This is a genomic window from Vibrio sp. Vb1026, assembly GCF_033338745.1.
GTDB classification, from domain to species: Bacteria; Pseudomonadota; Gammaproteobacteria; order Enterobacterales; family Vibrionaceae; genus Vibrio; species Vibrio alginolyticus.
The window spans coordinates 94,000-151,670 of the sequence record NZ_JAWOTH010000005.1 but is presented as its reverse complement, the minus strand read 5'-3'; the positions used below and the strand labels follow the sequence as shown (position 1 = coordinate 151,670).

The 57,671-nt window shown below is 41.2% G+C and carries 57 protein-coding genes and 2 pseudogenes (1 of these 59 running past the window's edge); 41 read left to right on the top strand and 18 right to left on the bottom strand.

Features of this window, described 5'->3' with window-relative positions:
- Both rph and pyrE read left to right on the top strand, forming a co-directional pair.
- A protein-coding gene (gene rph, locus R7E47_RS10650; protein ID WP_031780917.1) for a ribonuclease PH crosses the window boundary here: on the top strand, positions 1-51 show its end. Its footprint begins 666 nt before the window's first position; the window shows 51 of its 717 coding nt (coding positions 667-717); its start codon lies off the left edge, out of view; it ends in the stop codon at positions 49-51.
- 104 nt (positions 52-155) lie between these two features.
- Positions 156-797: an orotate phosphoribosyltransferase gene (pyrE, locus tag R7E47_RS10645; RefSeq protein ID WP_104979943.1), complete on the top strand. Its 642-nt coding sequence runs from the start codon at positions 156-158 to the stop codon at positions 795-797.
- Between the two features lie 84 nt (positions 798-881).
- Here the strand turns inward: pyrE and R7E47_RS10640 are convergent, their stop codons facing one another.
- The 3 genes from R7E47_RS10640 to coaBC form a co-directional block, all read right to left on the bottom strand.
- On the bottom strand, positions 882-1,832 hold the full coding sequence (locus R7E47_RS10640) for a Kdo(2)-lipid IV(A) acyltransferase (RefSeq protein ID WP_318084264.1): 951 nt from the start codon (positions 1,830-1,832) through the stop codon (positions 882-884).
- A gap of 6 nt (positions 1,833-1,838) precedes the next feature.
- On the bottom strand, positions 1,839-2,429 hold the full coding sequence (slmA, locus tag R7E47_RS10635) for a nucleoid occlusion factor SlmA (protein ID WP_318084263.1): 591 nt from the start codon (positions 2,427-2,429) through the stop codon (positions 1,839-1,841).
- A 171-nt stretch (positions 2,430-2,600) separates the two neighbouring features.
- Positions 2,601-3,800 carry a bifunctional phosphopantothenoylcysteine decarboxylase/phosphopantothenate--cysteine ligase CoaBC gene (gene coaBC / locus R7E47_RS10630; RefSeq protein ID WP_225466410.1) on the bottom strand — a complete coding sequence of 400 codons (1,200 nt, stop codon included), beginning with the start codon at positions 3,798-3,800 and terminating at the stop codon, positions 2,601-2,603.
- 193 nt (positions 3,801-3,993) lie between these two features.
- On the opposite strand from coaBC, the gene R7E47_RS10625 reads away from it, so the two are divergent.
- The 8 genes from R7E47_RS10625 to R7E47_RS10590 all read left to right on the top strand — a co-directional run bounded on the left by R7E47_RS10625 (position 3,994) and on the right by R7E47_RS10590 (position 10,335).
- Positions 3,994-5,667: a methyl-accepting chemotaxis protein gene (locus tag R7E47_RS10625; protein WP_203345736.1), complete on the top strand. Its 1,674-nt coding sequence runs from the start codon at positions 3,994-3,996 to the stop codon at positions 5,665-5,667.
- A 114-nt stretch (positions 5,668-5,781) separates the two neighbouring features.
- The gene (gene radC, locus R7E47_RS10620; protein ID WP_025768320.1) at positions 5,782-6,456 is read left to right on the top strand and encodes a RadC family protein; all 675 of its coding nucleotides are present in this window, start codon (positions 5,782-5,784) and stop codon (positions 6,454-6,456) included.
- Between the two features lie 302 nt (positions 6,457-6,758).
- The gene (rpmB, locus tag R7E47_RS10615) at positions 6,759-6,995 is read left to right on the top strand and encodes a 50S ribosomal protein L28 (protein WP_005384783.1); all 237 of its coding nucleotides are present in this window, start codon (positions 6,759-6,761) and stop codon (positions 6,993-6,995) included.
- Between the two features lie 13 nt (positions 6,996-7,008).
- Positions 7,009-7,179: a 50S ribosomal protein L33 gene (rpmG, locus tag R7E47_RS10610; protein WP_004410866.1), complete on the top strand. Its 171-nt coding sequence runs from the start codon at positions 7,009-7,011 to the stop codon at positions 7,177-7,179.
- 276 nt (positions 7,180-7,455) lie between these two features.
- On the top strand, positions 7,456-7,932 hold the full coding sequence (locus R7E47_RS10605; protein WP_192947891.1) for a hypothetical protein: 477 nt from the start codon (positions 7,456-7,458) through the stop codon (positions 7,930-7,932).
- 102 nt (positions 7,933-8,034) lie between these two features.
- Entirely contained in the window at positions 8,035-8,844 is an 810-nt protein-coding gene (gene mutM, locus R7E47_RS10600) for a bifunctional DNA-formamidopyrimidine glycosylase/DNA-(apurinic or apyrimidinic site) lyase (RefSeq protein ID WP_042522608.1), read from the top strand.
- Between the two features lie 86 nt (positions 8,845-8,930).
- Positions 8,931-9,413, top strand: coding sequence for a pantetheine-phosphate adenylyltransferase (gene coaD, locus R7E47_RS10595; protein WP_005379411.1), 483 nt, complete (start codon positions 8,931-8,933; stop codon positions 9,411-9,413).
- Positions 9,400-10,335 carry a glycosyl transferase family 90 gene (locus R7E47_RS10590; protein WP_005379412.1) on the top strand — a complete coding sequence of 312 codons (936 nt, stop codon included), beginning with the start codon at positions 9,400-9,402 and terminating at the stop codon, positions 10,333-10,335. The genes coaD and R7E47_RS10590 overlap by 14 nt, the downstream gene beginning before the upstream one ends.
- Before the next feature lie 30 nt (positions 10,336-10,365).
- On the opposite strand, the gene R7E47_RS10585 is transcribed toward R7E47_RS10590, so the two are convergent.
- From R7E47_RS10585 to R7E47_RS10575, 3 genes are read right to left on the bottom strand one after another with little or no spacing between them, the layout of a single operon-like run.
- Positions 10,366-11,154, bottom strand: a complete 789-nt coding sequence (locus tag R7E47_RS10585; protein ID WP_005379421.1) for a glycosyltransferase family 2 protein — start codon at positions 11,152-11,154, stop codon at positions 10,366-10,368.
- Entirely contained in the window at positions 11,151-11,918 is a 768-nt protein-coding gene (locus R7E47_RS10580) for a glycosyltransferase family 2 protein (RefSeq protein ID WP_005395793.1), read from the bottom strand. Before R7E47_RS10580 ends, R7E47_RS10585 begins: the two co-directional genes overlap by 4 nt.
- A 35-nt stretch (positions 11,919-11,953) precedes the next feature.
- A complete protein-coding gene (locus R7E47_RS10575) occupies positions 11,954-13,009 on the bottom strand; it encodes a glycosyltransferase family 9 protein (protein WP_170893627.1) in 1,056 nt (351 codons plus the stop codon).
- A gap of 107 nt (positions 13,010-13,116) precedes the next feature.
- Between R7E47_RS10575 and R7E47_RS10570 the strand changes: the two genes are divergently transcribed.
- The 13 genes from R7E47_RS10570 to R7E47_RS10510 all read left to right on the top strand — a co-directional run bounded on the left by R7E47_RS10570 (position 13,117) and on the right by R7E47_RS10510 (position 23,672).
- Positions 13,117-13,524, top strand: coding sequence for a diacylglycerol kinase (locus tag R7E47_RS10570; RefSeq protein WP_203345734.1), 408 nt, complete (start codon positions 13,117-13,119; stop codon positions 13,522-13,524).
- 11 nt (positions 13,525-13,535) lie between these two features.
- Positions 13,536-14,246, top strand: coding sequence for a 3-deoxy-D-manno-octulosonic acid kinase (locus R7E47_RS10565; protein ID WP_203345733.1), 711 nt, complete (start codon positions 13,536-13,538; stop codon positions 14,244-14,246).
- Between the two features lie 144 nt (positions 14,247-14,390).
- Positions 14,391-15,455 carry a dTDP-glucose 4,6-dehydratase gene (gene rfbB / locus R7E47_RS10560; protein ID WP_064368911.1) on the top strand — a complete coding sequence of 355 codons (1,065 nt, stop codon included), beginning with the start codon at positions 14,391-14,393 and terminating at the stop codon, positions 15,453-15,455.
- On the top strand, positions 15,455-16,327 hold the full coding sequence (gene rfbA, locus R7E47_RS10555; RefSeq protein WP_203345732.1) for a glucose-1-phosphate thymidylyltransferase RfbA: 873 nt from the start codon (positions 15,455-15,457) through the stop codon (positions 16,325-16,327). The genes rfbB and rfbA overlap by 1 nt, the downstream gene beginning before the upstream one ends.
- 30 nt (positions 16,328-16,357) lie before the next feature.
- Positions 16,358-17,446, top strand: a complete 1,089-nt coding sequence (locus R7E47_RS10550; RefSeq protein WP_318084256.1) for a DegT/DnrJ/EryC1/StrS family aminotransferase — start codon at positions 16,358-16,360, stop codon at positions 17,444-17,446.
- Between the two features lie 24 nt (positions 17,447-17,470).
- The gene (locus R7E47_RS10545) at positions 17,471-19,006 is read left to right on the top strand and encodes an amino acid adenylation domain-containing protein (protein WP_318084254.1); all 1,536 of its coding nucleotides are present in this window, start codon (positions 17,471-17,473) and stop codon (positions 19,004-19,006) included.
- A gap of 4 nt (positions 19,007-19,010) precedes the next feature.
- A complete protein-coding gene (locus tag R7E47_RS10540; RefSeq protein WP_031827230.1) occupies positions 19,011-19,238 on the top strand; it encodes a phosphopantetheine-binding protein in 228 nt (75 codons plus the stop codon).
- 3 nt (positions 19,239-19,241) lie between these two features.
- Positions 19,242-20,309, top strand: a complete 1,068-nt coding sequence (locus tag R7E47_RS10535) for a ketoacyl-ACP synthase III (RefSeq protein ID WP_021452986.1) — start codon at positions 19,242-19,244, stop codon at positions 20,307-20,309.
- Complete coding sequence (locus R7E47_RS10530; RefSeq protein WP_021453150.1) at positions 20,310-20,525, top strand: phosphopantetheine-binding protein; 216 nt, start codon at positions 20,310-20,312, stop codon at positions 20,523-20,525.
- Positions 20,526-20,530: 5 nt separating this feature from the next.
- Positions 20,531-21,271 carry an SDR family NAD(P)-dependent oxidoreductase gene (locus R7E47_RS10525; protein WP_225467970.1) on the top strand — a complete coding sequence of 247 codons (741 nt, stop codon included), beginning with the start codon at positions 20,531-20,533 and terminating at the stop codon, positions 21,269-21,271.
- On the top strand, positions 21,264-22,139 hold the full coding sequence (locus R7E47_RS10520; RefSeq protein ID WP_225467971.1) for a formyltransferase family protein: 876 nt from the start codon (positions 21,264-21,266) through the stop codon (positions 22,137-22,139). Before R7E47_RS10525 ends, R7E47_RS10520 begins: the two co-directional genes overlap by 8 nt.
- Positions 22,140-22,142: 3 nt before the next feature.
- On the top strand, positions 22,143-22,772 hold the full coding sequence (locus tag R7E47_RS10515; protein WP_033905966.1) for a NeuD/PglB/VioB family sugar acetyltransferase: 630 nt from the start codon (positions 22,143-22,145) through the stop codon (positions 22,770-22,772).
- 39 nt (positions 22,773-22,811) lie between these two features.
- A complete protein-coding gene (locus R7E47_RS10510) occupies positions 22,812-23,672 on the top strand; it encodes a glycosyltransferase family 2 protein (protein WP_104979958.1) in 861 nt (286 codons plus the stop codon).
- Positions 23,673-23,700: 28 nt separating this feature from the next.
- On the opposite strand, the gene waaA is transcribed toward R7E47_RS10510, so the two are convergent.
- From waaA to R7E47_RS10465, 9 genes are all read right to left on the bottom strand, one after another.
- Positions 23,701-24,969: a lipid IV(A) 3-deoxy-D-manno-octulosonic acid transferase gene (waaA, locus tag R7E47_RS10505; RefSeq protein ID WP_258500840.1), complete on the bottom strand. Its 1,269-nt coding sequence runs from the start codon at positions 24,967-24,969 to the stop codon at positions 23,701-23,703.
- Entirely contained in the window at positions 24,963-26,018 is a 1,056-nt protein-coding gene (gene waaF, locus R7E47_RS10500; protein WP_025768326.1) for a lipopolysaccharide heptosyltransferase II, read from the bottom strand. The genes waaA and waaF overlap by 7 nt, the downstream gene beginning before the upstream one ends.
- A complete protein-coding gene (locus R7E47_RS10495; RefSeq protein ID WP_053807624.1) occupies positions 26,015-26,737 on the bottom strand; it encodes a glycosyltransferase family 25 protein in 723 nt (240 codons plus the stop codon). The genes waaF and R7E47_RS10495 overlap by 4 nt, the downstream gene beginning before the upstream one ends.
- Positions 26,734-27,720, bottom strand: coding sequence for a lauroyl-Kdo(2)-lipid IV(A) myristoyltransferase (gene lpxM / locus R7E47_RS10490; protein WP_017634970.1), 987 nt, complete (start codon positions 27,718-27,720; stop codon positions 26,734-26,736). Before lpxM ends, R7E47_RS10495 begins: the two co-directional genes overlap by 4 nt.
- Before the next feature lie 127 nt (positions 27,721-27,847).
- Entirely contained in the window at positions 27,848-28,789 is a 942-nt protein-coding gene (gene rfaD, locus R7E47_RS10485) for an ADP-glyceromanno-heptose 6-epimerase (protein ID WP_017634969.1), read from the bottom strand.
- Positions 28,790-28,930: 141 nt separating this feature from the next.
- Positions 28,931-31,129, bottom strand: a complete 2,199-nt coding sequence (locus R7E47_RS10480) for a YjbH domain-containing protein (RefSeq protein ID WP_318084247.1) — start codon at positions 31,127-31,129, stop codon at positions 28,931-28,933.
- A 2-nt stretch (positions 31,130-31,131) separates the two neighbouring features.
- Positions 31,132-31,893 carry a YjbG polysaccharide synthesis-related protein gene (locus R7E47_RS10475; RefSeq protein ID WP_318084245.1) on the bottom strand — a complete coding sequence of 254 codons (762 nt, stop codon included), beginning with the start codon at positions 31,891-31,893 and terminating at the stop codon, positions 31,132-31,134.
- Positions 31,893-32,564: a YjbF family lipoprotein gene (locus tag R7E47_RS10470; protein ID WP_318084296.1), complete on the bottom strand. Its 672-nt coding sequence runs from the start codon at positions 32,562-32,564 to the stop codon at positions 31,893-31,895. Before R7E47_RS10470 ends, R7E47_RS10475 begins: the two co-directional genes overlap by 1 nt.
- A 73-nt stretch (positions 32,565-32,637) precedes the next feature.
- A complete protein-coding gene (locus R7E47_RS10465; RefSeq protein ID WP_318084244.1) occupies positions 32,638-32,862 on the bottom strand; it encodes a hypothetical protein in 225 nt (74 codons plus the stop codon).
- 648 nt (positions 32,863-33,510) lie between these two features.
- Here R7E47_RS10465 and R7E47_RS10460 point away from each other — a divergent pair.
- The 14 genes and pseudogenes from R7E47_RS10460 to R7E47_RS10395 all read left to right on the top strand — a co-directional run.
- Complete coding sequence (locus R7E47_RS10460) at positions 33,511-34,026, top strand: porin family protein (RefSeq protein WP_318084242.1); 516 nt, start codon at positions 33,511-33,513, stop codon at positions 34,024-34,026.
- Between the two features lie 345 nt (positions 34,027-34,371).
- Positions 34,372-36,732 (top strand): annotated as a pseudogene (locus tag R7E47_RS10455) (SLBB domain-containing protein); the annotation flags it as partial.
- Between the two features lie 304 nt (positions 36,733-37,036).
- The gene (locus R7E47_RS10450; RefSeq protein ID WP_318084238.1) at positions 37,037-38,029 is read left to right on the top strand and encodes a Wzz/FepE/Etk N-terminal domain-containing protein; all 993 of its coding nucleotides are present in this window, start codon (positions 37,037-37,039) and stop codon (positions 38,027-38,029) included.
- A gap of 175 nt (positions 38,030-38,204) precedes the next feature.
- Complete coding sequence (gene tagD / locus R7E47_RS10445; protein ID WP_269043324.1) at positions 38,205-38,684, top strand: glycerol-3-phosphate cytidylyltransferase; 480 nt, start codon at positions 38,205-38,207, stop codon at positions 38,682-38,684.
- Between the two features lie 12 nt (positions 38,685-38,696).
- Positions 38,697-39,443: a hypothetical protein gene (locus tag R7E47_RS10440; RefSeq protein ID WP_029841780.1), complete on the top strand. Its 747-nt coding sequence runs from the start codon at positions 38,697-38,699 to the stop codon at positions 39,441-39,443.
- Positions 39,444-39,488: 45 nt separating this feature from the next.
- Positions 39,489-40,709: an oligosaccharide flippase family protein gene (locus R7E47_RS10435; RefSeq protein ID WP_068864952.1), complete on the top strand. Its 1,221-nt coding sequence runs from the start codon at positions 39,489-39,491 to the stop codon at positions 40,707-40,709.
- A gap of 1,294 nt (positions 40,710-42,003) precedes the next feature.
- Positions 42,004-43,128 (top strand): glycosyltransferase family 4 protein, encoded by a 1,125-nt coding sequence (locus R7E47_RS10430; RefSeq protein WP_029839767.1) that lies wholly within the window; start codon positions 42,004-42,006, stop codon positions 43,126-43,128.
- An 8-nt stretch (positions 43,129-43,136) separates the two neighbouring features.
- On the top strand, positions 43,137-44,222 hold the full coding sequence (locus R7E47_RS10425) for a hypothetical protein (RefSeq protein ID WP_318084231.1): 1,086 nt from the start codon (positions 43,137-43,139) through the stop codon (positions 44,220-44,222).
- 4 nt (positions 44,223-44,226) lie between these two features.
- Positions 44,227-45,024, top strand: a complete 798-nt coding sequence (kdsA, locus tag R7E47_RS10420; protein ID WP_068864956.1) for a 3-deoxy-8-phosphooctulonate synthase — start codon at positions 44,227-44,229, stop codon at positions 45,022-45,024.
- Positions 45,025-45,094: 70 nt separating this feature from the next.
- On the top strand, positions 45,095-45,847 hold the full coding sequence (gene kdsB / locus R7E47_RS10415; RefSeq protein ID WP_318084229.1) for a 3-deoxy-manno-octulosonate cytidylyltransferase: 753 nt from the start codon (positions 45,095-45,097) through the stop codon (positions 45,845-45,847).
- 52 nt (positions 45,848-45,899) lie between these two features.
- A complete protein-coding gene (locus R7E47_RS10410) occupies positions 45,900-46,772 on the top strand; it encodes an SIS domain-containing protein (RefSeq protein ID WP_079854974.1) in 873 nt (290 codons plus the stop codon).
- A 24-nt stretch (positions 46,773-46,796) separates the two neighbouring features.
- A complete protein-coding gene (locus R7E47_RS10405; protein ID WP_318084227.1) occupies positions 46,797-47,897 on the top strand; it encodes a glycosyltransferase family 4 protein in 1,101 nt (366 codons plus the stop codon).
- Positions 47,898-48,106: 209 nt separating this feature from the next.
- Positions 48,107-49,138, top strand: a complete 1,032-nt coding sequence (locus R7E47_RS10400; protein ID WP_318084295.1) for an IS630 family transposase — start codon at positions 48,107-48,109, stop codon at positions 49,136-49,138.
- Between the two features lie 35 nt (positions 49,139-49,173).
- Positions 49,174-49,470, top strand: a pseudogene (locus R7E47_RS10395) (integrase core domain-containing protein); the annotation flags it as partial.
- Between the two features lie 121 nt (positions 49,471-49,591).
- Here R7E47_RS10395 and R7E47_RS10390 read toward each other — a convergent pair.
- Positions 49,592-50,599 (bottom strand): sugar transferase, encoded by a 1,008-nt coding sequence (locus tag R7E47_RS10390; RefSeq protein ID WP_318084224.1) that lies wholly within the window; start codon positions 50,597-50,599, stop codon positions 49,592-49,594.
- A 243-nt stretch (positions 50,600-50,842) separates the two neighbouring features.
- Between R7E47_RS10390 and R7E47_RS10385 the strand changes: the two genes are divergently transcribed.
- Together R7E47_RS10385 and galU are read left to right on the top strand one after the other, a co-directional pair.
- Positions 50,843-52,009 (top strand): nucleotide sugar dehydrogenase, encoded by a 1,167-nt coding sequence (locus tag R7E47_RS10385; RefSeq protein WP_318084223.1) that lies wholly within the window; start codon positions 50,843-50,845, stop codon positions 52,007-52,009.
- Between the two features lie 69 nt (positions 52,010-52,078).
- Complete coding sequence (gene galU, locus R7E47_RS10380; RefSeq protein ID WP_226083747.1) at positions 52,079-52,957, top strand: UTP--glucose-1-phosphate uridylyltransferase GalU; 879 nt, start codon at positions 52,079-52,081, stop codon at positions 52,955-52,957.
- 147 nt (positions 52,958-53,104) lie between these two features.
- Here the strand turns inward: galU and R7E47_RS10375 are convergent, their stop codons facing one another.
- Both R7E47_RS10375 and tpiA read right to left on the bottom strand, forming a co-directional pair.
- On the bottom strand, positions 53,105-54,454 hold the full coding sequence (locus R7E47_RS10375) for an MBL fold metallo-hydrolase (RefSeq protein WP_318084220.1): 1,350 nt from the start codon (positions 54,452-54,454) through the stop codon (positions 53,105-53,107).
- Between the two features lie 389 nt (positions 54,455-54,843).
- Positions 54,844-55,614 (bottom strand): triose-phosphate isomerase, encoded by a 771-nt coding sequence (gene tpiA / locus R7E47_RS10370; protein WP_005384863.1) that lies wholly within the window; start codon positions 55,612-55,614, stop codon positions 54,844-54,846.
- A 269-nt stretch (positions 55,615-55,883) separates the two neighbouring features.
- Between tpiA and R7E47_RS10365 the strand changes: the two genes are divergently transcribed.
- Together R7E47_RS10365 and R7E47_RS10360 are read left to right on the top strand one after the other, a co-directional pair.
- Positions 55,884-56,231 carry a 5-carboxymethyl-2-hydroxymuconate Delta-isomerase gene (locus tag R7E47_RS10365; protein ID WP_017820736.1) on the top strand — a complete coding sequence of 116 codons (348 nt, stop codon included), beginning with the start codon at positions 55,884-55,886 and terminating at the stop codon, positions 56,229-56,231.
- Between the two features lie 162 nt (positions 56,232-56,393).
- Complete coding sequence (locus R7E47_RS10360; protein WP_213899429.1) at positions 56,394-56,816, top strand: DUF805 domain-containing protein; 423 nt, start codon at positions 56,394-56,396, stop codon at positions 56,814-56,816.
- Positions 56,817-57,671: the final 855 nt, after the last annotated feature.

The window sequence follows — 57,671 nt, the reverse complement described above, 5'->3', positions numbered from 1 at the left end:
GTCGGCATTACGGAAATTGTCGCAGCGCAGAAGGCGGCGTTAGCCAATTGATTTAGATAGCTCCCATTATGGGGGCTATTTTTTTATCTCGACAATAGAGAAATGAATGATTGTCGAGAAGAGACACAAGAAACCAAGGACATAGAGAGAAAATAATGAAAGCATACCAGCGTGAATTTATTGAGTTTGCACTTGAGAAAGAAGTTCTTAAGTTTGGTGAGTTTACTTTGAAATCTGGCCGTAAAAGCCCGTACTTCTTTAACGCTGGTCTTTTCAATACTGGTCGTGACCTAGCGCGTCTTGGTCGTTTTTACGCAGCAGCGCTTGCTGATTCTGGCATTGAGTTTGATGTGCTGTTTGGCCCGGCGTACAAAGGTATCCCAATCGCGACGACAACAGCAGTCGCGCTGGCGGATCACCACGATATCGACACGCCTTACTGCTTCAACCGTAAAGAAGCGAAAGATCACGGCGAAGGCGGTAACCTTGTAGGCTCTGCGCTTGAAGGTCGTATCATGCTAGTAGATGACGTAATCACAGCAGGTACTGCGATTCGTGAATCGATGGAAATCATTCAAGCAAATGGCGCAGACCTTGCTGGTGTGTTGGTTGCGATTGACCGCCAAGAAAAAGGCAAAGGTGAGTTGTCTGCGATTCAAGAAGTGGAGCGTGACTTTGGTTGTGCAATCATCTCAATCATTAGCCTGACTGACCTTGTGACTTTCCTTGAAGAGAAAGGCACAGACAAAGAGCATCTAGAAGCAGTCAAAGCGTACCGCGCAGAATACGGCATTTAATTGGTTACTTTTTCTGAAAAAGTAAAAAGGGCAGATGGATATTCATCTGCCCTTTTTTGTTTTTGGATTCATCGCCTTGACCACTTACTTATAGCGAATGCCTTTCTCGACATGCTCATCTTGCATGGTTTTATAGCGTTTATGGAGCCACATCCATTGCTCTGGAGCGCGTAGAATGACTTTTTCCACATACTTGTTCATATAAGCGGCAGCGGCGACTTCGTCTTTTTGTGGATAATCGGCTTCAATGCAGTTATCGGCGATGATGTCGTATTTTCCTTCGTCATTGCGAAATCCTGAGCCTGGGATGATCGCACATTTTGAGGTATACGCCAGAATGCTCGTGCCTGTTGTCGTACACGCATCGTCTACGGCAAAGAAGGGCACAAATACTGATTTTTTGCGACCGTAATCGTGATCCGGTAAATAGAACAGACGCTCACCGCTGCGTAAAACACGAATCATCTTTTTTACATCTTTACGATCAATCAGTTTATTGCCGTTATGTGTCCGTCCCCAATACTGGATAAAGTTATAAGCAGGATTATTATGCGGACGAAACGCGCCGTACCCGGCCACGCCTAACACGGCGAAAGCACGCGCAGTGATCTCTAGATTAAGAGCATGGACACAACAAAGTAGGACGCCTTTACCTTCTTTGGCTTTTTCACGCAGTGCGCCGAGATCTTTCTCGACGATCAGGTTTTTAAAGCGCCAAGTCGGCCAGAACCAAGTGATTCCGGTTTCTATCAGTGCCATACCGGTATTTTTGAAGTTCTCTTCAACAATATGTTGAATCTCTTCAGGTGTTTTGTTTGGAAAGGCCAATTCTAAGTTACGCTGAGCAACGTGGACACGCTTTTTACCGTAGCGCATGCCAAGTTTGCCGAGTGAACGACCTAATGAAAGCAGCAGCCGATAAGGAAGAATATTGACGAGGATGGCCAACAGACCAAAACCAAGCCATACGCCCCAGTTACGAGGGTGAAGAAGTGAAAGAGAAAACTCGGGCTGCGTGTATTTGTCTTTACTCATAGTCTTTTACTTTATTTGTGCACTCAAAAGCGCCCAGTACTCGTCAAAGTTTGCAGTCGGATGGTATTTAAAGTCGCTACGCACAAAGCGGTTTAGGCTCCCCTCAACTTGTCCCAGAATTTGCGCGGCTAGGATGCGCTCTTCGACAGGGAAAGACTTCCCTTCACGAATCTTACGTTCACGCAGGATTTGGCGCAATTGTGTTTCTATACGCTCAAAGAGTTGATTGATGCGTTCACGTAGACGTTCATTTTCAAACATTAGAGCATGACCCGACAAAATGCGTGTCAGACCTGGGTTACGTTCAGAGAACGCCAAAATAAGGTGCATCACCATACGAATACGCTCTAGTGTATCTTTTTCGTCGTCTAGAATACGGTTGATACGTGTCATCAAGGCTTCTTCAATGAACTCAATCAACCCTTCGAACATGCGCGCTTTACTTGGGAAATGACGATACAGCGCGGCTTCTGAAACGCCGACTTGCTTGGCCAGTTTTGCCGTAGTAATGCGTGAAGCGCCATCTGTTGATTCAAGCATTTCTGCCAATGCTTGTAAGATTTCTTCACGACGGTTGGATTTTTTACTGCCGGCCATTAGTTACTTCCTTTCAAAATACAAAGTTGAGCGGAGGGGATTATAAGACGCTATTTCGCCTCAAACTAGACCACTAAGGGTGGAATGGGAGATTTAACACCCTTAGTTGTCATTTTTGTACCAAATTTATGCCAGCTTTTGTAAAAAATTGGCAGGGTTTTCAAACGTTAGTTACATCAATTGATGCATTTTTTCGAGAATTTTAAAGCTCAATGCTTCTTTTGATTCCAAAGCGAGCGCAAGTTCACCTTCAGGCCAGTAAAGGGTAATTGCGTTGTCGTTGCTGTTAAATCCTTGCCCTGCAACCGAAACGTCGTTTGCACAGATCATATCGAGGTTTTTCTTTGTTAACTTGCCTCGAGCATAGGTCTCTACATCATTGGTTTCAGCCGCAAAACCGACGGTAAACGGACGCTTCTCCGTCATTGCTGCCACAGATGCAACAATATCAGGATTTTTAACCATATTAATGACCATTTCGTCGTTGTCTTCTGTCTTTTTCAACTTTTGAGACGCGATCGTTTGTGGGCGGTAGTCGGCAACGGCAGCGCAGCTAATAAAGGCATCATGCTGGTTTGCATGTGTCATAACGGCTTCGTGCATCTCTTGTGCACTGGAAACATTTATGCGCTCAACACCTACGGGCGTATTTAAACTGACAGGACCGCTCACGAGGGTGACTTTTGCTCCCATCTGCGCTGCGGCGCTCGCCAATGCATAGCCCATTTTCCCGGAGCTATGGTTCGTAATGTAACGCACTGGATCAATCGCTTCGCGAGTTGGTCCGGCGGTAATGAGTATCGACCTACCTTCTAGCAATTTTGGTTGAAAGAACTGTTCACATAGCTGTACTAGCTGCATTGGTTCCAGCATTCGACCTGGTCCTACATCACCACAGGCTTGCTCTCCTGCCGCAGGGCCCCAGATGTGCATACCACGACGCGCTAACGTAGCGATGTTCTCTTGGGTTGCGATATTGCGATACATCTGTTGATTCATCGCCGGAGAAACAGCAACAGGGGAATCCGTCGCGAGCACGAGCGTAGTAAGTAAATCGTTCCCTATGCCTGCGGACATGCGCGCGATTAAGTCCGCGGTCGCGGGCGCTAATAGCACTAAATCTGCCCATTTGGCCAATTCAATATGGCCCATAGAGGCTTCCGCTGCTGGGTCTAGTAAACTGTCCGAGACAGGACGGCCCGAAACGGCTTGCATGGTTAAAGGGGTAATGAACTCTTTTGCGGCTTTCGTCATTACAACTTGAACTTGCGCTCCTCTCTCTATGAGGCGACGGGTTAGCTCCGCACATTTATACGCGGCAATACCGCCACTGATGCCGAGTAGAATTTTCTTTCCTGCTAGTGTTTGCATGTGAGATCTCCAATTTGATGACCGGATTTTAACACAATTCAAAGTCTGACCGCCCGAGCATATATAACGAGAAGATAATTCACATCAAACTCCAGAGTATTAATCTGACCGAGGAAGGGAAAATTCTCGCCTACCTCACAGACAAGTTGCGCGGAGTTTGCAAGTCTGAAAAGAAAAAGAGGTAGTGGAAACCATGGTGTTGAAAAGTCGAAACAAATTGCTGCTGATAACCCTAATTCCGCTGTTGTTGATCACCACGTTGATCTCAGTGGTGTATTACATCAACAGCAGTAAAAGTTTGGAAGCGGAGCTGGCAAGAGACAGGCAAGAGCTCATCGAAACGAAAAAGAAAGAGTTACAAGCCTATATGATGATGGGCGTGACGGCGATAAAACCGTTATACGACACGGATGTAAATGGAAGTAATAAAGAGGCAGCAAAAGAAATTCTGAAAGCCATGCGCTTTGAAAGCGATGGCTACTTTTTTGCCTACGACTCTCAAGGTGTGAATACGTTGCACGCCATCAAACCTGCATTAGAGGGTAAAAACCTTTACGACTTAAAAGATGAAAATGGGGTCGCAGTTATTGCGGGCTTGATTGACGCTTCTCAAAAAGGGGATGGGTTCCTCTATTTCTCGTGGCATAAACCGACCATTGACGCACAAGCGCCTAAGTTGGGCTATGCAGAATATCTATCGAAATGGGACTGGGTTTTAGGTACTGGCGTTTATATTGATGACATCGACCAGCAAGTTGCGATGCACAGAGAGTTAAAGACTCAAGAGCTAAAAGAGCATACGTTATCTGCCGTGTTGATTTCCGTTATTGGATTGATCATTACCAGTGTTCTCACCAGTATCGTGGTGTCTAAAGGCATTCAGCCATTACAACATGTCGCGGCTTCATTAAAAGATGTTGCCGCAGGCGGCGGTGACTTAACGGCTCGTTTAAAAGTCGAAAGTCAGGATGAAGTCGGTGAAGTGGCGGCCGCGTTTAATGAGTTTATGGATAAGCTGCACCCACTGATGCAGGACATTCATCGCTCTGCGACGACAGTACAGACCGTTTCTCAAAGCCTGAACACTCAGACCAGCCAAGCGAGCGGTCAAATGCAGGATCACTGTTTAGAGACGGACAAAGTCGTGACGGCAGTGACGCAAATGAGCATGACTGCCAAAGAAGTAGCCAGCAATACCAATGCGACCGCGCAGGCAATTGACGATGCCAACAGTCAAGTCACCGCCGCTCAGCATGAGGTCGAGCAAGCAATAGAGGGTATTACCGAACTCGTGACGGAGATAGACAGCACGTCAGATGCAATTTCTGAGTTGAGTTTACAGACTGAAAAAATAACCAAAGTGCTGGATGTGATTGGCGAGATAGCCGAGCAAACGAATTTGTTGGCCCTAAATGCGGCGATTGAAGCGGCTAGAGCCGGTGAGCAAGGTCGAGGGTTTGCCGTCGTTGCGGATGAAGTGCGCTCGTTAGCCAGTCGTACGCAAAATAGTACTCATGAAATTGGTGACATGCTTAAGCAGCTGCAAAATGGTGTATCAAGAGCGGTCAGTACAATGTCGGTGAGCCAAAAACGAGGTGTCAAAACGGCGGAAGAATCGGCGCTCATTCAGCAATCTCTTTCTGGTGTTCATAATTCTATCGGTACGATTCGAGATATGGGTATTCAAACCGCGTCTGCCGCCGAAGAGCAAAGTGCGGTTGCAGAAGACATCAACCAAAACTTAGTGGCTATTCAACAGATCGTGAACAACATTAATGAGACGTTGCAGCATGCCGAGTCAATCAGCACGCAGCTATCACAGTCTGGAACGGAAATTCACGGCTTGGTTGGCAACTTTAAACTCTGATGAACTGTTAAGTTGCATGGAAAGCACTGATGGTACGAAGAAAGCGAAAGTCATACTCGACTTTCGCTTTTTGTTTTGTGGAATAGGGACACTTTCCATATAAAGAGACATCAGATGATACTGAAAGCTTTGCCAAATGAGTCCATGCCCAGAGAGAAGCTACTGCAACGAGGGCCGCAAGCTTTGACCGATGCTGAGCTACTGGCCATCTTCTTGCGCACAGGCACCCGCGGAATGAACGTGATTGAGCTCGCAGACTTCCTTATTCAAGACTTTGGTTCGCTCAGACAACTATTTTCAGCATCAGAAGAAGAGTTTTGTCGTCACAAAGGATTAGGGCAAGCCAAGTATGTTCAATTGCAAGCTGTACTAGAAATGACACAACGTTACTTGGCGGAGACGCTAAAGCGTGGTGATGCCTTAACCAGCCCCGACCAAACTAAGTTATATCTGTCTTCTATTTTAAGGGATCGGCAAAGAGAGGCTTTTTATATTCTTTTTCTCGATAACCAGCACCGAGTGATAAAAGATGAAATTTTATTTGAAGGAACGTTGGATGCAGCGTCGGTGTATCCGAGAGAAGTTGTTAAGCGTGCTCTGCATCATAACGCGGCGGCTTTGATTTTGGCGCACAATCATCCTTCAGGCGTTGCTGAGCCGAGCCAAGCTGACAGAAGGATTACAAGGCGTCTCACCGACGCATTAGCATTGGTGGATATTCGTATTTTGGACCATTTCGTCATCGGAGATGGGGAAAGTGTCTCTTTTGCTGAAAGAGGCTGGATATAACTGTGCGTTTTTTAGGTTGTTAGTTGCTAAAAATCTGCTATCATCCACGCCACTAAATTTTTAACTGAATTCAGCTTGGACTGCTAAAAAAATCTGCTGTCTAAAAAAAGATCACGAAAACCTGTAAAAAGGATCTGTTCGGGTCTTGAGCAATGCATATCAAGTTAGTATAATGCGCGACCTTTGATAGCCTTGTATGGATTTTCCATAGCGGTTCTTAACCTCTAACTTCTTTTCGAGAGATAGAGAGGTTCGGCCACCAAGGTTGATATCGAGCTGAAACGATTTTGGAGAAGACATTCATGTCACGAGTATGCCAAGTAACTGGTAAGCGTCCAGTAACGGGTAACAACCGTTCACACGCACGAAATGCTACTAAGCGTCGTTTTCTGCCGAACCTACAAACTCATCGTTTCTGGGTAGAGAGCGAAAAACGTTTTGTTAAACTACGTCTATCTGCTAAAGGTATGCGCATCATCGACAAGAAAGGTATTGATACTGTTCTTGCAGACATGCGTGCACGTGGCGAAAACGTTTAAGAGGAAATAAGCAATGGCAAAGAAAGGCGTTCGTGAGAAAATCCGTCTAGTATCTTCTGCAGGTACAGGCCACTTCTACACAACTGATAAGAACAAGCGTAACATGCCAGGCAAATTTGAGATCAAAAAGTTTGATCCAGTAGTTCGCCAGCACGTTATGTACAAAGAAGCAAAAATCAAATAATTGGTTTCAGTCTCTTTGATGAATTGAAAAACCCAACTTTCGAGTTGGGTTTTTTATTACCTGAATAAAAGTGCTGAAGATAAAGTGTTCAGTACGTCATCGGATTATAAAGTACTGCTGAAGTCATTTTATCGGTCCGACTCTATACTCGAATTTTTGATTGATCGCTCTCTACCGCTTTGCCAGCAATTCTCTACACACTTGCACACCGTTGTTCTAGTCAAGCTCAATACTCTTTGGTAGTTTACTCATAACGATAAGAGAGTAGAGATGGTTATGCGTGTGAGTCCGGCTCGTCGCCGCCGATGGAACAATATTCTTATTCTGGGCATTATCGCGTTTATAGTGATCTTAAATGCGCCGATGTGGATCAAAACTTACCTATTAACAGACCAAGCAGACCCCTACCCAAATGTACTTCGCTCCGACTATACGGTGGAGTCTTTGTACTATAGTGGCTGGGAGTTCGAACTGCATGATGGACGATGGCAATCCAACATCAAAGTTGATGCATCGATCAGTGAACTTGTATCACGCTGGCAATCATTGGAAGGGACCGAGCTCACCTCAGAACAGTACGATCATTTAAAACCTAACCTGACGGTACCTGAAACGGTAGAAGTTTGGTATCAGGATCTCGAAGAGCCGCAGCGGGTGACTTTCTTTCGTTTACCTGATTTTTGGCTATTTAAAACCTGGCAAGACAAATGGGTCGCTATCTCCGTCGATGAAAACTACCTTATGCCAGAGTAGAGCCTTTTTGCGCCTATACCCCTAATAAGCTTCCCTATTTATCGTTTTTCTTTTCGATTATGCTAGCAGCGAGAACTATTAGCCGGTGAATTGGAGAATCTAATGCCTGAGTTGCCAGAAGTTGAAGTGAGCCGTATGGGGATTAGCCCCCACATGGTTGGACAAACGATCCAGTCGTTTACTTTTCGAACGCCTAAATTGCGCTGGGATATTCCTACAGAGCTTAAAAAATTGGAAGGGCAGGTGATCCGTGCGATTAGCCGTCGTGCGAAATACTTACTGATCGAGACAAACACAGGTACAGCCATTGTTCACTTGGGCATGTCTGGGTCTTTACGTGTCCTAGATGCCGACTTTCCGCCAGCAAAGCACGATCATGTGGATCTCAAACTAAGCAGTGGAAAAATACTGCGTTATAACGATCCGCGTCGTTTTGGGGCATGGCTGTGGTGTGCTCCTGGCGAGTCCCATGCTGTGCTAGCAAACATGGGGCCTGAGCCTTTAACTGAAGAGTTCAATGCGGAATATGTAGCGGAGAAAGCTAAAAATAAGCGTGTCGCCGTCAAGCAGTTCATCATGGACAACAAAGTCGTGGTTGGTGTTGGGAACATCTACGCGAATGAGTCGTTGTTTAAATCTCGAATTCACCCTTCAAGGCCCGCAGGTAAGTTGACTTCTCAAGAGTGGAGGTTACTTGTTGAAAATATCAAAATGACACTTGAGATTGCCATTACGCAAGGTGGGACTACTCTGAAAGATTTTGCGCAAGCCGATGGAAAGCCGGGTTACTTTGCACAAGAGTTATTGGTTTACGGAAAACCCGGAGAGCCATGCCCAGAGTGTGGCGAACGACTTCAAGAGCTAAAGATTGGCCAACGTAATACCTTCTTTTGTAGTGAGTGTCAGAAGTAAGTCGAGCTATTATCGAGCTTAAGTTGTTGTAATCTTGCGTTCGAGCCTCAATAATTCAATCAGTTTCGAATAACTTAGTAAATTATATGAAAGTCATTTATCCGGGCACTTTTGATCCAGTGACTAATGGTCACCTCAATCTAATAGAACGTACTCACGAAATGTTTGATGAGGTTGTGATTGGCGTAGCCGCAAGCCCATCGAAGAACACTATGTTTTCATTGGAAGAGCGCGTTGCACTGATGCAGGACGTTGTAGCGCATTTACCTGGTGTGACGGTAAAGGGGTTCTCCGGGTTATTAGTGGATTTCGCGAGAGATGAGAAAGCTAAGGTTCTTATTCGTGGTTTACGAACAACGGTAGACTTTGAATACGAGTTTGGACTGACCAACATGTACCGAAAGCTATTACCAGGAATCGAGAGCGTATTTTTAACTCCTGAAGAAGAGTTTGCGTTTTTGTCGTCGACTATCGTGAGAGAAGTAGCGATTCATGGCGGAAGTATCGAACAATTCGTTCCCAAGCCAGTAGCCATCGCGATTGGGGAAAAACTGAATGAAAGACAGTAAGTTCCCTTATTATTTCTCAAACGCTCTCTCGATACTTATCCCTCGCTTTGTATATCGAGCACAAGCCAAGCGTTTACTTTCGAATCTGACCGAAGCAGAGCAGCACCGCTGTCTTGAGCGAGTGAACTATTACAATAAGTGTGAAACGCCGTTTTCAGTCGATAGCCGAGAACAAAATTACTCGACCATCGATACATTCAAAAAAACGAAAGGCTGGACGTATTTTTTCGATCTTCGCCAAGTTGTACGCTATTTCCCTTCCAGTTTTGCGTTTAACTACATCAACGGCGATGTTACACACATCCCCAATGTACCGAGCTTTATAAAAAGCCGCCCTATTTTTGGTAACAACCAAAATTCAGTGGTGTTGAAACTTAATCAAGTTCGTCATTTTAAATTTATTGATGATCCTGTTCGCTATCAAGATAAAAAGGACATGGTAGCGTGGCGCGGCGTGGGTTTTCAGCCGCATCGTAAAAAGGTGATTCATGCGTTTTACAACCATCCGCAATGCAATATTGGCCAGACCCGCCCGGTAGAAGGGGAACCATGGGAAAAGGGCTTTATGAGTATTGAAGAGCAACTGCAGTATAAGTTTTTGCTCTGTATAGAAGGCAATGATGTGGCCACCAACCTTAAGTGGGCTATGTCGTCTAACTCCTTGGTTATTATGTCAAAGCCAAAATATGAGACTTGGTTTATGGAAGGTAAGTTAGAGGCAGGCGTCCACTATGTTGAAGTGAAGGATGACTATTCGGATTTGCCCGAAAAGATGGATTATTACCTAGCGAATGAGCAAGAAGCATTAGCGATCATTGAAAATGCGCACCAGTGGGTTGAGCAGTTCAAAGATAAACCTAAAGAGCGTTTGATCTCATTGATGGTTGCCGATAAGTACTTCGCTTTATCTCAGCAACAATAAAAAAGGGGCGAAACGCCCCTTTTTATAATCTTAAGCTTCTAGAAATTGATCAACACCATTCTCACAGCGTTTAAGCTTGTTTTTAATGGTGTTTTCTAAAATCTCGTCATTTTGTCCGAGTGACGCACGAGAGTTTTCTACGTGGTACAAGTGGTAGCCTACACCTGCGAATTTTAGGTAAAGACGTGACTTACCCGCATTCAACATGCGATGAACAAACTCGCTGTCTTCGCGTCCCCATCCAACAAAATCTTGGTTGAAGCCATTCACCTCGATGACATCTTGTCGCCAAAACGCCATGTTGCAGCCGCGAGTGGCTTTATCGTTATTACGCTCGTAAGAGAACCATTTCGATAGCAAGGCGTTGGTGATGCAGTTTTTACGATTGCGAATGCCTTTGCTGAAAATGGAAGGCACTAAGCCGTTTTCCATGATGGCCTTGCTGCAGCTTTCATCCGTTAACACACGTCCACCCTGCACAAACCAATTTGGTTTTGCGACTTGCTTATGTGATTCAATAAACGTTTGGGACAGCACCATGTCGCCATCAATCATGATGAGGTAGTCACCTGATGCTTTGGCGATCGCACGGTTGCGGCTCATTGAAAGCTGAAAGCCATTATCCTCGTGCCAACTATGAATCAGTGGAACCGGAAAACCTTCACGCATTTGGTCAACCATTGCTTTGGTGTCTTCTCGAGAGCCATCATCTGCAACAATTACTTCGTCAGGCAAAACGGTTTGACGTTTCACGCTTTCTAACACCGCTTTTAATGCTTCTTTCCAGTTGTAAGTGGTGATAATTAAAGTCGTTTTCATGATTTTTTTGCCTGTTCACGTAAGTAGAGATCGATATATTTTACAAAAGTAGAGTGCATGCTTAGCCAAGCTAGAATGAAGCCATGTTTGCCATCAAGGAAACCTCGTTTGAGAACATACATCTTCAAAAAGCTCGCAAGAGCGTGAACGATAGCGGTCGTTAACCCCGCTTTCTTTTTTCCTTCCCGTTCATCTGTCCAGGCCTTGAGGTATCCAGTGGTTTTATTGATGTAATGATGAAGGTGCTCGTAAGTGTAGTGATGCAGTCGACCATCCAGTTTTTCAGTTTGATAGTTTTTCTCATCAACTTTTTCATGAACGAGCGAATCATTATATTGTGTATATTCGGTGCGATATAAGCGCACAATCCAGTCTGGAGACCAACCAGAATGGTAGATGAACTTACCAAACGCTGAGCTTAGTCGATTAAGTTTGTATAAAACGTTCGGCTTATTGGCTGATACCGCGTGTAAGATACTTTCTTTTAGCTCTGGAGTGACTTGTTCGTCCGCATCAAGCCACAAAACGTAGTCTGCTGTAACGTATTGCTGCGCCAGTTGGCGCTGTTTACCGAATCCTGGCCAATCTAGGTTGGTGTAAAACTTATCTGTGTATTGTCGGGCGATTTCTTCAGTGCGATCAGTGCTGCCCGAGTCTAGAAGGACAATCTCATCGACCCAATCTTTTACTGTGTCTAGACAAGCTTGTAAGTGCTTCTCTTCATTTTTTACAATTAAGGCAACGGCTAAGGTTGGTTTGGACAAGGTCATTTCCTTCTTAACAAATCAAGACAGTAAGTTTACTGGTATTGAGGATACAAATCTTCTAAGACTTGATCGAACATGCTCATTACTTGAGTGCTGGTAATGCGGTTCATTGCCGTTTCATCTTTAGCGCGAGTTCGCCAGCTTAACTCGTGACTGTTTTTACCTGTTTCCGCAAAGATCGTTTCTTCATACACTGAGATAACGTATTTTAGGTAGCGGTAAGGTCCCACTCGCAGCGGATTATGGTGTGCATAGAGCCCGATGATTGGCGTTTTCATGGCATTCGCCATGTGTGCTGGTCCGGTATCGGGGGCGATGACTATTTCAACCTTATCTATTAACGCAAGCATTTGTAGAATTGAACTTTGTCCAACTAAATTTAGACACGGCTCTTCCAAGCGAGATTGAATGACTTCTGCCAGATCCAATTCTACCTGAGCAGGGCTGCCTGCCAGAATCACGTTCCAGCCTTTTGCTCTGGCGTGATGAATCACATCCACATAACCTTCCGCGTTCCAGTTTTTATAAGCTTTGCTCGCACCGGGCACAATCAGCAGGTTAGGTTTACTACGAGAAATATGAGACTCTGCCCAAGCTTGGTCGTGGTCTGAATAAGAAAGTACCCAGTCTAGTTCTGCCTTTGGTACCCCAATTTGATGGGCAAAGGCCATTAAGCCATCTGCGACATGCAGAGATTGCGGGGAAGGCACTTTGACATTGGTAAATAGTGTTTGAAAGTCCTGGCTTCTATCAGAAGAGAAACCAAGTTTGTATTTTGCTTTAATGCCCAACGTTGCGACACTCGCTCGAATCGCGTACTGCATATGCAATAGCGCATCAAACTCTCTGCCTTTCAGCTGTCGCCAAAGTGATTTGTAGCCATCAAGTCCCGCTTTTTTATCAAAAACAATCACTTCTACACCATCGATGGCGGCTAATAACTGGGCTTCAAGTTTACCCGTTATCCAAGTAATCTGGGTCGAAGGCCAGTGTTTCTGAATAGCTTGAATGGTGGCGATAGTATTGCAAACGTCTCCGATAGCGGACAAACGCAAGACGCATAGTGACGATGGGGCAGAAGTGAACATAATTATTGTCTGATTCGATGAATAGAGGCAGGTAAATTATGCAGACATCCCCAATAAATGTAAAATACACGGCTCGAATATAGCTAAGTACCGATAAGTGTTCTGCAATGTCAAAGACAACACCACATCAATCGCAAGAATCTGGCAAGCCGGGTAACACCGGGCTAAAGCGCATCGTTAAAGCGACGGGTTATTCGATCCAAGGATTAAAAGCGGCTTTTAAGTATGAAGCTGCCATTCGACAAGAGTTGGCTCTGTTGAGTATCGCCGTGATTTTGGTTTGGCTCGTGGATGTCGGCATGGTTGAGCGTATCTTAATGATCGGGGTCGTGGTGTTAGTCTTGATTGTAGAGCTTGTAAACTCAGCGATTGAGGCAGTGGTTGATCGTATCGGTATTGAACGGCATGAACTCAGTGGTCGAGCTAAAGATATAGGCTCTGCTGCCGTTATGGTTGCATTGGCGTTCGCTGCATTTACTTGGTTGTATATATTAGCCAGCCGATATTTAGGCTAGAGGGTGAGCGTATGACTCAACAGTATAAAAACAACAACCAAGTGATCTGGTTTGATGACGAGATCATTACAGACCCTAGCCAACCGATATTTGATGCGGAATACTGGCAGTCCTCCGACAAGGTGGTTGGCAGTGCGACGGGGCGAGGCACGACATGGTTTATCCAACTAGAGAACATGCAAGCGGCACTACGTCATTACCGTCGTGGCGGTTTGTTTGGGAAGTTAGTTAACGATCATTATTGGTTCTCTGGCTGGGATAACACCCGTTGTGCGCAAGAGTTTCAGCTTTTGTTGGCGCTAATTGAGGCTGGGGTGCATGTTCCTCGTCCTATTGCAGCAAGAGCCGTAAAGTCAGGACTCTTCTATCAAGCTGATTTATTAAGTGAGCGAATCCCAAACGCCAGAGATCTGGTTAGTATCTTGCAAGAACAGTCTTTATCGGTAGAAATGTATCAGAAAATAGGGAAAGAAATTGCCAAGATGCATCAGGTTGGCGTTAACCATACTGATTTGAATATCCACAATATCTTGATCGACGACAAAGATAAGGTATGGATTATCGATTTTGATAAGTGTCGTTTTGAAACTTCTGGTGACTGGAAGCATCAAAATCTAAATAGACTTCTGCGTTCATTTAATAAAGAGCGTTTAAAGCGACAGATTATTTGGCAAGAATCCGATTTTGAACATTTTCAGGACGGTTATGCTTCTCAATCTTAATTGAGTTTTTTATCATTTTATGTTGATTGCTCTAAGTAAGCCTTCTTGAGTCTAACGATGCTCGAGTGAGTCTATAAACTACAATAATCATAAAGTATTCATGTGTATCTGATGGCACAAAAATTAACGTAGGTAACATTTGTAATGAAAATATTAGTAACCGGTGGAGCAGGCTTTATTGGGTCAGCTGTTGTCCGACATATCATTCGTGACACCCAAGATACCGTCATCAATTTAGATAAACTGACCTACGCAGGGAATCTAGAATCACTGGTTGATGTCTCAGAGAGTGAACGTTACTACTTTGAGCAAGTAGATATCTGTGACCGAGCTGAACTAGATCGCGTGTTTTCAGAGCATCAACCCGATAGGGTGATGCATTTGGCCGCCGAGTCTCATGTCGATCGCTCTATTGATGGTCCTGCTGCTTTTATTGAGACCAACGTGATGGGCACTTACCATTTGCTTGAAGCGGCTCGTCAATATTGGTCGGGCTTAGATGAAGCGCGCCAATCGGCATTCCGTTTTCATCATATTTCTACGGATGAAGTGTATGGTGATTTAGAGGGAACGGATGATTTGTTCACCGAAACCACTTCATACGCGCCGAGCAGCCCATATTCTGCATCTAAAGCTTCGAGCGATCACCTGGTTCGCGCTTGGCAACGTACTTATGGCTTACCAACACTTATCACTAATTGCTCCAACAACTATGGCCCGTACCACTTCCCAGAGAAGTTGATCCCTCTGATGATTTTAAATGCCCTCGATGGCAAGCCGTTGCCTGTGTATGGTGATGGTATGCAGATCCGAGATTGGCTGTTTGTGGAAGACCATGCTCGCGCGCTGTACAAAGTGGTCAACGAAGGTGAAGTCGGTGAAACCTACAACATTGGTGGCCATAACGAAAAAGCCAACATCGAAGTGGTGAAAACCATTTGTGCTTTGCTTGAAGAGCTGCGACCAAACAAACCTGCAGGTGTTGAGTCTTATGAATCTTTGATCACGTATGTGAAAGATCGCCCAGGTCATGATGTGCGTTACGCAATTGATGCCACCAAGATTGCTCAAGAGCTTGGCTGGACGCCAGAAGAAACGTTTGAAAGCGGTATTCGCAAAACCGTGGAATGGTACCTCAATAATCCGCAATGGTGGCAACGCGTGCTTGATGGTTCATACAGTTTAGAGCGATTAGGAGCGGGCGAATAATGAAAGGCATTATTTTAGCTGGTGGCTCGGGCACTCGCCTTTACCCTATTACACGCGGTGTCTCTAAGCAGTTACTGCCGGTTTATGACAAACCAATGATTTACTACCCGTTGTCGGTACTCATGCTTGCTGGCATTCGTGAAATCTTGATCATCACCACGCCAGAAGACCAAGAGGGTTTTCAGCGCCTATTGGGTGATGGCTCAGAGTTTGGCATTGAGTTGCAATACGCGATTCAGCCAAGCCCAGATGGCTTAGCTCAGGCCTTCATCATTGGTGAAGACTTCATTGGCGATGACTCAGTATGTTTGGTGCTGGGTGACAACATTTTTTATGGGCAAGGGTTCACTCCTATTCTTCAGCAAGCTGCGATGAAGAGCCGTGGTGCGACGGTATTCGGTTATCAGGTTAAAGATCCAGAGCGATTTGGCGTTGTAGAATTTGATGCCAATATGCAGGCGATTTCGATTGAAGAAAAACCAGTAAAGCCTAAATCCAATTATGCTGTCACTGGGCTGTATTTTTATGATAACCGAGTCGTCGAATTGGCAAAAAAAGTCAAACCTTCAGCTCGTGGTGAATTAGAGATTTCGACGCTAAACCAAATGTACCTTGAGCGAGGTGACCTGAATGTTCAATTACTAGGGCGCGGCTTTGCTTGGTTAGATACTGGAACGCATGAAAGCCTACATGAAGCTTCTTCGTTTGTTCAAACCATTGAAAATGTTCAAGGTCTTAAAGTTGCCTGTTTAGAAGAGATTGCGTGGCGCAATGGGTGGTTAACAAGAGACCAGATACTATCCATTGCAAAACCGATGCAAAAAAATGATTACGGACGTTACCTTTCCGAGTTAGTCACCGAACAAAAATAGCACTACTCGTTAGTTGCAATGAGATATTAAATGATGAGCAATGAAATTGTTCCTGTAACAAAACCATATCTACCGTCAAAAGATAAGTATAAACAATATGTTGATCGTGTGTACGAGAGCGGTTGGTTGACCAATAGTGGTCCTCTCGTTAAGGATTTAGAATCTCGACTAGCTGAGTATCTTGGTGTTAAGCATGTTATATTGGTAGCAAATGGCTCATTGGCACTTCAAGTTGCTTACAAAGCACTTAATCTAGCTGGAGAGGTGGTCACAACACCTTTCTCTTTCGCTGCGACCACAAGCACGCTTAATTGGGAAAATTTAACCCCTGTTTTTTGTGATATTGAAAGTGATACCTTTAATATCAATCCTGATTTAATTGAAGATCTTATTACAGAAAAAACGTCTGCAATAGTACCGGTGCACGTGTTTGGTAACCCATGTAAAGTCAATGAGATTCAAGCTATAGCAAACAAGCACGGCCTAAAAGTTATCTATGATGCCGCTCATGCTTTTGGTGTGGACCTAAATAAAGAAAGTGTATTAACGTACGGTGATATAAGTACATTAAGTTTCCATGCCACAAAGTTATTCCACACGATAGAGGGTGGAGCTGTGATTACACAATGTGATGAGCTAGCAGCTAAAGTACGCTCTATGATTAACTTTGGAATAACGGGACCGGATTCGATAGAAGGCGTTGGAACTAATGCCAAGATGAATGAGTTTGAAGCCGCTATGGGTCACTGTGTTCTAGATGATATAGAAAGTATCATGACCAAGCGAAGAGGTTTATGGAAAAGTTATCAAACTCACCTTTCTGATGTTTTCCAAATGCAATATTGGTCGGATAGCTCAAAACCTAATGGTGCGTACGTACCAATCGTGTTTGACTCGGAGCAGTCATTACTTAGAGCTAAGGCTAACTTGGAAGCGAATAACATTTTTCCAAGAAGGTACTTTTATCCAAGTTTAGATCTTGTTGATAGTTATGGTCATGAAGGAACTCCATGTGAAGTTAGTCGCTCGATTAGTAAAAGGATCTTATGCTTGCCTATATATTTTGATTTGTGTGAATCAATGGTAAACAAGATAAAACAAATACTTAAAAAATCATGATTGGTTGCAAAAAGAGAGTATAAGATGAGAAACAGCATCCTGAAATATCTACAAGCATCGTCGATGAAACATCCAGAAAATATTTGTGTTTCGGATTCGAACCACTCTTTGACTTATGCAGAAAGTACAGCAAAGTCATATGCTATCTCATTGCAACTAAGACAGCAGGGAAGTTTAAACAAGCCGATTGTTGTATTTGCGAAAAAATCTGTAAATGCACTCTCCATGATCTTTTCTGCGACAATGGCTGGAGGGATTTACTGTCCCGTAGACATTAACTCACCTAAAGAACGACTATTAAAGATCTTATCTAACCTTCAAGATTGTCTTGTTCTTTATGATGAAACGTCTCGAAATTTATTAAATTCATTAGAATTAGATAGTCCAATTTCAACTATTAATATCGATGAAATACCAACATCTAAGCTACCTATGCAAGATATTTGGGCTGATATCGAAAAGTTTAATCAAACCGTTATTGATAAAGATCCATGTTATATAATTTTTACTTCAGGCTCTACAGGCACACCAAAAGGTGTCACTATTTGCCATTCTAGTGTTATTGATTATATTGATTGGGCTAATTCAACCTATCAAGTGAGCAAGGCTGATATTATTGGTAGTCAAGCACCACTATTCTTTGATAATTCGACTTTAGACATCTATTTGGCGTTGTCTAATGCGGCAGAATTGCATGTTATTCCTGAAAGCGTGTTTATTTTTCCTCAGAAAACACTTGAATACCTGAAAGAAAAAGCAATAACAACGATCTTCTGGGTTCCTTCATTGCTTGTAAATATTGCGAACCTTAAGTTACTTGATCAGTTTCAATTGCCATGCTTGAAGAATGTATTGTTTGCTGGGGAAGTAATGCCAGCGAAGACGATTAAGTACTGGTTAGATAAGCATCCTAATGCTCATTACTCTAACTTGTACGGACCAACAGAAATTACCGTTGATTGCACCTACTATGATGTGCCGTCAGACTGGGATGGGGATAGCTTACCTATAGGGATCCCTTGCCATAACTCAGGAATTCTAATCCTAGATGAAAACGACCAACGTAATGATGAAGGTGAATTGTGCGTTCGAGGCTCTAGCTTAGCGCTTGGGTATTGGGCTAACTCAGAAAAAACAGAAGAGGTATTTTGTCAAAACCCACTTCAAGATAAATACATTGATATGATCTATCGTACCGGAGACTTGGTTAGACTTGTTGATGGTTTAATTTATTATATTGGTAGAAAAGACTTCCAGATTAAGCACAATGGCTATCGTATAGAACTTGGTGAAATTGAGTCTCAGATCATGGAGCTAGATGCTGTCGAACAGTGTATTGTTGGTTATTTATCAGAAGATAAAGTGCTTTATTCTTTTGTTCAATGCAGTAGTTCGATGAGTGAAGTTGAGCTTAAAGTTGCACTGACGAAACGTTTACCAAAGTACATGATTCCAAGCAAGATTGGCTTTATAAAGGAAATGCTTTTTACGCCAAATGGTAAGTTAAATAGAAAAGCTTTTTCAGAGAAAGCGCTACAAGAATTTGTAAAGGTTAAATAGTAGTATGTGTGAAAAAATTATAGCAATCTTAACCACAATGAAACCAGAACATGAGTTTGCTAAAGATACTGAACTTTTTGAATCAGGTCTGTTGGACTCTTTTGATTTGTTAGTCCTAGTAAGTGAGATCGAAGCTCAGCTAGCTATTTCAATTCCTGGTGAAGGTTTGGTTCCTGAGAATTTTGTTTCGCCGCATGTTATTGGTGAGTATCTTAAAACGATTCAAGGTTAATTTATGAAAAGTGATATTGGCAATATCTCGCTGAAAGGGATAGTCGCAGCCGTTCCAAAGCATATTTCTTACTTTGATGATGAGATAAAAAACTACTCACACACAGAGCAGAGTTCTAAAAAGCTGAAGAAGCTAATGGGATACAATCAACATCATGTTGTTTCAAAAGAAACGGCGCTCACTGATATGATTTTTCCTTTGCTTGAGGACCTGTCAACCACTCTTGGGTGCGACTATCAGGATGTGGATGGAATTTTGGTGGTAACTCAAACTCCTGATTACCCAATTCCGTCAACGGCTTCGATAGTACATGGCGCTTTTGACTTTAAAACCGATTGTTATTGCATGGACATCAACGATGGTTGCAATGGCTATATTCGAGGTTTGTTTGAAGCTTCGAGCCTAGTTCGTAATAGTGATGCGCAAAAAGTGTTGCTAATTGCTGGTGATGTTTTAAGCCGTAAGGTTTCTTTAAAAGATCGTAACTCATACCCTCTTATTGGGGATGCAGTTACTATCACTTTAATAGAAAGAAGAGCGGAAAATGTGAAGGCCCCTCTTGAGATCAAACATGATGGTAAAGGAGCAAAAGCTTTAATGATCCCATCAGGTGGTATGGTAAACCCTTGTACCTCTGATACTGCCACTCTTGCTGAGGACGAAGAAGGGAATTGGCGTTGTTCTGAGCATTTGGTCATGCAAGGTAGAGACGTTTTTACGTTTACTCAAACAACGGTAATCAATTTTATTAAAGAGTTTATTGAAACGAACACAAAACCAGAAGAGATTGACTACTTTTTCTTTCATCAAGCAAATAAGTTTATCTTGGATCGTTTCCGTTCAGCACTGAAGGTAACGGAAGAGCAGTTACCTTCAGAGGTAGTGACTATTTATGGTAACTCTTCGTCCGCAACTGTTCCAATGTCGATTTTATCATCTTGGATGAAGAATTCGGGCTTTGAGGGTAAAAAAGCACTATTATCAGGCTTTGGTGTAGGTCTGAGTTGGGGGGCGACCTTGGTTGATGTCAATGAACTTACACTATGTAAACTAATTAAGTTGGATGTATAAATGACTGTTTTTTTGGAAGAACTAGCTGAGATCCTAGAGTTGGAAGTAGAAGAGTTAACTCCTGATTTTGAATATCAAGAAACGGAAGAGTGGGACTCTTTAGCCCAATTATCTCTTATCACTTTATTCGCAGATGAATATCAAGTAGAAATTGGGCACGGTGATTTAATCGAACGAAAAACTGTGGGTCAATTGCTCGAGCTACTTCCTCAGTAATTTCGATGAAAAGAAAAGTTCTTATCACAGGAGCGACTTCAGACATTGGCTTGAGTATTGCTCACAAACATGTTCAAGAGGGAAACTTTGTGATCCTTCTTGGACGTAATGAAGAGAGCCTTAAAATCGCTGAGGAATCTTTAGGAAAAGATTCCTCAGCCGCTTATGTTTGGGATTTGAAGTCTCCTTCATCATTAAAACCGCTGCTGAAAAAGATCGTTACTGAGCAAGGTAAAGTTACAGATCTTATCTGTGCTGCGGGCTACCATAAAATCTTGCCGTTGAAGTTAGTATCGGATGAAGAGCTTCTTTTGACTATGCAAACGAACGTGAATAGTCACTTGATCCTTTGCCAGCTTTTTTCGAACGCTTTATATTCAGATAAGTCTCAGGATAGAAGTATTACACTGATTTCTAGCATTGCCCATTTCGTTGGTGAGCCAGGATTAGTTGCTTATTCTGCAGCAAAAGGGGCTTTGATTTCTGCAAGTAAATCAATGGCTAGAGAATTAGCTCCGCGTAAAATCAGAGTAAATACCGTTTCGCCTGGATGGGTTGAGACCAAGCACACAAAAGATGTAGCGGTTGATTTGGGCGAAGCAGCACTTGAAAAGTTAGATAACCTATATCCTTTAGGTTTAGGCAAACCTGAAGATGTTGCAGAGGCCTGTTATTTTTTGAGTAGCAGAGCGTCTCGCTGGGTGACTGGTTTAGATCTTGTGATTGATGGAGGGCGCAGTGTCTAAATTAAAGTTTGAAACCGTAATCGTGATCGGTTTTGGTAAGATAGCTCAAGACGTTGCTTCCAAGCTTCTTCAATATGATGTGACGCTGAAATTGTTACAGACAGAGATGCAACCTTTTTCTACTCTTGAGTCATTTGCTCAAAAACACGACGTCGCATATCAATTTAAGCATACGAAAGAAGATATCGAGTCTTCGTTACTCAGGTGGCTGTCTGGTAATACATTAATCATCAGTGCGAATAATAACTACCTTTTTAAAGGGAAGTTACTGACTTTAAAGAATGTAACTATTATCAATTTTCATAATGCACTTTTACCAAATTTACGAGGAAGAAACGCACCTAGTTGGGCTATTTTTCATCAATTAGAAAAAACCGGTGTCACTTGGCATTATGTTGATGAAGGTGTAGACACTGGTGAGGCTATTGCTTTTTCCGACGTATTAGTTGATAAGCATGACAAAGCATATCAGGTCGCTCATAAATGTATGCATGCCGGATTAGAAGCCTTTTCAAACGTAATTGATGAATTGTTGCAAACAGGCAGTACTCCTTGCTTGACTAAACAGCCATTGAGATACGACTATCTGTACCTGTCCAAAGATATTCCCGGAAATGGCTGGCTAGATATAAAACAATCAACGCTTGAGAACTATCGCATATTGAGAGCATTAGATTATGGACCATTTAAAGTTTTTCCTAAGGCTCTAATTGATAATGATGGTGATAGATACTCTGTACGTGCTTATCAGTTTATTGATGAACCAAGCGATAAATCTGTAAATTGTAGCGAAAATAGCATCGTGATAAATGATGAGTTTGGCTTGTTAAAAATACACGTTGAAAAAACCGAGATTGAGCAGGGGTAAATAATGTCTAATCCAATTATTATATTTGGAGCTAGTGGCCTAGCTGCGGAAGTGTACAGCTGGATACAAGATGTAAATGATATTCGTGAACGTTTCTTGTGTTTTTGTGTGACTGACGAATATTTTGTATCAGGAACAACATTTTATGGCCACGAAGTAAAATCAATCTCCATGCTAGATGATCTTGAACAGTTTGATTTTATTTTGGCATTTGGAGGGGAAGGTTATGCTCGGGCTAGTATTGCCGAAATGCTAAAAGATAAAGGCGGTAATGCTATCTCATTTATTCACCCTAGTGTTGTGTTGAGCCCATTCTCTTTAATAGGTGAAGGTGTAATTATTAACCCAAACTGCAGCATCTCTCCTGGTGCAGCTATTGGTGACTTTTCGCTCATCAACTGTAATTGTGCTATTGGACATGATGTCAAAATTGGTCGCTATACCTCTTTACTAGGAAGCAATACCATCAATGGTCATGTAGAAATTGGTGAGAGAGTATTGATTGGCTCCGGAGCAACTATCCACCCTAAAGTTAAAGTAGCAGATGATGCGACAGTTGGCATGGGAGCTGTCGTATTTACCAAAGTGAGGTCAAATACCACCGTTCTAGGTAATCCTGCTAAAAAGATATAACTCTTCTTAATTAAATAAAATAGAAGACAGAGGAATAAAATGTCCACCAAAGTCTCGGTTATTTGTACTTGCTATAATCACGAAAAATATATTGAGCAGACACTTTTATCTATACTTAATCAGACAGTAGACTTTGAATACGAGTTGCTTATACATGATGATTGTTCTCCTGACAATAGTCGAAAAATTATCGATAGAGTTTTTAATGAGTATTCTGGGAAATGCCAAATAAAGAGAATTTATCCAGAGGAGAATATATACTCTAAAGGGTCATCAGCTGTACTTTTTAACATGTTGCCTCATGTTGATGGGGAGTTCATCGCTTTTTGTGAAGGTGATGACTATTGGGTTGATGACAACAAGCTTCAAAAACAGCTTGAAGCTTTGGCAAACCATAAGGATATTAATGCTTGTTTTCATCCTTCTTTGACTTTGCTAAAAGACCAGTTGGTTGACAAGAAATACGGATACCAAGGCGATTTAGAAAAGAAAATACCTTATCAGTATGTCATTAAGAAGGGCGGAGACACTATGCCTATGGCATCGATGTTTATTAGAAAAGAGCCGTTTTTTGACCTAATTTACCAACATGAAGACTTTTTCAAGCTTTATGGCGAGCACTCTGTGTTGCAGATTATCAATAGTATCGAGCAAGGCGCCTGGTACCTCCCTGAAAAAATGTCGGTTTATCGTAGCATGCATGAGGGCTCTTGGAGTCTCCAGCAAGCAAAAGACCCAACGGCAGAAGACCGAGAGTTTGAGCAATATAAAATCCGTATTCTTGGTTTGAACAAGATCTATCGCTATAAGTATTGGATATGCTTTTTAGGTACATATCTGAAAAAATCGAAAAAACATTACCTAAAGAAAATAAAGCGTTGGTTTAAAACTAAAGCTTAAAATAAAGCCGAGTTAATACTCGGCTTTTTTAGATAGGAGAGGTGGCTGTGGTGGTACGTTGTAAGGAGCCTGAGTTTGCTAACATAAAATGAGCAAGCTCTGACGTGATGCGCTCATGAGCTGCGACGTCTTTAATTAGAGCCACGATAGCTCTTGCCAGTTCATCCTCATTTTTCACAATTTTGATGAGGCTGTTCTGCTTCATTTCATGTACGATTTCTTTGAAGTTAAAGAAGCTTGGACCATTGATAATAGGGACGCCCAAAGCAGCAGGCTCCAATACATTGTGCCCACCAACCTTATCTCCAATTAGGCTTCCACCCATAAAGCAGATGTCCGCTGCGCCCATCAACGTTAGCATCTCACCCATAGTATCGCCGAGATATACTTGAGTATCCGTCTCTACTGCATGCGTTGAAGTACGACGCACAGTGTTAAAGCCTTGCTGTTGGCAAAGCGTGAATACATCATCAAATCGTTCTGGATGGCGAGGAACCAAAACGAGTAAAGCATTTGGATGAGATTTTAAAACTTGTCTATGTGCATCTAATACCTGTTCGTCCTCGCCTTTGTGGGTGCTAGCTGCAATCCAAATCGGACGATCGTTTCCAAGTTGGGCTCGAAGCTGCTGTCCTTGCTGTTTCACTTGCTCTGATATTTGAATATCGAACTTAATCGAGCCAGTAACGGATAGTTTCTTTTTCTCAACGCCTAAGCGTTCGAAGCGCTCTGCATCTGAATCCGTTTGGCAGAGTACTTGAGTTAGGCATGGATGAAGCTGGTTAAAAAGCCGCTGTATTTTGGCGTAGTTCTGACACGATTTTTCAGATAGGCGCGCATTTACGACAGTTATAGGGATACCCGCTTTGTGAACATTGTGAAGCGTGTTTGGCCACAGCTCAGTCTCAATGATCAACATCTGTTTTGGTTGCACTGCTTTAAGAAAACCTATGATAGCGAACCCAAAGTCAATTGGCATATAGCGGTGTTCAATTAAATCACCCAACTTAGCAATCTGTTCAGCTCCGGTACTTGTTGTTGTAGTAACTAGAATAGATTGTTCGGGGTTTTGTTCCTTAAGGGCTTTAATTAAAGGTGTTGCTGCTATGCTTTCACCAACAGATACGGCATGTATCCAAATAGGTTTGTCGTTGCTTTTTAGCTTGGGAGTTATGCCAAAGTGCTCTTTCCAGCGAGAGCCAAACTGAGGCTTATTTGGTTTGCTCTTGTACAAACCAAATAAAAGCAGCGGTGACGCTAGGGCGAGTAGTAAGGTATAAACAATACGAACTAACATGAGCTTATCGTAATGGCGTCAAGTTTTTGGATACTATCTAGCACTTGCTTAGGCGAAAGTTCTGTCAAGCACTTAAGGTGTTTGTATTGACATTCACGCTGGAAACAAGGGCGACAATCAATATCGGTATGAACAATCTCCACTTTTTCTGCGAGTGGGGGGGTGTACTTCGGTGAAGTTGAGCCATACACGGCAACAACATTACAACCAACCGCAGCTGCCACATGCATTAAGCCTGAGTCATTTGCGACAACAGTCTTACATGCAGCAAGTAAGTCGACTGCTTCAATTAAGCTGGTTTGGCCTGCCAGAACATGAATGTGCTCATGGAATTGCGTCGGAACAAGTGCGCGAATATTGTTACAAGTCTCTAAGTCTTTTTGAGAACCAAACAACCAGATTTGATGCCCAGATCGAGCCATTTGTGTCGCAACTTCAGCGTAGTGTGTTTCGGGCCATTTTTTTGCGGGACCAAACTCTGCTCCTGGGCACAGTCCGATAATTGGTTGGTCTTGGGCTAAGTTGAACTTTTTGATCGTGGCTTGTTGCTCTGCCGCGTTAATTGCAAGGCGAGGGCGAGGTAAGGTTTCAAGCCCGCCAAGAGAGTTAGAGTCCACCATTTCTGCTTTTGGATAAGCTAACGCTACATAGCGCTCTACCATGTACTGAAAAGACTTCATGTTAGGGCGTAAGTCGTTCAATAAACCATAGCGCATTTCTCCCTTCCAGCCAGTACGAAGAGGAATGTTGGCAAACCATGGGATCAGTGCTGATTTCGCTGATTTAGGCAAGATATAGGCGTGGTCATATTGCTTTTCACGTAATGATTTGCCAATTTCCCTGCGGCCTAATAAGTTAAACTCACCATGACCGATAGGCATTTCAATCGCTTGATGGATTTCTGGCATACGCTCAAGAATCGGTTTACACCATCCTGGAGCGATAACGTCAATTTGGCTATCTGGATGGCGTTGCTTTAATACGATATATAACGATTGCGACATTACCATATCGCCGACCCATGCAGGGCCAATGACTAAAATCTTCATGCTTTGTTTTTCCAGTATAGGAATTTCAAAATTGACTCATAAGTTCTAAAAAGTTCAGCGTATATTTTATTCGCAAGAGTCATTTTGGATTTATCTTTTCTTTTACCACCAATCGTCGAAGCAATCTCTGCTCTAGTAAAGAGATCTGGAGACACGCTGTAAACTTGAACACCATGTCTCCATGGTTTTTCCATGTAGTCATCGACTGGTTCAATAAACTCTTGAGCATGCATAACAAACTTTGAGGCTGCTTTAGGTGTGACGATATAAGCGGTGGTACCACAAGTGCCTGCTGAGTATCCCCCTAGCATATGATTATCATCAATAGGTACGATTGGGGTGAATACACGCTTCTGAGTGGCAGACAACTTGATGTAGTCATAATTAGAAGTCAATGGAAGGGTATGTTCGAGTACTTGCTTCAGCCCTTCTACGGGGTCGACGTTGTCTTCTAAGATGACGATCGGTTCATCAAGCTCAACACAGCGAACCCACAACTCGTAATGGCTTGCAAAACAGGCGACTTCACTGGTTTTTAATTGATACCCTTTGCGGCGTAGAGTAATGGTAGGACGACTTTTTTCTGAATGAAGAAAACGGTCAACAGAGCCATCTACTGCATCAAAAAATTCAAACGTAATGCCTTGTTGTTTTAACTTTTCTTCAATACGTTCTCGGCGATCTAGCGATCGAGCCAAGCTTACGACAAATACTTTCACTGCACTTTCCAGTCGCTGTTATATCTTGGTTTAAACAAATTGTAATAGTTATTGCCGTCTTCTTGAGAGTGCAGCAACTGTAGTACCCACATATATTGTTCGGGTTTATCACCGACAAAATATTCAATGGCTTCATTACAGGTACGAGCGTCTTGCTCTTCGCCTTTATCCAGCTCAAACGCTGGTAAAATCTCAATATCAAACGTACCATCTTCAGTGTTCATCGACGCAAATAGAGGCAGTACTTTTGAGCGTGATAGTTTCGCAATTTTGCCTAAACCAGGTAGCGTTGCTTTACGTGTTGCAAAAAAATCCACAAACACACTATGCTCTGGGCCGTGATCTTGATCGGGTAGGTAATACCCTACATAGCCATCTCGAATGGATTTCAGGAAAGGCTTAATGCCACCTGAGCGTTCATAAACACGGCCACCGTATTGGACTCTTTGCTTGTGCATTAGCCAGTCAGCAACATCATTCTTTTGTTTCTTCGCCATTGCAGAAACTGGCATTCCCATTGACGCGAGCAAGATAGCAGGCACATCAATTGCCCAAGAGTGGGGAACCATTAAAATCACATTTTCGTTGTTATCAATGTGCTGTCGTAAAATGTCTAGGCCGCGAATTTGGCAACGGTTCTGAAGCCATTTTGGTGAGCGTAAACTTAGTAACCCGAAGCGAAAAAAGAACATGGCTGCTGTGTAGAGTGTTTTTTCTATCAAAGCTTCACGTTCTTGGAACGACTTTTCCGGAAAACACAGCTCAAAGTTAACCCTCGCTCGGTGAGCTGGCCCCTTGTGGGATTTCGACAGTTTTTTGGCTATGGTTTTCGCCAACCACTTTTGTAAACCCAGTGGCATTAATGATAAAGGTAAAAATAAGATAACACCTAACCACGTGCCCCAGTACTTAGGCGACAGAAAGTGGCGCTTAAACTCAGGGTTATATGCTTTAGGGTCGAAGTCATCACGTTTTATGGTCATGGCGTGTCTAGTTACCTATTCGTGTACGGGCGAAGTGGTTTAAATGAGAAAAAAGATAGTTAGGAATGATACAGGCTATTGCATTTGAGTAAAGGTGGCAGGTTATGGTTCTACCACCTTGTGGTGCTTAACTGTTTTGGATAGTCAAGTATTCGGCAACGCCTTCTGCAACTGTCTTGAATTCAACATCACAACCTGCGGTGCGCAGTTTGGTCAGATCCGCTTGTGTGAATTCTTGGTAAGCGCCTTTTAGGTGCTCAGGGAATGGGATGGTTTCAATTTGGCCTTTGCCATGATGCTTGATAACTGCTTTTGCTACCTCTTCAAAAGATTCAGCACGGCCAGTACCACAGTTAAAAATGCCTGATACGCCGTTTTCTAAGAACCACAGGTTTACTTTACATACATCACCAACGTAAACGAAGTCGCGTTTGAATGATTCGCTACCCGCGAACAATTTAGGATTTTCACCTGCGTTAAGTTGGTTGTTTAGGTGGAACGCAACTGATGCCATGCTACCTTTGTGGTCTTCACGTGGGCCATATACGTTGAAGTAGCGGAAGCCGGTGATTTGAGAAAGGGTCTCACCATGCTCTTCAGCGTCTTGCCATAGGCGACGAACGTAGTTATCAAACTGCTGTTTCGAGTAACCGTATACATTCAGTGCGCCTTCGTATTCGCGTTCTTCAACGAAAGTATCGGTATCGCCGTAAGTGGCTGCGGAAGAAGCGTATAGGAATGGAATCTCGCGATCTAAACAGTAATGCAGCAGCTCTTTAGAGTACTCGTAATTGTTTAGCATCATGTACTTACCATCCCACTCAGTCGTTGCAGAGCAAGCACCTTCGTGGAAAATTGCCTCAATCGGACCAAAATCATCGCCCGCCATAATTTGGGTCAGAAAGTCGTCACGATCCATGTAATCTGTGATGTCCAGATCAACTAAGTTCTTAAACTTTTTGCCATTTTTTAGGTTGTCGACAACCAGGATATCGTTAATACCAGCTTCGTTTAGTGCTTTAACAATGTTGCTGCCGATCATGCCAGCGCCACCAGTTACGATGATCATAGAACTTCCACCATAGATTAAAATTTTCTCAGGAATTCTAGCAAGAAACAGAAATTAGCGCTATTGGAAGGAAAAGGAAAGGTATAGAGCACTTGGGGGAGGAATAAACAAAAGGGAGCCGAAGCTCCCTCAAGTAGGCTGTTATTTAGCGTTTGACGTATTTGGGCGTTGATACCAAGGATTACGCTCATCCGTCAGCTCAATCAAGCTGTACTTACGACCTAGCTTCTGACCGCCATCGCGAGTCAATGGTTGCCAGCTAAAGAACGCACGGTTGTTGCTTGGCTTAACGGTCATGATGTCGAATGGAATCGAAATGTAGAAGCCTTTAGTAAAGCTACCTTCACCGAATTCGTCAGCCGACAAATCACTGATTGATGCGAATGCACCTGCAATGACACCACTCTTGAACTGTTTAGATACATTCACTTGTGTACCGATATCACCCGCTAGGAACTGACCAACATCAACTTGAATCATCAAATCTTGTAGGAAATCCCATTGAGGGTAGTAATAACCCGACACAAAACCAGTAAAGCCTTTATCTACAACTTGGAACGGACGTCCATATTCTGGCACATTTTGCCATTTCTCATCGTAAACACCGAAGTAACTTTGTGGATCACGTTGAGAAATTAAGTTGACGTCAGCGCCAATCGCCCAGTTAGCTCCTTGTGGTCGGTAAAGAAACTCGGTACCGACTCCGGCAAACATGCTCTCCAGATAGCCCGCGTAGAATTGCTGGTCCATGGTATCTGAATACTCTTGGAACCAAGTTAACTGTAGGTTGGACATGGTTACCGCGTGTTCATTTTGATAAGCACGGAACATGGTACGTACACGAGGAATCGAAGTGCCGTCTGGTGGGGTGACGTAGTTAAACTTGTCGTAGTTGTTGTACCAATCCCAGTATAGCGAGCCACCAATTTCTAGGTTATCTGTCAGCCAGTAAGAGGCGCTGCCACTTAGACCAACACTGAACAGGTAGAACTCTTCTGGGTTGCCCAAGGTCTGAGCCAGTTTTGGTGAGAAGCCCCAATCAAAGCGCTCAAAACCATCGTAAGCAGGTTTGCCTTGCGGTTTATCATTTGAGGTTGATGTTGCATCTTCGATATTTGGATTGATGTAGTTAACTTCTGCAAAGTCACGGTATTTCTCTTTGGAGATAACCGTTTGATCGCCGATCAGACCACGACTGCGTTCATTGATAGTAAAGGTATCAATGTTGTCTGGCATTTCGTTATAAAGGACTGCCGCCGCTTTTTCATGAGCTTCATTGCGATCACGATACTTTTTCTGCTCGCCGACAACAGAAACGGTATTGTCTTCAACATAGAGTTGGGTATTTTGGTAGCCAGCAATTTTATCCAGCTCCTCAGTAACACGTTCCCAATCTACATCAGACAGTTGCTCTGGTTGCTTGTCTTCAACTTCTGGCGTTGGTGTATCACGCCAGAAAGACGGCATATCATTGAAGTTTGTGTAAAGGCTTACGCCTGCAACTAACGTATCACCGCGCTCATAACTCAAGCGCAGATCGGCCATATGCCCTAAACGATACAGAACACCAAAGTTCCAAGGTGTATGAGGCGTCATATCTACACCACTACGGACCACAGGGAAATCTTCGCTGTAATCGTTGCTGTCGTATTCGAGCTTAAATCGAAGCGGAGTATATAGAGTTTGATATTCTATTCCGCCAAACAAGGCCGCAGTACCCTTGAAAAAACGATCTACATTAGTTGTGCCACCCGTAGAAGTTACATCACTTGGTCTTTGGCAGAAGCTATCTGATAGTTTACAAGCAGGGTTACTGATATTGTTACGCGTACCTAAGTAGCCCCAGCCCATACCTAAAGTAAAATCAAAGGTACCGAGGTTTGGGTTTGAGTAGCGTTTTGTCGCTGCAACAAACTCACCATCAAAAAGACCGGTACCGGCAAAATCACGTACACCAACAGAAAGCTCTGGCAAGTATTCTGACTCTTGTAAAAGTCGAAGTTTAAAATCGATGCCTTTGTCGGTGTATTTAGTATCGCCGGAAAAATTGGGATCGTTACTGTAGAGATAATCGTTAACCATAGTATAGCGAATTGTCGCTTCTAACCATGGCATCACTTGCAGAGTTACGTTGTAGAAAAGGTATTCATCGCTGCCAGTGACCGCAAAGTTAAACTCACCTTCAGGTGCCATACGGCCAGTTGGCATCTGCATTAGGCCGACACCACCAAAGTCCATTTGTGAAGGTTGCAGTGGTGGCACTTCAAATGGCATATTTTGAGCCCACACCAACGCTGGACCCATTAACGAAAGGGATAAACTGGTTCTGATCAGGTTCATGTTTAATTCTTCGATGAGGTTGGTTTACGTTGTGCAAGCAAAGCAACAATGTCTTTATCCATTTGTGAGTTTTCGAACTCATCAAACGGTACGTACACCATGGTGAGTGGTGGTAAGTAGTATTGAGTGGTTAGCCAACTGCCATGGTGAGGATGAATGACCTTGCCATCTGGGTAAATTAGGATTGGCGGATAAGCAAGTTCACCAATATCGCTTGAACCTAGATTCTGGATCTGTTCATGTAGAGCGATACCCGCTTGGTTTGCTACCGTGTAGACTTTTCCCATATTACCTACATAGAGCACTTTCTCTTCACGTTTTGGTGCACTTAACGCAAGTTTACCTTGTAAAAGGGGGTTATCAAATTTATCCAGACGGATGCGATCACCATCAATGGCCGACAGCACGCGAGGCGCAAACAGGCTTTGTTGGATAAACTTGTAAAATGGGTGTGCAACTAAATTATGTTGAATCATTTGGTTCAACACCGAGTTCTTTAAGGCAGTACTTTCTTGCAGTGCTGTTTCGGAATTATCAAATAGAGCAACAGCTAAAGGGTATTGTAGGGCGACTTGTTGTTCCTGTGCATGCTTTAGTATGCTCCCTAAGCGTGCCGCTTGTTGAAACTGCAGTGCTTTGCCCGTTCCGACAAGTTCAACATTAAGCGGTGAAGATGGGTGATTTTGAGCTTGAACGGCAGTAGGTGCCGCCAGAATCGTTGCCGTTAAACTTAGGCCTAATAAAGATAGCAGTCGTTTATTCATTATTTGCTGTATCCTTTTAAAATCGTCAGTTCAACAGGTACCATGTTTGGACCTAAGTGTTGACGCGTTTTCACTACTTCTCCCTTACTGTTTACCCAATATTGGTTATCTACGCTTTCCTCTAAACTGGTAAAGGTGACAACCTCTGTATAAACATCAGTAACGGTAGATGAAATAGGGGTGACAACGGTTTCTTGACCCTGATGAGAACGCTCGACTTTAGCCGGGAAGCCATAGCGGTATTTATCAGCCCAATCGTAAGAAAGGACATATTGCTCTGAGGATTTGGAGTATTCAGGCACAGTGCCATAAATCCCTGCTAGATTGGTGGTTTGCAAACCAATGGTTTTAACGATATGGCCGTTTTCTGTTACCACCATGGCTTTGTCTGCACTGACCCACTTTAACTGGGTATTACCAGTTAATGGATTTTTCTCGGCAAAGGCTAACACTACGAAGACCTGTTTTTGGTCGCCAATTTTTAAGTAAGCGCTAGCATAAGGAACTGCTTCAATTTCTTCTGATGTTAGCTCGACATCGATGTAGTTGCTATAAGCTTCTTGGACTGTCGCGGAAACGTCATTAAATTTTTGTGTACAGCCAAAGATTGAACTCATTAAAGGTAGGGCAATAAGTAAGCGCATCCATTTTTGCGATAGAAAGGTGTTCATCATTCCCTCATTACAAATAAAATCGCCCTGAATAGTTCAGGGCGATTGTTTCCATATCTACAAAACTAAAAAATTATTTATTTAGGGATGTAGAGTTAGAGTTAGAAGTAGACGTTGAAGTTGAATCACTGTCTGACGCTGCAACTGCTACTACAGTTACTGCTGCTGCTGCACCTACTGCTACTGCAGTTGTGCCAGTTGCAGACGCAGATGCTGTACCAGCTGTACCAGCTTCAGTCGCTGCAAATGCAGTTGATGCGCTTAGAGCCATAAGAATAGCTAGAGCTGTATTCTTCATTATTAATCCTTGTATATCCGGTATAAAAACATCGATGTTTGGTCTGTTTAGAACATACCATTGTTCATTTTAGTTAAAAAACAATCAGCATGTAAACAGTTTCCTATGTGAATTTACCTAACGTTAAAGAAAAATTGTTGCAAGGCTGAGAGTTAAGAATAGAGAATTGCTTAGGTTTGATCGTTGTATTTAATCAAAATGCTTATTTTTACTGCGTTACTTCAAGCCACCTCTGAGTTTACGCAAACGTTCACATTTTTGTTCAATGCATCCGTAACGGTGTTCTGTTTTAAGCGGCTGACAGCCAGTGTTTTTCTCATTCGTGAGAATTTACGAACCATAAACGGAAATCTGAGACGTTTTTGCCCCCTTGCCGTTTTGCGCTAATACATGCATAATTTGCCAGCTTTTGTGTTGCGTTTATAAAAGATTGTTTTTTTGAACGGCTAGTCGCAAAAGTGAGGCTTAAAAAGAATATTTATATCAATAAACCGAATGAATCGGGAATCAGCGAACAGTGGCTAACGCGTAATGCCGCCGGGCGGTAGCGTGTAAACGCACAAGCGAAATTGACAAAAGTTAACAGACATTCACTGCGCGCGTCGTTCATAATGTGCAGCGGTCAGTCGACACCCAAGGAACACTTACGTGATTAAGAAACGACCATGGCTAGGGGCGTTGAGTGCAATCAGCTTAGGCTTGTGCTCATTTTCTGCCTCAGCAGATTTTTATGCTGGTGCGTTAGTAAGTTACTCTAACGCTGAATTTCATCATTCCTCTTCTCCAGTAACCGAGGGAAACCCTTTCCTTCTTCAAGCGCAAGCTGGTTACTTCTTCAATGATTACCTCGCTTTTGAAGCACGTTACGGAACTTCTGTACAACGAGATAGCGGACTTGCAGTAGATAGTCTTGCGAGTGGTTTTATTAAGTTGAATATGCCTGTCTCCGAGCGTGTAGCACTTTACGGACTTGCCGGTTATTCTAGTGTCCAGATCGACCAACAAAATGTAGGCTCTAATAAAGATCAAGGTTTTAGCTTTGGCTTGGGTATGCATTATGCTTTGGACAAGCAGAATGCGGTTGTCTTTGAGTTCGTAGATAGCACATCTGAAGACCAGGCACGCTTGAACGCACTTACTCTTGGCTTTCAACACCGGTTTTAATTAAAGACCTAGTGCCTAGTTTTGTGGCTAGGATTTTTAACTCCTGACTTTAAATAGCGAATTATCATGCTCAAAGGATATTTCTCGATAGGTGCTTGCATTCTGGCAAGCCTATTTGCGCCGCTTACTATTGCGCAGACTCCAACCCCAGAACAAATTCAGATGTTTCAGAACTTACCAGTTGATCAGCAACAAGCACTGGCGAGTAAGTATGGCATCTCTATTCCATCCGGCGCATCTTCTCAGCCAAGTAATTACCAAAACCCTCAAGTGATTGAGCAACGTCCGCCTGTTAGCAGCGCGACTGAAGCAAAAGTAAACGATTCAGAAAAAGACGAACAAGGTCTAAAGCGTTTTGGTTTAGATTTATTTGCGGGTTCACCGACGACATTTGCACCAATTAGTGACGTGCCTGTTCCGGCTGACTACACGGTAGGAGCTGGTGATGAAATCGTTATCCAACTGTTTGGTAAAGAGAACACGACGCATCGCCTTCGCGTTAATCGCGCTGGTATCATTAATTTTCCTTCTCTTGGTCCTGTTCAAGTAGCCGGCATGACATTCCCTGACGTGCGCGATTCTCTAAATCAGCGTGTAAAAGAGCAAATGATCGGGGTTCGCAGTGATATTTCGTTAGGTGAAATGCGTACCATGCAAGTTTTTGTTATGGGTGATGCCTTCAAGCCAGGTGCTTACACGGTTAGTGCACTAACCACAATCTCTCAAGCGATTTACTATAGTGGTGGCTTTAGTGAGAGTGGTGCCCTGCGTAATGTGCAACTTAAGCGTAATGGTCAGGTAATTCGTAAGCTTGATATGTACGACCTTTTGTTGAAAGGTGATGCGCGTAATGATGTTCGACTGTTACCAGGAGACGTGGTCTTCATCGGTGCATTGGGTAACACGATTTCGATTGATGGTGAAGTAAACCGCCCCGCAATCTATGAAATCAAACCAGGTGAAACCTATAAGCAAGCGATTCAAATGGCTGGTGGTTTTACGGCTAACGCTTATAGCGATCAAATCGAAGTGAAGCGTTACGCCACTAAAGGTGCTCGCGATGTATTAACACTGAACTTTAGCCAGTCACATGACCAGCAAACTAAAGTCAAAGATGGTGACGCCGTTAATGTACTGAAGAAGAGTGAAGAACTAACTCGTTACGTGCAAATTGAAGGTGATGTTCGCCATCCCGGCTTTATTGAGTGGAAGAACGGTCTGCGAATTGCAGATTTATTCCAATCTGTTGATGCCTCATTTAATTCTACTGCAGATGTAAACTATGCCGTTGTTGTTCGTGAGGTTAACCCACAACGTGACATCGAGGTTTACCAAGTTAACCTTGCTAATGCAATTCTTTCCCCAACGAGTAAAGATAACTTGACGTTAAACTCAAGAGATAGAGTACTGGTATTTAACCGATTGAGTAACAAAAGTGTTGATTCATTTTTAGAAACTGATGATAAGGCAAAAAGCCTGGAACAGGCACAGCTGCAAGCTAAAAAAGAAGAACAAGAACAGAATCTTGAATCATCATCAGCTAATGTTACGGGTAAAGATGTTCGTATGATGTGGCAAGGAAAACCCGTTACAGATGAACAAATGCAGGAGTTAAAGCGAAATACGCGTTCAACTCTTCTTGCCCCAGTGTTACTAAAGTTACAACAGCAATCGCGTTTGGGGCTAGCTCCTCAAATTGCAGAAATCACTGGTGAGGTAAAATATCCGGGTCGATACCCAATTTCACCTCGTATGAAAATCTCTGACTTGATTGAGGCCGCTGGCGGTTTAACATACGGGGCATTCACTATTAACGCAGAGCTTGCCCGCACCGTAATTAGAAGTTTCGATGAAAGAGCATCTGTTGATATTAAACGAATTGACCTACGTAAAGCGATTCAAGGTGACGTAAACAGTGATGTGATTATTGTGGGTAGAGATAGACTTAATATCCTGCAAAAGCCTGATGTGAAGGTACAAAGTACAGTAACGTTACAAGGTGAGGTTCGCTTCCCAGGCACTTATACCGTTCGTCAAGGTGAAACTTTAGGTGAACTGTTGGAGAGAGCTGGTGGTTTGACCGAATTTGCGCACCCACAAGGGGCTATCTTTACTCGTGAAGCTTTGCGCCTTCAAGAGCAAAAGCTACTAAACCAATATGCGGCAGATATGCGAGCAGAGACAGCGAAGAAAACCTTCCGAGCTGATAGTAATATGGGTTCAGTGATCTCAGACCCAGATAAAACGCTGAAGTTTATTGAAGAAGCAAGCCGTAGCAAGGCTCTTGGCCGTATGGTGGTACAGCTTAATCGTATCCTTAAAGATGAGCGTTCTGCCGACTTTATGTTAGAAGACGGTGACTTCCTATTTGTACCGACCTTCCGCAACACGGTTTCGATCATGGGTGAAGTTCAGGTTCCAATTACATATCTACTGGATAACAAGCTAGGTGTGGATGATTACTTGAATAAAGCAGGTGGTGCGAAAAAACAAGCAGATGAAGATCGTATCTTCGTTGTACGCGCAGACGGCTCGGTTTACAAACCAACATCAGGATACTGGTTCGGTAACAATCATGAAGAGCTAAAAGCAGGCGATACCATTGTTGTACCAATTGATACTGACTACCGTGATGCATTAAGCACTTGGACAGCTGCCACGCAGATTCTTTACCAAACAGGTGTAGCGATCAACGCGTTGAAGTAAGGAATGACAAGGTTATTCCAATCAGCTTAAACAAGATTAGAAATACATTGATAGTAAGAGCTTATGTAACGATTTAAGTTACATAAGCTCAACCTTATGAACATTATTAATCAAAACGGCAAATACTACTCTGAACACCAATAGTGGTATTATTCAGCCGTAGCCCGTCATTCCAGCGAGCCGAAGCGAGACTAGGAATCTTGTCACAGCACGGTTGTGTTTTGAAAGTCGGAGAATAATTAATCAAATTCCACCAATCTCTGAATTGAGTATAACGAACCTCAGAGCTTAGGATTAAAGACCAATGGAACCACAAAAAGAACCCAATCCAAACTACCTACCATATCCACCTAACCCACAACCTACAGATGATGAAATCGACTTACGTGAACTCTTAAAAGCTTTATGGAAAGGAAAGTTGCTTATTGTCGCAACCGCGTTTGTATTCGCTATCAGCTCAGTCCTTTATGCTTTGAGTCTTTCGAATATTTATAAAGCGGATGCACTCCTAGCACCAGCAGAAACCTCGAATGGTGGTGGATTATCAAAAATGGCAGGCCAACTGGGGGGGCTAGCAGCGTTGGCTGGTGTTAATCTTGGCGCAGGAGAATCCTCACAAACAGATCTGGCAGTACAAGTAATGAAATCTCGCCAATTTGTAGAAGCATTTATAAATAAGCATGATTTACTTGTACCTTTAATGGCCGCAACCGATTGGGATTTGGAAAACAACAAGCTTGTCCTAGACAAAAAGTTATATGACCCTAAAACTGGTACATGGCTACGTGAAGCACAAGGCTTACGTGGGGCGGTGCCAACAGCTCAAGAGGCATTTGAAGTATTTAACCAAGAAGTACTAAGTATAACTCAGGATAAAGAGAGTGGCTTATATCGAATATCTGTTAAGTTTTATTCTCCTTATCTTGCAAAGGATTGGGTTACTTGGTTGGTTGAAGATATAAATAAAGTCATGCGCGAGCGTACTATTAATGAAACAACTCAAAACTTATCTTACTTAAATATCCAATTGAAAAAAACTGCCGTGACAGATATGCAGAGTACTTTTTATAAACTTATTGAAGAGCAAACAAAAAGCTTAATGCTTGCAGAGGTCCAAGAAGAGTTTATTTTCAAAATTGTTGATCCGGCAGTAGTTCCAGAGGTTAAAAATGGTCCTCAGCGTGCGTTAATTTGTATTTTAGGGACTCTAATTGGAGGCGTGCTGGGCGTTGTAATTGTATTATTTAACTTTGCATTTAGAAAAAAATCTAATGATTATGCAGCATGCCATTTTTGAGTCTTAAGTTAGTATTGTTATTAATTGTAATAATAATATTATTGCTGATTGATTTGTAGAATTTTAAGACTGAAATCTGTTTAAAATACGAAGAGTTCAACTATCCCCGGTAAAGGTTGTTTGTGGGTAATGGATCTTTATATAAATTTTAGTAAATGAAAATTTTTGGTGAATAATGAATACTGCTAAAAAAAAGATAGTTCTTACTTACGGGACGTTTGACCTTTTTCATATTGGTCATGTCAGACTGCTTAAAAGGCTTAGTGAACTTGGTGATAAGTTATATGTTGGTATCTCTTCTGATGAATTTAACGAGTTAAAAGGGAAAAAATCTTTCTTTTCATATGAGGAAAGAGCTGAAATAGTTAATTCTTGCAAATATGTTGATATGGTTTTTCCAGAGCTAAACTGGGATCAGAAAATAAATGATGTTAAAAAGTACGGGGTCAATGTGTTTGCAATGGGTGATGACTGGGAAGGTAAGTTTGATTTTTTAGAAGAGCTATGTGATGTAGTGTACTTGCCGCGAACTGAAGATATATCGACAACAAGTATAAAAAAAGAACTGTCGACGTTAGACAATGTTAATTTAACTCTAGTTGAGGATACATTGCATAGCGCCTTAGAGATCGTAAAGAGTCTCTCTAAGGCATGATGAGGTTTTAACATGTTAGATAAGTTAAAATACAAAGTGAAAACCCAAATTATTGGTTTTTCCACGAAAGTATCATTTTTAGATTTAGCAATAATGAAGATAAGGAAATATAGGAAATCTAAAAGAGTTAATCCAAATAAGTCTGAGCATGCCGAGAGTGTATTACAGCTTATTAAAAACTCTAATCTTAAAGTATTCCCTATGTTTGGTACCCTTCTTTCAATATATCGAGATGGTAAGTTTATATATGCAGATGACTATGATTTCGCTTTGATGGAAGGGCAGCAACTTGATATTGAAGTTATTAATAAAATGAACCATTTTGGTGCGGTTTTAGTTGCTTTTTCAATAGTAGGTGATGATTTAGTAGAGTTATCATTTGATTTTAATGGTGTTAGGATCGATTTCTTTCAGCTAGATTACTCAAAGGAAAAAGTAACTCACCGTTGTCCTAACTTTAGAAAAGAAAGACCTGATATAGATTTTTCTAAATTGATTAAGAAAAAATACCAAACCTATTTTTCTGTTGACTATGTTCTATTTGAACTAGAGTTTAATCAGTCGTGGGGGGTATATATACCGACGGATTGTGAAAAGATTTTTGAAAGGCATTATGGCCTTGACTGGCGCACTCCCAAAATGAGTAATTTTATTGATTTTTCAAACTATGATTTTAAAGAATTAGACTCATACAATGTATGTGGAGAGCAAGGCCTTCTTATACATGAATTGGAAACTAAATTTAATAATTTGAATTGAATGTGAGCGAATAAATGTTTTTAGTTGTACAAAGGCTCAATAACTATGGATAAAAAACTATGGGAAAACTTCTCGTACTTGACAGTAATTCAAGTGCTATTAGTTGCAATGCCTTTGTTTTATTACCCTTATGTAGTGAGAATTCTAGGGACTGACGGTTATGGTGAAGTTGTCTTATCACAAGCGATAGTTGGATTTTTTTCTATTTTCATAAACTTCGGGTTTACTATATCCGCTACTAAATCAGTGTCAATTAATAGAAATGATAATGTCAAGTTATCTGAGATTTTTAGCTACGTATTCTATAGTAAATTGATTTTTTTGATTGTTAGCTGTTTTATACTCTTTATTATTCTTAGTGTTTTTGGAAATCTAGGCGTTGATAATAAACTTTTATATATCGCGTTTATAACATGCATTTCTGATGTCTTTCTTATCCAGTGGTTTTATCAGGGAATGGAGAAAATGAGATTAGTTGCACTTTCTAATCTGTTTGCGAAGTTTTTTTCTTTGATTTTAATTTTTCTGCTAATAAAAGATGCTGGAGATGGTGATACTTTATTATATATATTGTCTCTTAGTTTGATTTTTTCTAACCTTGTAATGTTCTTATACCCATTTCTAAAATACAATATTAGATTAACCCCATTTGAACGTAGTAAAGTATTTGAAACCATTAAAGAATCATCATTATTCTTCACTTCTAGGGTTTCTGTAGTTTTTATTGAAAAGTTAAATATTACACTTTTAGGTGCATATACTAACACTCACTTTGTATCAGTCTATGATTTGGCGAATAAGTTTGTTTCTTTAATCCAATTGCCGATTAACATGCTTAATCAGGCATTATATCCTCGTATATCTAATACTAAAAATATTAAATTAGTACTTAAAGTAATTAAATATTGTTTGATTATAGCTATACCAGTCGGAATATTTATATACTGGGCTATTCCGTATATAATTGAGCTTTATGCCGGCGGGGAGTTTTTAGATAGCGCTGTTGTATTTTACATACTAGGATTTAATGTCATCATTAATATTATATCTCATTTTTTTGGCAATTGCATCTTGGTTGTGATGGGGTATGCTAAGGAATTCAATTACTCTATATTATACAGTTCTCTATTGTATGCGCTCCTCCTTTCTTTATTTATTTTTTCACATATATTTGATGTTTATATATCGGCGTCGCTAATTGTATTTTTTAATTTTTCAGTTATGTCATTTAGGTTGCTTTTTGCTTCTAAGGCTAAAATATTTTGAAGAACACACTTAGTTTAGGGTTAGAACATATCTTATTTGCTTTATTTATAATTATATGGCTATTTTGTAGCTTACTATATATTCCTTTGTTTTTTCTGGTTGGGTTATTCACTTTATCACTATTATACCCGGGAAAAAAAACATATTGGGCGTTAGTACTCTCCATAAGTTTGATTTTTTCTCTGATGTCAATCTCAATAAACCCTATGGGAAATAATATTGGAGATGTTGTAGTATATTATAATGCATTCATAAATAAAGACTTTATTGACACGTTATTAAATTTAAAAATATATCGCTTTTTGATCTTTCAATTACAATATATCTTTGACTTGCCAGTTAAGGTTTACTCGTTAATAAGTATTTCTTTAATATATATTCTGTATTCTATTTTTTATTTTAATTTTTTGAAAGTTTTTTCTGTCTATGTAAAAACCTTCAAAGATAAAGTGTTTTTCTTGCTTGTTTTATTGTCGTCTATTCCATTTTTTATATTTAGTTCATTTGAGAACACATTAAGTTTTGTTTTTTTTGCTAATGGTTTTTTATGTTATTTAAATAGAAAAAAATTAAGCTGTTATGCTCTTTTTCTTCTCTCTTTTTTAACGCATGGTTCTAGTGTGATTTTAGCTATAATCTTTATTCTTTCTACAAAAGTCAGGAATATTAGCTTAAGTCTGCTGTTCATATTATCGTCAATAATGTTGTTGTTTATTTATTTTTTCTCATTCATTAGTGCGTACGTAGAGATTCCTTTTGTTGGGTTTTATTTTTTAAGATTAAATTATTACCTTACCGGTCCGTGGTCCTCATATATAGGTTTATTAGAATACTTTTTATTTCTAATAGCTTTGTTTAAAATGTTTATTCTTTCCGTCTTTATTAAGGATTTGAAGCTGCGGGCTCGCAATGATAGTCATATAATCATACTGAAGTTTTTCTTCTTTTATCTAACTTTCTGCCTTCTTTTTATCTCTTCTAGGACGTTAAATCTTCGATATATATATATCGGTTTTTTAATAATACTCCCTTATGCATTTATATATCTACAAAGCAACACGAGAGTGTTATATCGAAAAGTGATTATTTATTCATACTTCACATTGTCGATATTTTCATTGCATAACATTTATTATTTTTATGGAATAATGAAGGTTTCTTCTTTTGCTCCTGAAAAGGGAGTTTTTTCATCGGTTGTAGACTTTGTTAGTTCTGATTTTGATTTACCTGAAGGTAGATACATTATTCAATCTAGAACAGAAAGAGTTGAATCAAGTCAAAAGAGTAATTGATTTTGAAAACTGTAATCATATCGTATGAGTTTCCTCCAAGGATTGGAGGTGCAGGTATTGTAGCTTCCGATATAGCTACCGCATTTCGTAAATTTGGACAAAATATTCTTATTATAACTAGTTACAATGCTAGTATATATGATTTTTGTACTAATAGGATTGTTCGAGAAAGTGTGAATGGGGTAGAGGTAATAAGGCTTCCTGTTATCCATAAATGTTGGTTTCTCACTTTTCCTTATAGTCTAAAGTTAAACAGCCATTTCTTTGAAAGTGAGGATATAATCATATTAAATGATTTTGGCGCTGCTTTTTCGTTTTCTAAAATAAAACATTACTCAAAATATAGATATACTTTGTATGTGCATGGTAAAGAAAGTTTTGTTGTTAGAGATAAGTTTTTGCAAAATGTTGTTTTCTCTTTTAAAAAACGATATATAGATTTGATCCATAACGCAAAAAGTGTTGTGTTTGTGAGTGGTTTTATTAAACAATCGTTACTTGAACTTGTGCCAGAGGTTAAAGATAATAGTAAGTTTTCTGTTGTTTATAATAGTATAGATGAAGATTACTTCGATCGTATATGTATATCTGAAATTCCAAAAGATATGCGACTAACGATTAATACTAAATACACTCTGGTGACTGCTTGTCGATTAGTTAAAGGTAAAGGTTTTGATCGTAAGCTTGAAATTTTTAAACATCTTAAAAATAAATTAAAGTTGGATATATCATGGGTAATTATTGGTGATGGTGAATACAAAAGTGAGTTTTCACGCATAGTAAAATCTTTTTCATTAGATGATGTCCATTTTCTTGGTAGAGTTGAACGAAAAAACTTGAAATACTATTATAGTCAGTGTGACTTATTTTGGATGCTATCTGCCTATGAAGAGGCTTATCCTCTTGTTTACCATGAAGCCCAAGCATGTGGTTTGCCCGTTATGGGGTTAAATCTAGGAGGGGTTCCTGAAGTCATTACTAAAGGCTATGGAGTGGTGGTAAATAATAATAATGATGCGATTGACTTTATCACTGAACATTATGAAGGAAGTTGCTATGTGGAGCCGTGGAAAAACAAAAATAATAATTTAAAAACACTCTATAGCAAGCTCATTCAAATTATCTAGAGGTGTTTATGAAGATTTTATTTTCTGAAGAGGAAAGTTATTATCGTAACCTTGGTTTGGTTGATATAGATAATGTTTCTTTTACTTTTGATGGTATGAAACTCTATAAACAAAAGGAGTCTTGGTTAACTCAAAACTTTGATATGTTTGTATGTTTCATGTATACATTACCTCATAATTGCATTTTGACTGAAAAATTCAAGAGAAGCAATTGTCCAACAGTTTTAGTTATTGATGGTATATATGATTATGCTAATTCTAACTCAAACCCCATGGTAAAAAAGTATCATTTAGAACTTTATCAGCATATACAACAAGACTTTATTCTATCGGTAGATCATCGATTGAGTAGTTTTTTTCATCCAAGTAAAAAGCACATTGGCTATCGACCTAAACATATCTTAGCGTATAACAAGTTCACGGAGTTTAGCAGCGTGGAAAAAAAAGTGTTAATCACTACCGCTAATTCTGCTTATTTTAATGATGTAGAATACCAAAACTTAATTGATATCATTAATAAGACTATATTTGTCTTCGACTCGAACAATATAAAATACGACTTTCGAATTTTTGACGAAAATATTCTGAAAGATATAATAATTAAGGATGGTTGTAAGAATGTAGTTGATTGCAGCTTTGAGGCTATTCTTGGTAAATATGATCATTTCGTAACTACACCTAGCTCTATAGCAATATCTGCAATCAATAACCGGAAGGCTGTCGCTCTACTTCTATATCGAGATGAACCAACATTTATTAGTTCGGGTTGGTCATTTACTTCAAAAAAAACGATATCAGCAGCTCTGAGCAGTTTTTTAAATATGGATGAGCCTCGGATGAGATACCAAGAACGGTTTGTCAATTGTTTTGAGCAAGAGAGAAGCATTAGTGATGCATTATCTATGGTTGCTAAAAATATCGATTCTTTCTCGTCATCTAATAGTGATTCGACATCTGAAGAATACTTGATTCGTTCGTACGAAAATATGTTAAATTCTAAGTTTAATATCAATTTAGAGTATGGTTCTAGAAAAATATATACGAGATTTAAATCTTTCCGTTTTATTAAGTTTTTAAGAAAAAAATTAAGGTGACTTTATGTTTTTAATAGCTGGCCCGTGTGTAATTGAGTCGGAAGGCTTGGTTCTTGATACCTTTGCTAAATTACAAGAAATGACGTCAAACCTAGGTATCGAATATATAGCAAAGTCATCATTTACCAAGGCAAATCGCTCATCTGTCAAAGCCTTTACTGGTCCAGGAGTTGAAGAGGGGTTAAAAATCCTCCAAAAGGCTAAGGAACAACTTGGGGTGAAAGTCATCACGGATGTCCATGAAGATACTCCACTTGATGAAGTTGCATCTGTCGTTGATGTTCTTCAAACTCCCGCCTTTTTAGTTCGTCAAACTAGCTTTATTCAGCGGGTTGCGTCTTTTGGCAAGCCAGTGAATATTAAAAAAGGTCAGTGGATGCATCCGGCTGATATGGTTCCTGTTGTTGAAAAATGCCGAGCTGTTGGTAACGATGATATTTGGTTATGTGACCGAGGTACAAGCTTTGGTTTTGGGCAATTAATTAACTATATGCCTGGATTGACAATAATGAAAGAGTCAACAGGTTGTAAGGTGGTCATGGACGCAACTCACAGTGTACAAATGCCTGGTAGTTTAAACGGGTCAACAGGTGGTAATCGTTATCATGTTCCCGCTATTGCAAGGGCGGCTGTTGCTGTTGGTATTGATGGACTGTTTATGGAAACGCACCCAGACCCAGATAAAGCTCTTTGTGATGGTCCGAATATGCTTGCTCTCGAGCATATGGAAGAACTGTTGGAAACTTTGTTAGAGATTGACCACGTTGTTAATAATAGAGGTCGGATTGAAACTAAATTTTGATCTATTTCTTATCGAGAATGTAGTAAGTTTGATTTCTTAGAGTTAGTTTTAAATTCAAACATAAAGTTATATGAAAACTAGAATTGTTATTCCGGCTAGGTATAATTCTTCAAGACTTGAAGGAAAGCCTATGCTAGAAATTTTAAATAGGCCTATTTTCTGGCATGTCTATCAACGTTGCCTTGAGGCAAAATTTGAGCGAGAAGACATTGTTTTAGCTACGGATGATGAAAGGATATTTGAAAAAGCAATATCATTGGGGTTAAACGCAATGATAACGTCTAATGAGCATGAAAGTGGAACTGATAGGATCTTTGAGGTTGCCACTTCGGGTTGTTGGGAACCAGATGATATTGTAATTAACGTTCAGGGCGATGAACCTTTAATTTGCGCAAAATTGATCCGAAGTCTTGCAGACTTTTGTAAAGCAAGAGGTGACTTTGACATTGTTACAGCCGTAAGTCCCATTCGAACTATATCTGATCTTGAAAATCCCAATGTAGTAAAAGCAATTATGGGATTAAATAATTTGGCTTTATATTTTACGCGCTCCCCAAGTCCTTATAATCGAGAAGACCCCAATAACTTTGAACTTGCATTCAAACATATAGGAATTTATGCCTACAGTGTTAAAGTATTATCTAAATTTTGCTCTTTTGAAGAATCGCCACTTGAAAATTATGAAAAACTTGAACAGTTAAGGGCTCTATCAAATGGACTAAAAATAGGAGCATACTTATATAACGGAGAAGTACACAACGGTGTTGATACTTTATCTGACTATATCGAAATAAAAGAAAAAATGGAGAGAAAAAGTGGATAGTATTGAAGTAGCAAAAAAAGTTATTCATACTGAGATAGAAGGTTTGTCTTTTATGTGTGAAAGAATAGACGAACAGTTTTCTTTGGCGATTAACTCTATTCTTTCTACCTCAGGAAGAATAATTATTTGTGGTATGGGTAAGTCGGGAATAATCGGTAAAAAAATTGCCGCGTCTTTTGCCAGTACCGGCACTCCTAGCTTTTTCATGCATCCAGGCGAAGCATTTCATGGTGATTTAGGAATGGTTAAACCGGAGGATGTTTTTATAGCAATATCTAATTCTGGAGAAACGGAAGAAGTTCTGAAATTACTACCTTTTCTCCGAGATAACGGTAACTATGTTATTGCCATAACTGGTTGTAATACTTCCACGTTAGCTAAAAATGCTCATTGCCATTTAGATGTAGCGGTGCCCAAGGAAGCTTGTCCTCATCAATTAGCACCAACAACCTCAACGACAGCTACTTTAGTGATGGGAGATGCTCTTACTGTAGCACTTATGAATTCTCGAGAGTTTCAACCCGAAAACTTTGCTCGTTTTCATCCGGGAGGATCTTTAGGTAGAAAACTATTATCAAAAGTTAGGGATGAAGCTATTTTAGAGGATTTGCCCATTGTTGCTAAAAACGCTAGGTTTTCAGAAATAATACAAGAGCTATCATCAAAAGGATTAGGTGTCGTTCTTGTATTAGATAGTACCAATAACATTTATTCTATTATCACTGATGGTGACTTAAGAAGAGCATTGGAATGCCACGGACGGGATATTTTTGATTTAAAGGCATATGACTTCGCAACAGTTAGCCCGAAATCTATTTCAATAGATAGTAGTACTACACAAGCTTATGAGATGATGGAACATCATCAAGTTACATCTTTAATCGTATTAGATAAAGAAAATGTCGTAGGATTAATAAAAAAATAGATGGAGCCTGGTGAGGACGTTAAATTGAAAATTGTATATGTAATAACTAAAGCCGATGAAATCGGAGGGGCTCAAGTTCACGTTCGAGACCTGAGTGTATTAGCCCAAAAAGATAACCATGAAGTGACCGTAATTGTAGGTGAACCTGGTAGGCTTGTATGTCAACTCCAAAAAGAGAACGTTTCTGTGATTATTGTTCCGGAGTTGCAGAGAGATATTAATATAATTAAAGATATCAAGTGTATTTACAAGCTACACCGAATTATTGATAGGTTGGATCCAGATCTTATAACCCTCCATTCATCTAAAGCCGGGGTTGTAGGACGAGTTGTTGCCAAACTACTGAAGAAAAAGGTTATATTTACCGCTCACGGTTGGGCCTTTGCTGACGGTGTCAACGAAAAGAGGAAAAAATTATATATCAAGATAGAAAAAACTTTAACTAAGTTCACTAATAAGATAATTACTGTCTCGGAACAAGACAAAAAACTAGCCTTAGAAAATGGTGTCGCGTGTGGAGATCGGCAGGTTGTCATCCATAATGGTGTGCATAATCAGGTTTCCTCTGCTATTTATAATAGAGATAATAATATTGTTCGGCTTGTTATGGTTGCTCGTTTTTCAGAACAAAAAGATCATGAAACACTTCTGCAAGCATTAGCTGGAATTACCCACCTTCCTTGGACATTAGACTTGGTAGGAAAAGGACCTAATTTAGACTCTATTGCTAAATTAGCGAATAAATTAAACTTAGGTGACCGAGTTAATTTTCTCGGTGAGCGAGATGACGTTCCCGATATCTTATACTCTAGTGATATATTTTTGTTAATTAGTAACTGGGAAGGTTATCCTTTGTCTATATTAGAGGCTATGGGGTGTGGGCTGCCTATTATTGCTAGTGATGTTGGAGGAGTATCGGAAGCTGTAGTAAATGGAAAAAATGGATACTTGATTTCAAGAAAAGATATAAAAAATTTGGAGTCATGCTTATCGATTCTAATAGAAGATAGGGATTTACGCAGGAAAATTTCGACGATTAATTCAGAAGAGTTTATGGAAAAGCACTCTGTAGAATCCATGTATAGAAAAACGATGAATGTATACAATGAGGTTTTAAGTATCTGACTTTATTTGAAAGGTTTTCAGTTTTACTATCAATAAAGGATATCTATTTCAGAAGACCAAAATATTGTATGTTACTGAAAGTGGTTCGGAAAATAAAATAACATTTCATATTTGCAATTAAATATTATACAAAACATGTATATTGTTTATATACCCGTGATCATTGAAGATGCTTGATTTTCAATAGAATTAGGATCATGCTACACACAATGAAAATTGCACTGACTCCTCAACAGAAAATACAACTCGAACAAACACACGATTCGACTCGTGATGGCAGAGTACGTGACCGTATTAAAGCTGTTTTGCTGGCTTCTGAAGGTTGGAGTCAGACCATGATTGCTCAAGCTCTTCGTATCCATGAATCGACCGTTGCACGCCATCTTAGCGACTACGTTCTGTCTGAAAAACTGAAGCCTGAAAATGGTGGAAGTCAAAGCAAACTTTCTGCGGCTCAAACCGTGCAGTTAATCGAGCATTTGACTGAGAAAACCTATTCTCACACGTATCAAATTGTCGCATACGTTAAAGAGACATTTGGACTTGATTACACGGTTTCTGGCATGAACAAATGGCTTCACCATAATGGCTTTAGCTACAAGCAACCTAAAGGCGTTCCACACAAGTTTGATGAAGCAAAACAACAAGCATTCATAGATGCTTATGAGGCGCTAAAGGCAAGCTGTGGCAAGGATGAGTCGATAGTCTTTATTGATGCAGTTCACCCAACACTATCAACTAAAATATCTCATGGTTGGATACGAACTGGTCATGATAAAGTGATTGAAACAACGGGCAATCGCAGCCGATTGAACATTATTGGCGCACTGAACTTGTCGGATATCGGTGCAACCATTACACACGATTATGAGAGCATTAATAGTGAAACAGTTGTTCGTTTCTTCTGTAAGTTAAGAGAAAGTTACCCGTTAGCTCATAAACTCCATATCATCTTGGATGGTGCGGGATATCACCGTAGTGACCTAGTTAAATATGCGGCGTTTGTCCTGAATATTGAACTGCATTTCCTTCCGCCTTACAGTCCAAATCTCAACCCAATAGAGCGACTATGGAAAGTCATGAACGAGAAGTCGAGGAACAACGTTTACTACAAAAGAAAGCGGGATTTCAAGGCTGCGATAGAGCAATTTTTTGCTGTGACTCTTCCAGAGTTCGCAGGCTCTTTGGCATCGAGAATTAATGATAATTTTCAGGTTCTCAAGCCTGCATCTTCAAGTTGATTGGGTATATACTATGAATCTTAACTGAACGATGAACCGAATACTGTGGTTGAGTCGAGCTGCATGATTATCAGCTTTACTTAGCGAGCAATGATATCGACCACACCACAACTAAAGCTATGTCGCCACAAACAAACGGGATCTGTGAACGGCTCCATAAAACTATATTGAATGAGTTCTGCCAAGTTACGGTCATAAAGAAACTGTATGGCTCAATGGAAGGGGCGCAGAAAGAGCTGGACGAATGGATTGACTACTACAACAATCATCGTACTCATTAAGGAAAAATGTGTTGTGGTAGAACGGCTGTAGAAACATTAGAGTATGGGTAGTCAATCTGGGCTGAAAAGAATTTAGCCCAGATATAATCTGACAGGGACCGAGTCGAAAAGTGGCTAACTGTCAGATCAGGCCTGAATTAGTGCAGTTGATTTGGCTTCAAAAGAGTATGCACTAGCGTCCCATTCCAAAGAGTACTGTTTTTACGGTAAGAAACAAAATCTTCACTTCCATCTTCCAGTTTTGATGTTTGATATAGTAAATATCATACTTATGCTTCCAAACTGCGTCTTCAATTGAAGCTCCGTATGGGTATTTTACCTGAGCCAACCCTGTAACTCCTGGTTTTACAGCGTGACGAAAACGATAATAAGGAATCTCTTTTTCCAATTCTGAAATAAACACTTCTCGTTCTGGGCGTGGACCTACCATTGACATCTCATTTCTTAATACGTTAATCAACTGTGGTAGTTCGTCAATGCGTGTTTTACGAATAAACTTGCCTACTCGTGTTACTCTAACATCATTTTTCGTGGCCCATTTTGCTCCATCCTTCTCCGCATCATTGCGCATGGAGCGAAATTTGATTACATCAAACTCTTCGTTGTATTGCCCGGTACGTCTTTGTTTAAAGAATACGGGGCCAGGTGATTCAAGCTTGATTAAAAGAACAGTAATTAATCCCACAGGAATGGCTATCCAAGCAAGCACAAAAACAAAAAGCAAATCAATGACTCTTTTTTGCCAACTGTTTTTTCGGTTAGATAGGATTGAAAAAGCTTTTTGGTGAAGAAAATAACCACTATGGAGTAGCTCTGTTTCTGTGTATCCTAAACGTCTATCAAAGTAACTCACTAAAGGTTCCACCCAAGCCCCAAGCTCTGTAGCAGCTACAAGGTAAGCTTGTTGATTATCATCTAAATGCGAACTTCTAAAGTGGCATAGTGTCTTATTTTTGAAATCTCTGATTGAGTAGTTGTTCACCTGAGCATTGATTTCAGGGTGCCTCTCTAAGACTGAAAAAATGGTTTTCTCGTCTGAAACCGGACAATAGATATATACACAAGTATCCTTAACGGTTGTTTTTAAGTTTTCTGATGCTACTTGAGTGTTAAGAGATTCGTCGTTAGATAACTCTTTCGCTTCTCTCTTTTGAAGTGTTGTGTCGATAGTGTCTGTCATAGGTTAATGTTTTAAATGTTAGACTAGCCAATTTCTGATAACCACGGAAGTATAGTTTATTTGTTGATGAATTTATATCCTAAACAGTCAAAATTATTCTTGATAGCGTCTAATAGTATTTAAAATGCTTATGTCACCGTTAATGAGTTTCTATATCGGAAGATGCTAATACGTTTTCGGTTAAGCTAGTAGCCAGCTTCCTCTTTTGTTATCCTCAAACGGAAAAAGTCGAAGGGTTTCCTTATGAAAATTGCTATCGCTGGTACCGGCTATGTAGGGCTTTCTAACGCTATGTTGTTAGCTCAAAACCATGAAGTGGTTGCACTAGATATCGTTCCTGAAAAGGTTGAATTGCTAAACAAAAAGCAATCTCCAATTGTTGATGCTGATATTGAACATTTCCTTGAAAACAGGGAACTAAACTTCATCGCAACAACCGATAAGCAGAAAGCTTATCAAAGTGCAGAATACGTTGTGATCGCAACGCCAACGGATTATGACTCAGTCACACATTACTTTAATACTTCTTCAGTTGAAGCTGTGATTAAAGATGTTATGTCTATCAACCCTCATGCAGTAATGGTTATTAAGTCTACTGTTCCTGTTGGTTATACTGCCCGAATTAAGGAAGAGTTGGGGTGTGAGAATGTCATTTTCTCACCTGAGTTCTTGCGAGAGGGCAAAGCGCTTTATGATAACCTTCACCCATCACGTATCATTGTTGGTGAGCGTAGCAAGCGTGCTGAAGTATTTGCTAGCTTGCTGGTGGAAGGTGCAGTAAAAGAAGACATCCAAGTCTTATTTACAGACTCGACAGAAGCTGAGGCAGTTAAACTGTTTTCAAATACCTACCTTGCAATGCGTGTGGCATACTTTAATGAGCTAGATTCTTACGCAGAAGCTCATGGCTTGGACGCTCGTCAGATCATTGAAGGCGTTGGCTTAGATCCACGTATCGGTAATCATTACAACAACCCATCATTTGGTTACGGTGGTTACTGCTTACCAAAAGATACCAAACAGCTTTTAGCCAATTACCAAGATGTACCAAACAACATCATTGGTGCGATTGTTGATGCTAACCGCACTCGTAAAGATTTTGTGGCTGAAGCTATTCTTAAGCGCGAACCAAAAGTTGTCGGTATTTATCGTTTAATCATGAAGGCGGGATCGGATAACTTCCGTGCTTCTTCTATTCAAGGCATCATGAAGCGTATCAAGGCGAAAGGTGTTGAGGTCGTAGTTTACGAACCAGTGCTCAAAGAAGAAGATTTCTTCAACTCTCGAGTGATTAAAGACCTGAATGAGTTCAAACAAAGTGCGGATGTGATTGTTTCTAACCGCATGGTGGAAGAGTTAGCTGACGTTGCGGATAAAGTTTACACGCGTGACTTGTTTGGTAGTGATTAAATTTTTAGTATAACGATAATAAATGGCTCTCATGAATGAGGGCCTTTTTTACAGTTGGTGATTTTAAAAATGATTAAAAAATGTCTTTTCCCTGCAGCGGGTTACGGTACTCGTTTTCTACCTGCAACAAAATCCATGCCGAAAGAAATGATGCCGGTAGTTAACAAGCCATTGATTGAATATGGTGTTGAAGAAGCGATTGAAGCTGGCATGGATGGCATGTGCATTGTCACCGGTCGTGGCAAACATTCTTTGATGGACCACTTCGATAAAAACTATGAGTTGGAACATCAAATTTCAGGAACAAGCAAAGAAGCACTGTTGGACGATATCCGTTCTTTGATTGATTCAGCGAGTTACACATATATCCGTCAACGTGAGATGAAAGGTCTTGGTCATGCTATCTTGACTGGTCGTGAGTTGGTGGGTGATGAGCCATTTGCTGTTGTGCTAGCAGACGACCTTTGTGTGAATGAAGAGCAGGGCGTATTAGCGCAAATGGTTGAGCTGTATAAACAGTTCCGTTGCTCTATTGTGGCGGTTCAAGAAGTTCCAGAAACTGAGACCCATAAGTATGGTGTGATTGCTGGAGAGATGATCAAAGATGACATCTTCCGAATTGATAACATGGTAGAAAAGCCAGAACCAGGCACAGCACCAAGTAACTTAGCAATTATTGGTCGCTATATCTTAACGCCAGATATTTTTGATCTTATCGAAAATACAGAGCCAGGCAAAGGTGGAGAAATCCAAATCACTGACGCATTGATGCAACAAGCTCAATCTGGATGTGTTATCGCTTACAAATTTAAAGGTCAGCGTTTTGACTGCGGCAGTGTAGAAGGTTACATCGAGGCGACAAACTATTGCTACGAGAACCTATACAAAAAAGCGTCTAGTGCTGAGCTTGCTAAAACACCAACCGTAAAGGTTGTTGAACCTGCATAGTTGTTCAGTCTCGTTACCAACGTGCTTTAACATGGCTTTCTTACGTACAAAGCTTAGTTAAAGCACGTGGATATTCTTATGCTGTTCTAACTCATTAACAATAATTAAGAACGAGGTTGTATCGTTCTAATGTCGGCAGATATTAGTTTAATAAACCACCTCAATTCCTTCTGCTTCCAATTTCTCTCCTAACTCTTTTTTCGCTTCTTTCTCTCCATGTATCAAATGCACGGCTTTTGGTTGTGCTGGAATACCAGTAACAAACTTCAATAAATCGCTTTGGTCTGCATGTGAAGAATATCCAGAGATGGTATGGATCTGTGCGTTGGCTTCGATTGGTTGGTTATCGATATCCATCGTGTGGCTGCCTGATTGGATTTCTCGACCTAAGGTTCCTTGCGCTTGATAGCCCGCAAACAACACATCATTTCTTTCGTCTGGTAAGAGTGCTTTTAAGTAATTGACGATTCTTCCTCCTTCGCACATACCGGATGCCGCGACGACAATCGCAGGCTCATCGGTGGAGGCTAGTCGATTCACTAATGCTTGATGTTCTCGATGGTTTTCTACAGTAATGCATTGTTCAAAAGCGAGGGGATGACGATGATTGTTGAGCTTTTGCTTTGCTTCTTTTCCCCACAGTTTTTTGAAACGGCGGTAGGTCTTCGTGACTCTTTTCGCAAGTGGTGAGTCTAGGATAATTGGCAAAGAAGACGACAAGTCGCGTTGGTGAATCAGCTGTTCAATATCGAATAACAGCTCCTGCGTACGTCCTACGCTGAAAGCTGGGATCAGAATTACACCACCGTCTTGCAGTGCGTGATCGATAATGGCGTTTAAGCGCTCAGCTCGAGTGGCAATGTCTTCATGCTCTTTGTTGCCGTATGTGGACTCGATGAACAAATAGTCGGCACGCTTTGGCGGCTTTGGATCGGGTAAGAGCGGGGTATTGGACGGACCTAGATCGCCGGAAAATACGATGATTTCATGATTGGGAAGTTTGAATTCCACGTAAGCGGAACCAAGAATGTGCCCCGCAGGCTGAAAGCGTAGGTAACATTGCTTACCAAGTTGCAGCCATTGTTGGTAGTCATGGGGTCTCAGCTGTTTTTTAATGACATTGAGGACTTGTTGACTCTGATGGAAGTTCAAACCCAGTTGCAGCTTTAATCCATCTTCTAGCATGAGCGGTACCAGTTCGGCTGTTGCTTTGGTGCAGTAAATGGGGCCTTTAAATCCAGCAGCCAGTAACCAAGGTAGGCGTCCAATATGATCGATATGAGTATGAGTCAGGACTAATGCTTTGATGTGTTTAACCGGAAACTCAATATCCAATGATGCCCTGCGGTTGCCAAAATGGATGTCTTTGCCTTGGAAGAGTCCGCAATCGATCAAGATGCTACCGTGTGGCAGTTTCAATTCATGACAAGAGCCAGTGACGGTATGTTTCCCACCATGGTGAATCACACTGGCGATGTCTGATATGGGTGTTGTCATGTCGATTGCTCCTCCTTGAACAAGTATCAGTAACTATAAATCCTGTGGGCAGAGTAAGTGAATAGAGTTCGTTGGTTGGATGGAATTGAGTGGGAATAATCGGAAGTGCGATTAGGTTCTTTGTTTTGATGTAAGGCGTTTTTCGTTACTTAACTTTTGGTTTGACACATGCGGTTAGTAGATTCCTGATGTCGCTTAGGCTCCTCGGAATGACGGGACTCTTATAGATTATTTCTGTTGTTTTGCTGGTTTGATTTGGGTGTGTGCGGAGAGTAGATTCCTGATGTCGCTTAGACTCCTTGGAATGACAAAACTCATTAGATCGTAAGCAAACAAAAAGGGATGCATGATGCATCCCTTTGTTATTTCTACTCTCAGTAAAAACGAGATTAAGCTTTTGCTTTAGCCGCTGCTTTAGCGATTGCTGCGAAGCTTTTCGCGTCTAGAGAAGCACCGCCAACTAGAGCGCCGTCGATGTCTGGTTGTGAGAAGTAAGCCTCAGCGTTTTCTGGCTTAACAGAGCCGCCGTATTGGATGATTACTTGTGCTGCAACTGCTTCGTCTTTCGCTGCGATTAGTGCGCGGATAGAAGCGTGGATGCGTTGTGCATCTTCAGCGGTTGCTGCTTTACCAGTACCGATAGCCCAGATTGGTTCGTAAGCGATGATTGCGCCGTTTAGAGCTTCAACACCGTAAGTGTCGATAACTGCGTTGATTTGACGTGCACATACTGCTTCAGTTTCGCCAGCTTCGTTTTGCGCTTCAGATTCACCGATACAGAAAACAGGTGTTAGACCGTTTTCTTTTAAGAAGTTGAATTTCTTAGCGATGAACTCGTCAGATTCGTTGTGGTATTCACGACGCTCTGAGTGACCGATGATGATGTGAGTAGCACCGAAATCTTTCAGCATTTCTGGAGACATATCGCCAGTGAACGCACCGCTGTTGTTTAGGTCAGTGTTTTGAGCACCTAGGATGATCTTGTTACCGCCTTCAGCGATTACGCGCTCTGCTAGGTCGATGTAAAGTGCTGGTGGAGCGACTGCTACGTCAACACCTTCAACGCCTTCAAGTTCAGCGTTAAGACCAGTTAGCAGCTCAGTTACCATTGCTTTGCTGCCGTTTAGTTTCCAGTTACCCATCACTACAGGACGACGCATAGGAATATCTCCCTTATCTTTAATGTAAATAGTCAATTAATGTAAAAAATCTACGTAGGAATATAACAGAATAATGTGAACAGATCATGATTGGCGTCATGTCTTGTCCGGCTTTCTTTGTTGATTCGACCAAGCATCGATCCTGTTATTTTTGTCAAAAGCAACCGATTGGTGATCGCGTAGACAGAATGATAGTTCATTCCTCGGAAATTGCTGCTGAGATTGGTATTACTACGCGCTGGAATTAATTGTTGTAGAAAGGAATCAAAATGCCAAATCTCGTTTTAGAGTATTCAAACTCGGTGGAAGAACGCGTCAATGTTCAGGGGTTACTGGAGGATTTACATAAAACGGCGTTAGAAAGTGGCCTTTTTGAACTCGCGTCAGTGAAATCTAGAACGCTCCGGTGCCACAATTGGTTAATAGGAGAGGAGGGTGATAGCCTCGACTTTATCCATATCAACTTTGATTTGTTATCTGGTCGCTCCCAAGAACAAAAGCGAGAACTGTCACGAGCCTTGATGGCGACACTTCAAGAGCAAGCTAGTCACGTGCACAGTTTAACGGTCAATATCCGAGATATGGATATAGATAGCTTCCAAAAGGTAGTGAACTAGGTTGCGCTGAATTGCCCGAGAATAGCGAGGGGTTATTGTTACGAATTCTCAGCCCGGCTCTGCTTGTTGTAAGGTCGTTGTGGGCACCCAAGCTATCGGTGTCCTTTCCAAACTATATTGACTCGGCTAATCTATAACCTTTCTATTTTGGGGTAAAATTTGATGTCGACTAAAGAGTTACTGTTTTCTTTTCAAGGACGTATAGACCGTAAAACCTACTGGATTTGGAACGTCATTTACTATGTGTCCATTCTAGGCTTTGGTGCCGGTATCAGCCAGCTGCTTCCTACTCTCTCCTATGTGCTTCTTCCTATTTTCTTGGTGGTTCTGTTGATCCCTGATTTGGCGATCACCACCAAGCGTTGGCACGACCGCAACAAATCGATCTATTGGCTAGCACTGAATATTCCGCTGATTATCGGACGAATTGCCACGCCAATGACCAGCCCTGCCGCGCAAGAGCCGTCGACCCCACAGATGTTCGTCGCTTCCATTTCTCTGATTTGTGGTTTATGGATTCTAATTGAATGTGGTCTCTTAAAGGGGACATCAGGACCAAACCAATATGGCCCTGAGCCGGAGTAATTGCCTCAAGTATCGTGCGTGCTGAAAGTAGATTCTTAGTCTCGCTAAGGCTCGCTAGAATGACGAACTCTTTTGATTTAGAGGCTCTTAAACTCACCGTCACTCTAAACAGCGAGGAACGAGGTGATTAAGAATCTATCATCCGATTGTGCGGTGGTTTGGGTGAACGGGAAAGAATAGGAGCTTGCTGTTACGAGATTTTTAGTCTCGCTAAGGCTCGCTAGAATGACGAGCTTTTTTATTTAGAGGCTCTTAAAGTCATCGTCATTCTGAACAACGAGGAACGAGTGTGATTCAGAATCTATCGTCCGGTTGAGCAGTGGCTAAGCTGAGCGGGAAAGAATAGGAGCTTGATATTACTAGATTCTTAGTCTCGCTAAGGCTCGCTAGAATGACGATCCTTTTTGGTTTAGAGGCTGATAAAGTCATCGTTATTCTGAACAGAGAGGTGCGAGTGTGGTTCAGAATCTATCATCCGATTGTACGGTGGTTTAGGTGAACGGGAAAGAATAGGAGCTTGCTGTTACGAGATTCTTAGTCTCGCTAAGGCTCGCTAGAATGACGAGCTCTTTTTATTTAGAGGCTCTTAAAGTCATCGTCATTCTGAACAACGAGGGACGAGTGTGATTCAGAATCTATCGTCCGCTTGAGCCCTGGTTAAGCTGTGTGTGAAAGAGTAGGAGTTTGCTGTTACCAGATCCTTAGTCTCGCTAAGGCTCGCTAGAATGACGATCCTTTTTGGTTTGGAGGCTGTTAAAGTCATCATCATTCTGAACAGCGAGGGACGAGTGTGATTCAGAATCTATCGTCCGCTTGAGCCCTGGTTAAGCTGTGTGTGAAAGAGTAGGAGTTTGC

Bases quoted from the DNA above. Each gene is read 5' to 3' on its own strand.
- R7E47_RS10535 (WP_021452986.1), top strand. From the start codon at position 19,242: ATGAAAAGTGATATTGGCAATATCTCGCTGAAAGGGATAGTCGCAGCC.
- rfaD (WP_017634969.1), bottom strand. From the start codon at position 28,789: ATGATCATCGTAACTGGTGGCGCTGGCATGATCGGCAGCAACATTGTT.
- rfbB (WP_064368911.1), top strand. From the start codon at position 14,391: ATGAAAATATTAGTAACCGGTGGAGCAGGCTTTATTGGGTCAGCTGTT.
- radC (WP_025768320.1), top strand. From the start codon at position 5,782: ATGATACTGAAAGCTTTGCCAAATGAGTCCATGCCCAGAGAGAAGCTA.
- kdsB (WP_318084229.1), top strand. From the start codon at position 45,095: ATGAAAACTAGAATTGTTATTCCGGCTAGGTATAATTCTTCAAGACTT.
- coaBC (WP_225466410.1), bottom strand. From the start codon at position 3,800: ATGCAAACACTAGCAGGAAAGAAAATTCTACTCGGCATCAGTGGCGGT.
- mutM (WP_042522608.1), top strand. From the start codon at position 8,035: ATGCCTGAGTTGCCAGAAGTTGAAGTGAGCCGTATGGGGATTAGCCCC.
- pyrE (WP_104979943.1), top strand. From the start codon at position 156: ATGAAAGCATACCAGCGTGAATTTATTGAGTTTGCACTTGAGAAAGAA.
- R7E47_RS10585 (WP_005379421.1), bottom strand. From the start codon at position 11,154: ATGAAAACGACTTTAATTATCACCACTTACAACTGGAAAGAAGCATTA.
- R7E47_RS10375 (WP_318084220.1), bottom strand. From the start codon at position 54,454: ATGACAACACCCATATCAGACATCGCCAGTGTGATTCACCATGGTGGG.
- R7E47_RS10410 (WP_079854974.1), top strand. From the start codon at position 45,900: ATGTGTGAAAGAATAGACGAACAGTTTTCTTTGGCGATTAACTCTATT.
- R7E47_RS10510 (WP_104979958.1), top strand. From the start codon at position 22,812: ATGTCCACCAAAGTCTCGGTTATTTGTACTTGCTATAATCACGAAAAA.
- R7E47_RS10575 (WP_170893627.1), bottom strand. From the start codon at position 13,009: ATGTTCACTTCTGCCCCATCGTCACTATGCGTCTTGCGTTTGTCCGCT.
- R7E47_RS10365 (WP_017820736.1), top strand. From the start codon at position 55,884: ATGCCAAATCTCGTTTTAGAGTATTCAAACTCGGTGGAAGAACGCGTC.
- tagD (WP_269043324.1), top strand. From the start codon at position 38,205: ATGAATACTGCTAAAAAAAAGATAGTTCTTACTTACGGGACGTTTGAC.
- R7E47_RS10480 (WP_318084247.1), bottom strand. From the start codon at position 31,129: ATGAACCTGATCAGAACCAGTTTATCCCTTTCGTTAATGGGTCCAGCG.
- R7E47_RS10625 (WP_203345736.1), top strand. From the start codon at position 3,994: ATGGTGTTGAAAAGTCGAAACAAATTGCTGCTGATAACCCTAATTCCG.
- waaF (WP_025768326.1), bottom strand. From the start codon at position 26,018: ATGAAGATTTTAGTCATTGGCCCTGCATGGGTCGGCGATATGGTAATG.
- R7E47_RS10550 (WP_318084256.1), top strand. From the start codon at position 16,358: ATGATGAGCAATGAAATTGTTCCTGTAACAAAACCATATCTACCGTCA.
- rfbA (WP_203345732.1), top strand. From the start codon at position 15,455: ATGAAAGGCATTATTTTAGCTGGTGGCTCGGGCACTCGCCTTTACCCT.
- kdsA (WP_068864956.1), top strand. From the start codon at position 44,227: ATGTTTTTAATAGCTGGCCCGTGTGTAATTGAGTCGGAAGGCTTGGTT.
- R7E47_RS10465 (WP_318084244.1), bottom strand. From the start codon at position 32,862: ATGAAGAATACAGCTCTAGCTATTCTTATGGCTCTAAGCGCATCAACT.
- R7E47_RS10450 (WP_318084238.1), top strand. From the start codon at position 37,037: ATGGAACCACAAAAAGAACCCAATCCAAACTACCTACCATATCCACCT.
- R7E47_RS10545 (WP_318084254.1), top strand. From the start codon at position 17,471: ATGAGAAACAGCATCCTGAAATATCTACAAGCATCGTCGATGAAACAT.
- R7E47_RS10525 (WP_225467970.1), top strand. From the start codon at position 20,531: ATGAAAAGAAAAGTTCTTATCACAGGAGCGACTTCAGACATTGGCTTG.
- rpmG (WP_004410866.1), top strand. From the start codon at position 7,009: ATGGCAAAGAAAGGCGTTCGTGAGAAAATCCGTCTAGTATCTTCTGCA.
- R7E47_RS10570 (WP_203345734.1), top strand. From the start codon at position 13,117: ATGTCAAAGACAACACCACATCAATCGCAAGAATCTGGCAAGCCGGGT.
- R7E47_RS10565 (WP_203345733.1), top strand. From the start codon at position 13,536: ATGACTCAACAGTATAAAAACAACAACCAAGTGATCTGGTTTGATGAC.
- tpiA (WP_005384863.1), bottom strand. From the start codon at position 55,614: ATGCGTCGTCCTGTAGTGATGGGTAACTGGAAACTAAACGGCAGCAAA.
- R7E47_RS10435 (WP_068864952.1), top strand. From the start codon at position 39,489: ATGGATAAAAAACTATGGGAAAACTTCTCGTACTTGACAGTAATTCAA.
- lpxM (WP_017634970.1), bottom strand. From the start codon at position 27,720: ATGACCATAAAACGTGATGACTTCGACCCTAAAGCATATAACCCTGAG.
- R7E47_RS10360 (WP_213899429.1), top strand. From the start codon at position 56,394: ATGTCGACTAAAGAGTTACTGTTTTCTTTTCAAGGACGTATAGACCGT.
- R7E47_RS10530 (WP_021453150.1), top strand. From the start codon at position 20,310: ATGACTGTTTTTTTGGAAGAACTAGCTGAGATCCTAGAGTTGGAAGTA.
- R7E47_RS10470 (WP_318084296.1), bottom strand. From the start codon at position 32,564: ATGAACACCTTTCTATCGCAAAAATGGATGCGCTTACTTATTGCCCTA.
- galU (WP_226083747.1), top strand. From the start codon at position 52,079: ATGATTAAAAAATGTCTTTTCCCTGCAGCGGGTTACGGTACTCGTTTT.
- waaA (WP_258500840.1), bottom strand. From the start codon at position 24,969: ATGTTAGTTCGTATTGTTTATACCTTACTACTCGCCCTAGCGTCACCG.
- R7E47_RS10640 (WP_318084264.1), bottom strand. From the start codon at position 1,832: ATGAGTAAAGACAAATACACGCAGCCCGAGTTTTCTCTTTCACTTCTT.
- R7E47_RS10440 (WP_029841780.1), top strand. From the start codon at position 38,697: ATGTTAGATAAGTTAAAATACAAAGTGAAAACCCAAATTATTGGTTTT.
- R7E47_RS10400 (WP_318084295.1), top strand. From the start codon at position 48,107: ATGAAAATTGCACTGACTCCTCAACAGAAAATACAACTCGAACAAACA.
- R7E47_RS10425 (WP_318084231.1), top strand. From the start codon at position 43,137: ATGAAGATTTTATTTTCTGAAGAGGAAAGTTATTATCGTAACCTTGGT.
- rpmB (WP_005384783.1), top strand. From the start codon at position 6,759: ATGTCACGAGTATGCCAAGTAACTGGTAAGCGTCCAGTAACGGGTAAC.
- R7E47_RS10605 (WP_192947891.1), top strand. From the start codon at position 7,456: ATGCGTGTGAGTCCGGCTCGTCGCCGCCGATGGAACAATATTCTTATT.
- R7E47_RS10390 (WP_318084224.1), bottom strand. From the start codon at position 50,599: ATGACAGACACTATCGACACAACACTTCAAAAGAGAGAAGCGAAAGAG.
- R7E47_RS10590 (WP_005379412.1), top strand. From the start codon at position 9,400: ATGAAAGACAGTAAGTTCCCTTATTATTTCTCAAACGCTCTCTCGATA.
- R7E47_RS10385 (WP_318084223.1), top strand. From the start codon at position 50,843: ATGAAAATTGCTATCGCTGGTACCGGCTATGTAGGGCTTTCTAACGCT.
- R7E47_RS10540 (WP_031827230.1), top strand. From the start codon at position 19,011: ATGTGTGAAAAAATTATAGCAATCTTAACCACAATGAAACCAGAACAT.
- R7E47_RS10475 (WP_318084245.1), bottom strand. From the start codon at position 31,893: ATGAATAAACGACTGCTATCTTTATTAGGCCTAAGTTTAACGGCAACG.
- R7E47_RS10515 (WP_033905966.1), top strand. From the start codon at position 22,143: ATGTCTAATCCAATTATTATATTTGGAGCTAGTGGCCTAGCTGCGGAA.
- coaD (WP_005379411.1), top strand. From the start codon at position 8,931: ATGAAAGTCATTTATCCGGGCACTTTTGATCCAGTGACTAATGGTCAC.
- slmA (WP_318084263.1), bottom strand. From the start codon at position 2,429: ATGGCCGGCAGTAAAAAATCCAACCGTCGTGAAGAAATCTTACAAGCA.